The 42,203-nt window shown below is 63.3% G+C and carries 38 protein-coding genes and 1 riboswitch; of the genes, 24 read left to right on the plus strand and 14 right to left on the minus strand.

Translation table 11 applies throughout. The features are described from left to right. Positions 1-175: 175 nt before the first annotated feature. The 5 genes from AAZU54_RS23185 to AAZU54_RS23205 all read left to right on the plus strand — a co-directional run bounded on the left by AAZU54_RS23185 (position 176) and on the right by AAZU54_RS23205 (position 5,198). Positions 176-1,195, plus strand: coding sequence for an ArsR/SmtB family transcription factor (locus tag AAZU54_RS23185; RefSeq protein ID WP_312154740.1), 1,020 nt, complete (start codon positions 176-178; stop codon positions 1,193-1,195). After that, the gene (gene metK, locus AAZU54_RS23190; protein ID WP_186557554.1) at positions 1,192-2,382 is read left to right on the plus strand and encodes a methionine adenosyltransferase; all 1,191 of its coding nucleotides are present in this window, start codon (positions 1,192-1,194) and stop codon (positions 2,380-2,382) included. The genes AAZU54_RS23185 and metK overlap by 4 nt, the downstream gene beginning before the upstream one ends. Before the next feature lie 144 nt (positions 2,383-2,526). After that, positions 2,527-4,200 (plus strand): NAD-dependent DNA ligase LigB, encoded by a 1,674-nt coding sequence (ligB, locus tag AAZU54_RS23195; RefSeq protein WP_434727731.1) that lies wholly within the window; start codon positions 2,527-2,529, stop codon positions 4,198-4,200. 60 nt (positions 4,201-4,260) lie between these two features. Continuing rightward, positions 4,261-4,656, plus strand: a complete 396-nt coding sequence (locus AAZU54_RS23200; RefSeq protein ID WP_186557556.1) for a DUF1090 domain-containing protein — start codon at positions 4,261-4,263, stop codon at positions 4,654-4,656. A gap of 143 nt (positions 4,657-4,799) precedes the next feature. Next, positions 4,800-5,198: a DUF1090 domain-containing protein gene (locus AAZU54_RS23205; RefSeq protein WP_312154745.1), complete on the plus strand. Its 399-nt coding sequence runs from the start codon at positions 4,800-4,802 to the stop codon at positions 5,196-5,198. A gap of 95 nt (positions 5,199-5,293) precedes the next feature. Here AAZU54_RS23205 and AAZU54_RS23210 read toward each other — a convergent pair whose 3' ends face one another. Further along, positions 5,294-5,740: a c-type cytochrome gene (locus AAZU54_RS23210; protein ID WP_186557560.1), complete on the minus strand. Its 447-nt coding sequence runs from the start codon at positions 5,738-5,740 to the stop codon at positions 5,294-5,296. A gap of 115 nt (positions 5,741-5,855) precedes the next feature. On the opposite strand from AAZU54_RS23210, the gene mltA reads away from it, so the two are divergent. Next, complete coding sequence (mltA, locus tag AAZU54_RS23215; protein ID WP_405130271.1) at positions 5,856-7,007, plus strand: murein transglycosylase A; 1,152 nt, start codon at positions 5,856-5,858, stop codon at positions 7,005-7,007. A 112-nt stretch (positions 7,008-7,119) separates the two neighbouring features. On the opposite strand, the gene AAZU54_RS23220 is transcribed toward mltA, so the two are convergent. Both AAZU54_RS23220 and AAZU54_RS23225 read right to left on the minus strand, forming a co-directional pair. After that, positions 7,120-7,506, minus strand: coding sequence for an MAPEG family protein (locus AAZU54_RS23220; protein ID WP_186557569.1), 387 nt, complete (start codon positions 7,504-7,506; stop codon positions 7,120-7,122). 31 nt (positions 7,507-7,537) lie between these two features. After that, positions 7,538-8,371: a DMT family transporter gene (locus AAZU54_RS23225; protein ID WP_264236697.1), complete on the minus strand. Its 834-nt coding sequence runs from the start codon at positions 8,369-8,371 to the stop codon at positions 7,538-7,540. Positions 8,372-8,589: 218 nt separating this feature from the next. On the opposite strand from AAZU54_RS23225, the gene AAZU54_RS23230 reads away from it, so the two are divergent. Further along, entirely contained in the window at positions 8,590-9,825 is a 1,236-nt protein-coding gene (locus tag AAZU54_RS23230; protein WP_186557572.1) for a cation:proton antiporter, read from the plus strand. A gap of 122 nt (positions 9,826-9,947) precedes the next feature. Here the strand turns inward: AAZU54_RS23230 and AAZU54_RS23235 are convergent, their stop codons facing one another. Then, positions 9,948-10,349: an acyl-CoA thioesterase gene (locus tag AAZU54_RS23235; protein ID WP_186557388.1), complete on the minus strand. Its 402-nt coding sequence runs from the start codon at positions 10,347-10,349 to the stop codon at positions 9,948-9,950. Between the two features lie 178 nt (positions 10,350-10,527). After that, positions 10,528-10,623, plus strand: a riboswitch (S-adenosyl-L-homocysteine riboswitch). 21 nt (positions 10,624-10,644) lie between these two features. Here AAZU54_RS23235 and ahcY point away from each other — a divergent pair. The 5 genes from ahcY to AAZU54_RS23260 all read left to right on the plus strand — a co-directional run bounded on the left by ahcY (position 10,645) and on the right by AAZU54_RS23260 (position 17,219). Next, the gene (gene ahcY, locus AAZU54_RS23240; protein WP_186557387.1) at positions 10,645-12,054 is read left to right on the plus strand and encodes an adenosylhomocysteinase; all 1,410 of its coding nucleotides are present in this window, start codon (positions 10,645-10,647) and stop codon (positions 12,052-12,054) included. Between the two features lie 164 nt (positions 12,055-12,218). Next, on the plus strand, positions 12,219-13,064 hold the full coding sequence (gene metF, locus AAZU54_RS23245) for a methylenetetrahydrofolate reductase [NAD(P)H] (RefSeq protein WP_186557386.1): 846 nt from the start codon (positions 12,219-12,221) through the stop codon (positions 13,062-13,064). Positions 13,065-13,163: 99 nt separating this feature from the next. Beyond that, positions 13,164-14,240, plus strand: coding sequence for a hypothetical protein (locus AAZU54_RS23250; RefSeq protein ID WP_186557385.1), 1,077 nt, complete (start codon positions 13,164-13,166; stop codon positions 14,238-14,240). A gap of 63 nt (positions 14,241-14,303) precedes the next feature. Continuing rightward, a complete protein-coding gene (locus tag AAZU54_RS23255) occupies positions 14,304-15,092 on the plus strand; it encodes a substrate-binding periplasmic protein (RefSeq protein ID WP_186557384.1) in 789 nt (262 codons plus the stop codon). Between the two features lie 219 nt (positions 15,093-15,311). After that, positions 15,312-17,219 carry a DEAD/DEAH box helicase gene (locus AAZU54_RS23260; RefSeq protein WP_186557383.1) on the plus strand — a complete coding sequence of 636 codons (1,908 nt, stop codon included), beginning with the start codon at positions 15,312-15,314 and terminating at the stop codon, positions 17,217-17,219. Positions 17,220-17,284: 65 nt separating this feature from the next. Here the strand turns inward: AAZU54_RS23260 and AAZU54_RS23265 are convergent, their stop codons facing one another. From AAZU54_RS23265 to AAZU54_RS23275, 3 genes are all read right to left on the minus strand, one after another. Then, positions 17,285-17,863 (minus strand): YceI family protein, encoded by a 579-nt coding sequence (locus tag AAZU54_RS23265; protein WP_186557382.1) that lies wholly within the window; start codon positions 17,861-17,863, stop codon positions 17,285-17,287. A gap of 31 nt (positions 17,864-17,894) precedes the next feature. Next, positions 17,895-18,446, minus strand: coding sequence for a cytochrome b (locus AAZU54_RS23270; protein ID WP_186557381.1), 552 nt, complete (start codon positions 18,444-18,446; stop codon positions 17,895-17,897). Positions 18,447-18,720: 274 nt separating this feature from the next. Then, the gene (locus AAZU54_RS23275) at positions 18,721-20,589 is read right to left on the minus strand and encodes a flavin monoamine oxidase family protein (protein ID WP_405130269.1); all 1,869 of its coding nucleotides are present in this window, start codon (positions 20,587-20,589) and stop codon (positions 18,721-18,723) included. A 202-nt stretch (positions 20,590-20,791) separates the two neighbouring features. On the opposite strand from AAZU54_RS23275, the gene AAZU54_RS23280 reads away from it, so the two are divergent. The 3 genes from AAZU54_RS23280 to AAZU54_RS23290 all read left to right on the plus strand — a co-directional run bounded on the left by AAZU54_RS23280 (position 20,792) and on the right by AAZU54_RS23290 (position 23,633). Next, positions 20,792-21,283 (plus strand): hypothetical protein, encoded by a 492-nt coding sequence (locus AAZU54_RS23280; protein ID WP_434727732.1) that lies wholly within the window; start codon positions 20,792-20,794, stop codon positions 21,281-21,283. 81 nt (positions 21,284-21,364) lie between these two features. After that, on the plus strand, positions 21,365-22,771 hold the full coding sequence (locus AAZU54_RS23285; protein WP_434727733.1) for an adenosylmethionine--8-amino-7-oxononanoate transaminase: 1,407 nt from the start codon (positions 21,365-21,367) through the stop codon (positions 22,769-22,771). 142 nt (positions 22,772-22,913) lie between these two features. Further along, complete coding sequence (locus tag AAZU54_RS23290) at positions 22,914-23,633, plus strand: 16S rRNA (uracil(1498)-N(3))-methyltransferase (RefSeq protein ID WP_264236686.1); 720 nt, start codon at positions 22,914-22,916, stop codon at positions 23,631-23,633. A gap of 9 nt (positions 23,634-23,642) precedes the next feature. Here the strand turns inward: AAZU54_RS23290 and trhA are convergent, their stop codons facing one another. From trhA to AAZU54_RS23325, 7 genes are all read right to left on the minus strand, one after another. Beyond that, positions 23,643-24,260 carry a PAQR family membrane homeostasis protein TrhA gene (gene trhA / locus AAZU54_RS23295; RefSeq protein ID WP_186557376.1) on the minus strand — a complete coding sequence of 206 codons (618 nt, stop codon included), beginning with the start codon at positions 24,258-24,260 and terminating at the stop codon, positions 23,643-23,645. Between the two features lie 231 nt (positions 24,261-24,491). Further along, positions 24,492-24,965, minus strand: a complete 474-nt coding sequence (locus AAZU54_RS23300; RefSeq protein WP_186557375.1) for a chemotaxis protein CheW — start codon at positions 24,963-24,965, stop codon at positions 24,492-24,494. After that, the gene (locus tag AAZU54_RS23305; RefSeq protein ID WP_434727734.1) at positions 24,958-30,234 is read right to left on the minus strand and encodes an Hpt domain-containing protein; all 5,277 of its coding nucleotides are present in this window, start codon (positions 30,232-30,234) and stop codon (positions 24,958-24,960) included. Before AAZU54_RS23305 ends, AAZU54_RS23300 begins: the two co-directional genes overlap by 8 nt. Before the next feature lie 10 nt (positions 30,235-30,244). After that, the gene (locus tag AAZU54_RS23310) at positions 30,245-32,305 is read right to left on the minus strand and encodes a methyl-accepting chemotaxis protein (RefSeq protein ID WP_186557373.1); all 2,061 of its coding nucleotides are present in this window, start codon (positions 32,303-32,305) and stop codon (positions 30,245-30,247) included. A gap of 10 nt (positions 32,306-32,315) precedes the next feature. Then, positions 32,316-32,870 (minus strand): chemotaxis protein CheW, encoded by a 555-nt coding sequence (locus tag AAZU54_RS23315; protein ID WP_186557372.1) that lies wholly within the window; start codon positions 32,868-32,870, stop codon positions 32,316-32,318. Continuing rightward, positions 32,867-33,232, minus strand: coding sequence for a twitching motility response regulator PilH (gene pilH / locus AAZU54_RS23320; protein ID WP_186557371.1), 366 nt, complete (start codon positions 33,230-33,232; stop codon positions 32,867-32,869). The genes AAZU54_RS23315 and pilH overlap by 4 nt, the downstream gene beginning before the upstream one ends. A 46-nt stretch (positions 33,233-33,278) precedes the next feature. Then, the gene (locus AAZU54_RS23325; protein WP_186557370.1) at positions 33,279-33,680 is read right to left on the minus strand and encodes a response regulator; all 402 of its coding nucleotides are present in this window, start codon (positions 33,678-33,680) and stop codon (positions 33,279-33,281) included. 193 nt (positions 33,681-33,873) lie between these two features. Between AAZU54_RS23325 and gshB the strand changes: the two genes are divergently transcribed. The 9 genes from gshB to hslU all read left to right on the plus strand — a co-directional run bounded on the left by gshB (position 33,874) and on the right by hslU (position 42,155). Next, entirely contained in the window at positions 33,874-34,827 is a 954-nt protein-coding gene (gene gshB / locus AAZU54_RS23330; protein ID WP_186557369.1) for a glutathione synthase, read from the plus strand. Positions 34,828-34,918: 91 nt separating this feature from the next. After that, positions 34,919-35,818, plus strand: a complete 900-nt coding sequence (locus AAZU54_RS23335) for a TonB family protein (protein ID WP_434727735.1) — start codon at positions 34,919-34,921, stop codon at positions 35,816-35,818. A 249-nt stretch (positions 35,819-36,067) separates the two neighbouring features. Then, positions 36,068-36,637, plus strand: a complete 570-nt coding sequence (locus AAZU54_RS23340) for a YqgE/AlgH family protein (RefSeq protein WP_186557367.1) — start codon at positions 36,068-36,070, stop codon at positions 36,635-36,637. Next, positions 36,637-37,062 carry a Holliday junction resolvase RuvX gene (gene ruvX / locus AAZU54_RS23345; protein ID WP_264236677.1) on the plus strand — a complete coding sequence of 142 codons (426 nt, stop codon included), beginning with the start codon at positions 36,637-36,639 and terminating at the stop codon, positions 37,060-37,062. Before AAZU54_RS23340 ends, ruvX begins: the two co-directional genes overlap by 1 nt. A 52-nt stretch (positions 37,063-37,114) precedes the next feature. Continuing rightward, the gene (pyrR, locus tag AAZU54_RS23350; protein ID WP_186557366.1) at positions 37,115-37,633 is read left to right on the plus strand and encodes a bifunctional pyr operon transcriptional regulator/uracil phosphoribosyltransferase PyrR; all 519 of its coding nucleotides are present in this window, start codon (positions 37,115-37,117) and stop codon (positions 37,631-37,633) included. A gap of 12 nt (positions 37,634-37,645) precedes the next feature. Then, positions 37,646-38,650 carry an aspartate carbamoyltransferase catalytic subunit gene (locus tag AAZU54_RS23355; protein WP_186557365.1) on the plus strand — a complete coding sequence of 335 codons (1,005 nt, stop codon included), beginning with the start codon at positions 37,646-37,648 and terminating at the stop codon, positions 38,648-38,650. Continuing rightward, positions 38,647-39,918: a dihydroorotase gene (locus tag AAZU54_RS23360; RefSeq protein ID WP_434727736.1), complete on the plus strand. Its 1,272-nt coding sequence runs from the start codon at positions 38,647-38,649 to the stop codon at positions 39,916-39,918. Before AAZU54_RS23355 ends, AAZU54_RS23360 begins: the two co-directional genes overlap by 4 nt. Positions 39,919-40,201: 283 nt before the next feature. Then, complete coding sequence (hslV, locus tag AAZU54_RS23365) at positions 40,202-40,732, plus strand: ATP-dependent protease subunit HslV (protein ID WP_158458616.1); 531 nt, start codon at positions 40,202-40,204, stop codon at positions 40,730-40,732. Positions 40,733-40,808: 76 nt separating this feature from the next. Further along, positions 40,809-42,155, plus strand: a complete 1,347-nt coding sequence (gene hslU, locus AAZU54_RS23370) for an ATP-dependent protease ATPase subunit HslU (RefSeq protein ID WP_186557363.1) — start codon at positions 40,809-40,811, stop codon at positions 42,153-42,155. Positions 42,156-42,203: the final 48 nt, after the last annotated feature.

Genomic DNA, 42,203 nt, shown 5'->3' on the forward strand with positions numbered 1-42,203 from the left:
GGCGATAGTCAATGCACTGATGCCATCGCGGGGCAATCCCGCTCCCACGCGCTCACCCCACTCTCTTTGCTCATAGCGGCCGCTCGCGCGGCCAGCAAACCGTACGTCTTGCAATATCAAAACTTTTTGATATTGCTATTGCGAGGGCAACGATGCCTGTCTAGACTGCCGCGCTATGAACCTACGCGCCCAACCCATCCCTATTCAGCGAAGCGACGCATTGGCTGCCTTGTGCAAAGCCAGTGGCGATGAGCTACGCCTGAATGTGTTGCGCGCCTTGGCCAGCGACTCGTTCGGCGTGCTGGAGTTGGCGCAGATCTTCGACATCGGCCAATCGGGCATGAGCCACCACTTGAAGGTATTGGCCCAGGCCGACCTGGTCGCCACCCGCCGCGAAGGCAATGCCATCTTCTACCGCCGCGCCCTGCCTGACAGCCTGCGTCCGGGCGGGCGCTTGCACAGCGCCCTGCTCGAAGAAGTCGACGACCTGGCCCTGCCGGAGGATGTGCAAGCGCGCATCGCCCAAGTACAGCAGCGCCGCGCGGCCACCAGCCAGGACTTTTTCCTGCGTGTAGAAGAGAAGTTTCGCGCCCAGCAAGACCTGATCGCCGGTCTGCCGCAGTACCGCGAAAGCCTCTTGGCGCTGCTCGACAAGCTGAGCTTCGGGCCTGCCGCCAGCGCCTTGGAAGTGGGCCCCGGTGACGGCGGTTTCCTGCCTGACCTGGCCCGCCGCTTCGCCCAGGTCACCGCCATGGACAACAGCTCGACCATGCTCGAGCTCGCCCGCCAGGTCTGCGAACGTGAAGGCCTGGGTAATGTAAATCTGCAGTTGGCCGATGCACTGGGTGCAACGGATGTGGAAGCCGACTGCGTCGTGCTGAACATGGTCTTGCACCATTTCAGCGACCCGGCCCTGGCCTTGCGCCAGTTGGCCAAACGGGTGAAGGCAGGCGGCAGCCTGTTGGTCACCGAGCTGTGCAGCCATGACCAAGGTTGGGCACGCGATGCTTGCGGCGACCTATGGCTTGGCTTCGAGCAGGACGACCTGGCCCAGTGGGCCCATGCTGCCGGGCTGCTACCCGGGGACAGCCTCTATGTGGGCTTGCGTAACGGTTTCCAGATTCAGGTCCGACATTTCCAGCGGACGGCTGGCGACACTCACCATTCGGTAAATTTTAGGAACCCGTCGAGATGAGCGAATACTCCCTTTTCACCTCCGAGTCCGTGTCCGAAGGGCATCCGGACAAGATCGCCGACCAGATTTCGGACGCGGTCCTGGACGCCATCATCACCCAGGACAAATTCGCCCGTGTCGCGTGCGAAACCCTGGTCAAGACCGGTGTCGCCATCATCGCCGGCGAAGTCACCACGTCGGCCTGGGTCGACCTGGAAGAAATCGTCCGTAAAGTCATCATCGACATCGGCTACGACAGCTCCGACGTCGGCTTCGACGGCGCCACCTGCGCGGTGATGAACATCATCGGCAAGCAGTCGGTGGACATCGCCCAAGGCGTTGACCGCAGCAAGCCAGAAGATCAGGGCGCTGGCGACCAGGGCCTGATGTTCGGCTATGCCAGCAACGAAACCGACGTGCTGATGCCAGCGCCGATCTGCTTCTCGCACCGCCTGGTCGAGCGCCAGGCCGAAGCGCGCAAGTCCGGCCTGCTGCCGTGGCTGCGTCCGGATGCCAAGTCGCAGGTCACCTGCCGTTATGAAGGCGGCAAGGTAGTCGGTATCGATGCCGTCGTCCTGTCGACCCAGCACAACCCTGAAGTGTCGCAAAAAGACCTCCAGGAAGCGGTGATGGAGCTGATCGTCAAGCACACCCTGCCTGCCGAGCTGCTGCACAAGGACACCCAGTTCCACATCAACCCGACTGGCCAGTTCATCATTGGCGGCCCAGTGGGTGACTGCGGCCTGACCGGTCGCAAGATCATCGTCGACTCCTACGGCGGCATGGCCCGTCACGGCGGCGGCGCGTTCTCCGGCAAAGACCCATCCAAGGTCGACCGCTCGGCTGCCTACGCTGGCCGCTACGTAGCCAAGAACATCGTCGCCGCTGGCCTGGCCGAGCGCTGCGAAATCCAGGTCTCCTACGCCATCGGCGTGGCGCAGCCTACCTCGATCTCGCTGAACACCTTCGGCACCGGCAAGATCTCCGACGACAAGATCGTCCAGCTGGTGCGTGAGTGCTTCGACCTGCGTCCGTACGCCATCACCACCATGCTCGACCTGCTGCACCCGATGTACCAGGAGACCGCAGCGTATGGCCACTTCGGCCGTACTCCGCAGCAGAAGACTGTCGGCGACGACACCTTCACCACCTTCACCTGGGAGCGTACCGATCGCGCCCAGGCGCTGCGTGACGCTGCCGGCCTGTAAGCTTCCTACAGCTACAGACGAAAGCCCCTGCCGAGTAATCAGCAGGGGCTTTTTTGTGACATATCGGCTGACAACTGCGCCCTGCAAACCGGCTGTCGGCTGCCTAGGCTGAGCATTCCACACCGCCATGCAAGGATGCTGGCTATGTCGCTCAAGCTGCTCGTTGGTTTTTTAGCTAGCGCTTACTTATCCACAGCCGTCGCTGCCGACTGCCCTGCCTGGCCCGCTGAACGAGGGCGACAAGAAAGTGCGCAGCTGCAAGCCACGCTGGCCAAATGGGATGAGCACTACCATCGCCACGGCATTTCGCTGGTGGCGGATGAACTGTACGACCAGAGTCGGCAGCGCCTTCACTGGCTACAAAGGTGCTTTTCGCTCAATACCGTCGACCACCCGCTGGCCAGCGCTCGCGGTCAGATTCCCCACCCTGTCGCGCACACCGGCGTCGAAAAGCTGGCCAACGAGCAGGCGGTCGCTGGCTGGATGCGTGGCAAGCAGGGCATCTGGATTCAGCCCAAGGTCGATGGCGTTGCGGTATCGCTGGTCTTTCGCCAGGGCCGCCTGAGGCAATTGCTCAGCCGGGGCGATGGCATCCATGGCCACGACTGGAGCCGGCATATCCCTGCGCTAGGCGGCCTGACTCAACAACTGCCACAGCCGCTCGATATGGTTTTGCAAGGCGAGCTGTACTGGGCGCTGGATAAGCATGTGCAAGCAAGTGCTGGCGGGCTCAATGCCCGAGGGACTGTCGCCGGGTTGCTGGCACGCAAGCAGATCAATGCCGAGCAAGGGCAGAATATCGGGCTGTTCGTCTGGGACTGGCCGCAAGGCCCCGCCAGCCAGGCCGAACGCTTGGCCAAGCTGGCAGAACTGGGTTTTGCCGACAGCCAGCGCTACAGCGTGGCCATCAGCACCTACGAGCAGGCCGCTGATTGGCGCCAGCGCTGGTATCGCACGCCGCTGCCGTTCGCCACCGACGGGGTGATCTTGCGTCTGGACAGTCGCCCACCGGCTGAGCGCTGGCGGGCCAAGCCGCCGTACTGGATCGCAGCGTGGAAGTACCCGTTCAGGCAAGCGCTGGCTGAGGTCCGAGACGTTCGCTTCAGGGTCGGCAGGACAGGCCGAATCACCCCCATGCTGCACCTTGAGCCACTGACCCTGGATGATCGCCGAATCAGCCTGGTCAGCTTGGGATCACTCGCGCGCTGGCAAGCGCTGGACATACGCCGCGGCGACCAAGTGGCCGTGAGCCTGGCGGGGCTGACCATCCCCCGCCTGGACAGCGTGGTGCATCGCAGTTTGCATCGTGAGCCTGTGGCTGCGCCGGTGCCTTCCGAGCATCACCCCCTCAGCTGCTGGCAAGACAGCGAGAGCTGCAGACAGCAATTTATCGCCCGCTTGAACTGGCTAAGCGGCAAGCAGGGCTTGACCATGGCAAAGCTGGGCTCATCGACCTGGGCGCAATTGGTCGACAGCGCTGCGGTCGGCAACCTGGACGACTGGCTGAACCTGACGCGCGCCGACTTGCTGCTCACCCCTGGGATTGGCGAGAAACGCGCCGAGCAATTGCTGCAGGCCTTCGAGCAAGCCCGTCAACAACCCTTCCAACGCTGGTTGCGCGCCATCGGTGTACCGGCGCCCAAGGACCTCGATCTGGGTTCCGACTGGTCGACCCTGGCCGCCAGAAATACCGAGCAATGGTTGGCGCAACCCGGCATCGGCCGCCGTCGGGCCGAGCAACTGCGCGCTTTCTTCCAGCATGACGACGTGCAGATACTGGCCGCGCAATTGCGCCTGCACGCAATCAAGGGTTTCTAATTTCGCCGGTTCAGGGCAGCATTTCATTTTCCGTTGCCCTGCCTTCGAATGGAGTCCCTGATGAAACTGCTCTCGTCCCTCGCCCTGTCCGCCGTGTTCTGCCTGTCCGCCCATTCTGCGCTGGCTGCCGAGCAGCAGCCCGGGTTGACCGGTTGCGCAGCCAAGCGTCAGGCCATCAGCGAACAGATCGAACAGGCCCGCGCCCACGGCAACAGTGCTCAGCAGGCCGGTCTGGAGAAGGCCCTGAGCGAAGTCACCGAGCACTGCACCGACGCTAGCCTGCGCAAAGAGCGCGAGCAGAAGGTGCTCGATGCCCGCCATGAAGTGAACCAGCGCACCAAGGACCTGGACAAGGCGATGAAGAAAGGCGATGCCGAGAAGATCAACAAGCGCAAAGACAAGCTCGCCGAATCGAAGAAAGAACTGCAGAGCGCGCTGGACGAACTGGAGCGTTGATTTCAATCAATGGATGCCACTAAAGCTGTAGGAGCCGTCTGAAAAGGGGCCATATTTGCCGTTACTGGGTTCCCGGAGCAAAGCGTTGAGCGCACTATGCCCTTACAGTTTTTGTTGCCATTACCCTGTAAAGGAGGCCCCCCATGAAACGGCTGTCTACCCTGGCCTTGCTGAGTGCCTTAGCTTTGCCCGCGGGCTCGTTGCAAGCCGCGCAGATCCTCAGCCCCGGCCTGACCGGCTGCGCAGCCAAACGTGATGCCATCGAGCAGCAGCTGCAGCAAGCCCAATCCCGGCAGAACTCCGGCGAAGTGCCCGGGCTGCAAAAAGCGCTGAAAGAGAATACCGAGCACTGTACCGATGAAGGCTTGCGCGCTGAGCGCCAAGCAAAAATCGACAAGGCCAAGGCTGAAGTTGAAGAGCGCCAGGCGGACCTCAAACAGGCGCAAGCCAAGGGCGACCCAGGCAAGATTGCCAAGCGCCAGAGCAAGCTGGCGGAATCTGAAGCCGAACTGAAACAGGCGCAGGCCGAGCTGGATAAATAGCCCCTACAGTAATGCTGTTCACTTAAGGCCCTTGTCGCCTGCTTTGGGGCCGCTTTGCGGCCCCAAAATTTTAAGTGAACAGCATTACGGCGCTGTCAGTGGTTGCGAAACTCGCTATGACAGGCCTTGCAGGCGGCTTCGACCTTGTCCATCGGTGCCTTCAATTGCGCCATTTCCAGCGGTTGAGTCCGCGTCACGCCTACCAATTGCGCGGTGACACCTTCCAGTTGCCGCGCCAGATCCTCAAAACGCGCCTGCCGCTGCCAAACCTCGGCCCGAGCACTGCTGTCGCCCTCATCCTGCACTTGTGGAAAGTGCTGCCATGGCGCATGGGCCAGGCTATCGAGCTTCAGCGCGCCGTCGGCGAACTTGCCGCCATCGAAGGGTAAGCGCCCGCGCAGCATGCCGCCCATGTCTTCGCTGGTCTTGAGCATCTGCTTGAAGATCGCCTTGCGCTGCCCCAGCGGTGAGTTAGGATCGACACGGTCGCAGCCCACCAGGGACACGCTGACCAGCAGCAGCACGGTGAAACATTTGAACATCACGGTCACATTGGCATCGGAATAGGGCCGACAGTATCCTCGCCTGCTCGACAAACACCAATACCCTTACGAAAAACAGGGGCAGCCACGCGCTCGCCCGCTCAAGGATTCAGCCATGAAATCTGCTCTGCGCCATCTCGCCTGGGCACTCCCCGCCCTGGCCCTGCTGGCCGGCTGCAACGGCGGCGAAAGCGCCAAACCCGAACCCCATGCCGTGGCCACCTACGCCCCCGCCACCTGGAAAGACCTGCCCAGCGTCAGCGATGCCGACTTGCTGGCAGGCTTCGTGGCCTGGCGCAATGGCTGCGAGAAGCTCAAGCGTGACCCGGTCTGGGCGCCGACCTGCGAAGCAGCGCAGCGGATTCCGGACGATGCCGCCCAAGCTCGTGCCTTCCTCCAGCAGAACCTGCAGGTGTATGGCCTGCGCTCGGCCGAGAACAACGCCAATGGCTTGATCACTGGTTATTACGAGCCGGTCTACCCCGGCAGCCTGGAACGCACTGAAGCTGCTCAGGTGCCGGTTTATGGCATTCCCGACGACATGATCGTGGTCGACCTGGCCAGCATCTATCCCGAGCTCAAAGGCAAACGCCTGCGTGGCCGCCTTGAAGGCCGGGTGCTCAAGCCGTATGACACTGCCGAGGTGATCTATCGCGACGGTGCCAAAGCGCCGGTGCTGGCCTGGCTGACCGACCCGATGGACCTGCAATTCTTGCAGATCCAGGGTTCGGGCCGCGTCGAGCTGGAAAATGGCCGGCAGTTGCGCCTGGGCTACGCCGACCAGAACGGCCACCCCTACCGGCCGATTGGTCGCTGGCTGATCGAGCAAGGCCAGTTGAAGAAGGAAGACGTGAGCATGGGCGCCATTCATGCCTGGGCCCAGGCCAATCCACAACGGGTGCCAGAACTGCTGGCCAGCAACCCCAGCTATGTTTTCTTCAGCACTCGCCCGGACAGCAACGAAGGCCCGCGCGGTTCGCTCAACGTGCCGCTGACTGCGGGCTACAGCGTGGCCATCGACCGTAAGGTGATTCCGCTGGGCAGCTTGCTGTGGTTGTCCACCACGCGCCCGGACGGCACGCCAGTGGTGCGGCCAGTGGGCGCACAGGACACCGGCGGTGCAATTACCGGCGAGGTGCGTGCGGACCTGTTCTGGGGCACCGGGCCTGAGGCCGGTGAACTAGCGGGTAACATGAAGCAGCAGGGACAGATCTGGATGCTTTGGCCTAAAGGCAAACCATTGCCTGAAGTGCCGAAAGTCCTCTGATTTTGCGGTGAGCTTTTCGCGGGCAAGCCCGCTCCCACAGGGACTGCGCTGGCTTCAAGGTCAACGGGGTGCCTATAGGAGCGGGTTTACCCGCGAAAAGCGCGACTCGATGTCAGACCGAAACCACGAAGAACGACACAATCAACGCCAGCCCGGCAAACCACACCAGCGAGCGCAACGCCGCCCAGTCCGCCAGGTAGCAAATGATGTAGAGCAACCGGCTGGTGATGTACATCACCCCCAGCACGTCCTGCGTCACCTGTTCGGCATTGCCGACGATATCCGCCACCAGCACCGCCGCCGCGAACGCCGGAAACGCTTCATAACTGTTCTGCTGCGCGGCATGGGCACGCCGTGGCAGGCCCGACAGCGTGTCGAGAAAGGCTCGCGGATCGTGATTGTCCTTAAGGCCGAATCGCCCGCTGCTGAGCTTGGCGATCAGCGCACACAGCGGCGGCAGGATCAGGGCAATCAGAATGCACCACAGGGCAACGGTCATGGACAGGACTCCTTGTTCGAAATGATCGGGATCAGAGCTTCATCACCAGCATGCCCGCCAGGACCAGCCCGCATGCTAAGAGCCTCGGGCCGCCAAAAGGTTCTTTGAGGTAGCGCATCCCCAACAGCACCACCAGGATCACACTCAGCTCACGCAGCGCCGCAGCCTCGGCCACCGACCCCAGGTGCATGGCCCACAGCACCAGGGCGTAGCTGAACAACACACACAAGCCCACCGCCAACCCCAACCGCCATTGCGTGCGCCAGAACAGCGCGAACGGCGCACGCCTCGCCACGCTGGCCAGCAGCGGAAACGGCCAGGCGCTGAGCAAGGTCAGCCAGACAAGGTAATCCCAGGGCTGGCCCCACAAACGCACTGCCTGGCCGTCGAACCAGGTGTAACAGCCGATGCACAGACCAATTAGCGCCACTACCGGCAGCATCGACCAAGGCAGCCGCTCACCGCCTCCGCCCTGCCACAGCAAGCAGGCCATACCGCAGGGGATCAGCAGGATGCCAATGATCTGCTGCTGGCTCAGTGTTTCTCCGGCGAATGCCAGGGTCAGGCCCAGCACGACCAAAGGCGACAGGCCGCGCATCAGAGGATAGACCAGGCCCAAGTCGCCAACGCGGTAGGCCTTGATCAGCAGTACCCGGTAGAGCTGCTCGGCAAGCGCCGAGGCCACTAGCCAGGGCCAGATTTCAGCGGGCGGGAAGTCGACGAAAGCGACGGCCGCGAGGGCGAAGACCAGGGCCACCGCATCCATGCTGGCGATCACCAGCAGGCGCTCGCCACTGAATTTGATCAGGGTATTCCAGGTGGCGTGCAGGAGGGCTGCGATGAGCACGAGGGAGGTTGCCAACACGCTGTATTCCTTGCAGAGAGCCGGGGTGGCCTGTGGCGGATGAGGGCACAAATATAGCGGTTTCCTGTCGATCTTTGGGGCCGCATAGCGGCACCTGTTTCTGAACGAATCGGAGATTTCCGGTCAGAGGGTGTGTCCCGAAACCCTCGCCAGGCCATCAAACTACTGCCCGAGCGATTCGGGTTACGACTCGGAAGCCACTCTTTACAGGATTTGGGATGCTTGAACTTGTTGCCGCGTTTATCTGCCTGACCACCCTTCTCACCTACGTCAATTACCGTTTCATCGGCCTGCCACCCGCCATCGGCGTGATGGTGACGGCGCTATTGTTCTCCTTGATTCTCCAGGGCTTGAGCCTGATCGGTTTCCCCGGCTTGGAAGAGCGCGTCGAAGGCCTGATGAACCAGATCGACTTCAACGATCTGCTGATGCACTGGATGCTGTCATTCCTGTTGTTTGCCGGCGCCTTGCATGTCAACCTCGGCGACCTGCGCAGTTACCGCTGGCCCATCGGCCTGTTGGCGACCATCGGCGTGTTGATCGCCACCGTGGTCATCGGCTTTCTGGCCCACTGGGTATTCGCCCTGTTCGGCTGGCACGTCAGCCTGATCTATTGCCTGCTGTTTGGCGCACTGATTTCGCCGACCGACCCGATCGCGGTGCTCGGCGCGCTGCGCACCGCCAATGCATCGAAACCACTGAAAACCACCATCGTCGGCGAGTCGCTGTTCAATGACGGCACGGCGGTGGTGGTGTTTACCGTATTGCTCGGGATCGTCCAGCTCGGCGAGACGCCGAGCGTTTCCGAGACCGCCATCCTGTTTGCCCGCGAAGCACTGGGCGGCATCGCCTTTGGCGGCCTGATCGGCTACGCGACCTACCGCATGATCAAGAGCATCGAGCAGTACCAGGTCGAGGTCATGCTGACCCTGGCGCTGGTCATCGGTGGTTCGGCGATGTGCTACGAGCTGCACGTTTCGGCGCCAATCGCCATGGTGGTGGCCGGTCTGATCATCGGCAACCTGGGGCGCAACCTGGCGATGAACGACATGACCCGGCGCTACATGGACGGCTTCTGGGAGCTGATCGACGACATGCTCAATGCGCTGCTGTTCGCCCTGATCGGCCTGGAGCTGTTGCTGCTGCCGTTCAACTGGCTGCACCTGGCGGCCGGCAGCGTGCTGGCGGTCGCGGTATTGATGTCGCGTTTGCTGACCGTGGCACCGGCGATCGTCCTGCTGCGCCGCTGGCGTAGCGTGCCCAAAGGCACGGTGCGGGTACTGACCTGGGGTGGTTTGCGCGGTGGGGTTTCGGTGGCTCTGGCGCTGTCGCTGCCAGTAGGTGATGAGCGCGACCTGCTGCTGTCGATCACTTACATCGTGGTGCTGTCTTCGATCCTGATTCAGGGCTTGAGCATTGGCCGCGTGGTACGTGGCGTTACTGCCCAGCCCTGAAAGAGCGATTTGTTGGACTCGTGGGAGCGGGCTTGCCCCGCGTTGGCAGCGGTGGGTTCACCCTCGCATCGCGGGGCAAGGCCGCTCCCACGCCCCTATAGCCCAAGCCCCACGCCTGCCGCTTATTCGACGGCGGTATCGGGGAACTGATCCTGCACATACTTGATCTGCGTCCGCCCGTGCGCCGCGGGCAGGCCATCATCGCCCAGGTTGACGAAGACCATCTTGTCCACGGTCAGGATGCTCTTGCGGGTGATCTTGTTGCGCACTTCACACTTGAGGGTGATCGAGGTGCGGCCAAACTCGGTGGCGGTGATGCCCAGCTCGATGATGTCGCCCTGACGCGAAGCGCTGACGAAGTTGATTTCCGACATGTACTTGGTGACCACGCGCTGGTTGCCCAGTTGGACGATGGCGTAGATCGCCGCCTCTTCGTCGATCCAGCGCAGCAGGCTGCCACCGAACAGCGTGCCATTAGGGTTGAGGTCTTCGGGTTTAACCCACTTGCGGGTGTGGAAGTTCATCATTGCTCCTGACGGCTTGGCTTACGTGCAGTCATGATGGCAGAGCCTGCCGCCGCTCTCCATTACCCATCGACTATCGTCTCGATTAATCGACAGAAAACCTTGGGTCTGATAGCCCACCCCGGCTATAATCTGCGCCGTTTCACATGGCCACCCGCTGCGGGGCCATGCCCGCCACCCATCCGAGGGGCGCTGCAGCAGGCTCGGCCTGTCAGGCTCGGTTGGGGCGTTGTCCGCCATGCGGACGCTCAACGCACAACGGCGCCCATTCGCACACTACGAATGGAGGCTCTTGATGAGCGCTGTAAACACGCCTGCTGGTTTTACCGATTTCAAAGTCGCTGACATCTCCCTGGCCGCCTGGGGTCGTCGCGAAACCATCATCGCTGAATCGGAAATGCCTGCACTGATGGGCCTGCGTCGCAAGTACCTCGAGGAGCAACCGCTCAAGGGTGCGAAGATCCTGGGCTGCATCCACATGACCATCCAGACCGCCGTGCTGATCGAAACCCTGGTTGCCCTGGGTGCCGAAGTGCGCTGGTCGTCGTGCAACATCTTCTCCACCCAGGACCAGGCCGCCGCTTCCATCGCCGCTGCCGGTATCCCGGTGTTCGCCTGGAAAGGCGAGACCGAAGAAGAGTACGAGTGGTGCCTGGAGCAGACCATCCTCAAGGATGGCCAGCCATGGGACGCCAACATGATCCTCGACGACGGTGGTGACCTGACCGAGCTGCTGCACAAGAAGTACCCCGCAGTGCTGGATCGCGTCCACGGCGTCACCGAAGAAACCACCACCGGCGTTCACCGCCTGCTCGACATGCTGGCCAAGGGCGAGCTGAAAGTCCCGGCGATCAACGTCAACGACTCGGTCACCAAGAGCAAGAACGACAACAAGTACGGCTGCCGTCACAGCCTCAACGACGCCATCAAGCGCGGCACCGACCACCTGCTGTCGGGCAAGCAAGCCCTGGTGATCGGCTACGGTGACGTGGGCAAGGGTTCGGCCCAGTCGCTGCGTCAGGAAGGCATGATCGTCAAGGTCACCGAAGTTGACCCGATCTGCGCCATGCAGGCCTGCATGGACGGCTTCGAGCTGGTCTCGCCGTTCATCGACGGCATCAATGACGGCACCGAAGCCAGCATCGACAAGGCCCTGCTGGGCAAGATCGACCTGATCGTCACCACCACCGGTAACGTCAACGTCTGCGATGCCAACATGCTCAAGGCCCTGAAGAAGCGCGCCGTGGTCTGCAACATCGGCCACTTCGACAACGAGATCGACACTGCCTTCATGCGCAAGAACTGGGCGTGGGAAGAGGTCAAGCCGCAGGTGCACAAGATCCACCGTACCGGCGCTGGCGACTTCGACCCGCAGAACGACGATTACCTGATCCTGCTGGCCGAAGGCCGCCTGGTGAACCTGGGTAACGCCACTGGCCACCCAAGCCGCATCATGGACGGTTCGTTCGCCAACCAGGTACTGGCGCAGATCTTCCTGTTCGAGCAGAAGTACGCCGACCTGTCGGCCGAGAAGAAAGCCGAGCGTCTGACCGTTGAAGTGCTGCCAAAGAAACTCGACGAAGAAGTGGCCCTGGAAATGGTCCGCGGCTTCGGCGGCGTGGTCACCCAGCTGACCAAGCAGCAAGCCGATTACATCGGTGTGACCGTCGAAGGCCCGTTCAAGCCGCACGCCTACCGGTACTAAGCGGCAAGCTGCAAGTTTCAAGCGGCAAGCAGAGGCAGACAGTGCCAAGCCGCTTGAAACCTGTAGCTCTTGAATCTTGAACGATGCCCAAGCCAGACCGGCCTCTACCGGTCTGGCTTTGACTTGCAGCTTGCGGCCTGAAGCTTGCAGCTGAGGAACGAGTGATGTCCCAAGAACGCCGTTACAGTTTCGAATTCTTCCCGACCAAGACCGAAGCCGGCCATGAAAAGCTGATGGGCGTTGCCCGTGAGCTGGCCAGCTACAACCCCGACTTCTTCTCCTGCACCTACGGCGCTGGCGGCTCGACCCGTGACCGCACGCTCAATACCGTGCTGCAGCTGGAAAGCGAAGTGAAAGTCCCTGCCGCTCCGCACCTGTCGTGCGTGGGTGACACCAAGGCCGACCTGCGCGCATTGCTTGGCGAATACAAAGCGGCCGGCATCAAGCGCATCGTCGCCCTGCGTGGCGACCTGCCTTCGGGCATGGGCATGGCCTCGGGCGAACTGCGCTACGCCAGCGACCTGGTCGAGTTCATCCGCCAGGAAACCGGCGATCACTTCCACTTGGAAGTGGCCGCCTACCCGGAGATGCACCCGCAGGCGCCCAACTTCGAGGCTGACCTGGCCAACTTCGTGCACAAGGTCAAGGCTGGCGCCGACAGCGCCATCACCCAGTACTTCTTCAACGCCGACAGCTACTTCTACTTCGTCGAGCGCGTGCAGCAGATGGGCGTCGACATCCCGGTTGTGCCCGGCATCATGCCGATCACCAACTACAGCAAACTGGCGCGCTTCTCCGACGCCTGTGGCGCTGAGCTGCCACGCTGGATTCGCAAGCAACTGGAAGCCTACGGCGACGATACCGCCAGCATCCAGGCGTTCGGCGAGGAAGTGATCAGCCGCATGTGCGAGCAACTGCTGCAAGGCGGCGCTCCAGGGCTGCACTTCTATACCCTGAACCAGGCCGAAGCGAGCCTGGCGATCTGGAACAACCTCAAGCTTCCTCGTTGACCGTCAATCGCCGGTAACAAGAATATGAGGACATGAAAAAGGCTTTAGCTTAGGCTAAAGCCTTATTCATTTTGGCTCCTCGATAGGTTACTGCACGGAATGCATCCCCAACATCCCTCCAAGCCTCAACTGGTTTACCTCGCATTCGGCCCGGCCACCTACCACCAGGAAGCCTGCTTCAGCATCGTCAGCGCCCTGGCACATTTGCGCCAGACGCCCGATGAAGCGATCGATATCCAGGTCTACACAGACTCTCCCGAGCCCTACGCCAAGCTGCCAGTTGTCGTCCATGCGCTGGACGAAGCAACGCGCAAGGCCTGGAACCAGCCGCACGGTTATCATTTCCGCAGCAAGCATGTGCTGATGCGCCAGCTGCTTGAGCAGCACCCGCTGGCGGTGTTGATCGACACCGACACATTCTTCCGCCAATCGCCGATGCAGCTGTTCCGTCGCATCAAGACCGGCACGCTGCTGTGCAACGCCATTGGCGCACGTTATGGCGCAAACCCCGACTGCCAGCTGTACAAGACCCTGCATCAGGCCCTGCAAGCACGCGGGCTGGCCGACACGCAGATGCCGCTGGTCAACTCTGGGGTAATCGGCCTGACCGCGGCTGACGCAGCGACGCTCGATCACTCCATCGCCTTGATGGACGAGTACTACCCGCAGGCTCGCCAGGCCTACACTTTGGAAGAGTTCTGCCTGGCGGTCGCCGCCTATCGCACCCTTGAACTCGCCGAATGTACCGACGTGATCCATCACTACTGGAGCCGCAAGGCGCAGTTCCGGGCGAAGATCCAGGCCTGGCTGCACAAGCACGGTGACGACCCGCTCAGTGAAGCGGCGCTGGCCGACGTGTACCTGGTCAACGATCAACTGCCCCGACCTCCGGCCCTGCACCGGCTGGGCTACAAGGCCATGAGCCTGACCCTGCCCAGCCATCAGCGCCAGTTCGCCCGCGAATTGCTGTATGGCTGCTACGCCTATGCCAATGAGTTCGACCGAGCCTGCGCCCCGGCGTGGTGGGACAAGGCCCTGGAGAACCTGCACGAGCGCCATGGTCGAATGGAGGCAGAGCAATTGCGCCAATGCCTGCGCCAGCCTGGCTTGCGCTTGTCACTGGGTCGCCGGCACAAAGAAGTCGAGCGCCATCTGCTCAAGGATTCGCGAGCCTGACCCGGCCCTCAACGTGGCCAGGCTGCACTGGTCACGTTTTCACTTAGCGCGTACTCTGCGGCCATGCCAGACCTCGCCCGCCTTCTTGGCCTTCTGCTGCTTGTTTGCCTGAGTTCATTGGCTCAGGCCGAGCGCCTGCGCCTGGTATCCGATGACTGGGCGCCCTACATCTATCAGGAAAACGGCCAACCGAAAGGCATCGACTACGAAGTCTCACGGGAAGTGTTCAAGCGCCTGGGCATTGAGGTCGACTGGCAGTTCCTGCCCTGGAAGCGCTGCCTGGCGATGGTCGAACAGGGCCAGGTCGACGGTGTGCTCGACATCTTCCAGATCGACACGCGTAAAACCTACATGATCTACCCAGACGAACCGCTATCGAATGTTGAATTCGTGGTGTTTCGCAAACGTGTCCAGCGTCCGCTGATCACACACCTGCACGACCTTGCCGGCCTGACCATTGGCACCTCACCCGGTTATGCCTACGGCGCGCATTTCAACGAGTCTGCGCTGTTCAAGCGCGAGGCCGCGCCCACCCATGAAGCCAACTTCGGCAAGCTGATGCTAGGGCGCATCGATGCGCTGGTGACCGATCGCCAGGTCGGCCGCTTCCTGCGCCATCAATTGGGGTTGCTGCAGCAAGTCGAGGAGCAGCCGTTGCTGATCAGCCGTCACGCGCAGTATCTGGGGCTTGCGCAGAAGCCTGGACGGCAGAAACTCGCTCAAGCGTTCGCCGACGAACTACGCCAGTTCAAGCGCGAGCCCGCCTACGCCGCCATTAGCGCGCGCTATGCGGGCGACGCCGAGCGGTTTGATGACGCCATTGAGCAGCAGGAACGCGGCACGCTGCGATAGCTCTGTTATACTCGGGCCTTCCCGCCCGGCTCACGCCCGGACGCTCGGCCTCGCAGTAGGCATCTCGACCGTCGGCCATGCACCTCAAATGCACGCCCGCCGCCTCCCGGATGCGCAGTGAACGCCCAGCTGGACCGGACGCGATCGCATCCCTCAGATGCCCGTCGCGCCAGGCAGATCACCCCATAGGGCCTAGCCCCCACGAGAACAGGATTGCCCATGTCCTTTGCTTCCCTCGGTCTCTCCGAGGCTCTTGTCCGCGCTATCGAGGCAGCGGGCTATACCCAGCCCACCCCGGTGCAACAGCGGGCCATTCCCGCCGTGTTGCAAGGCCGCGACCTGATGGTTGCCGCCCAGACTGGTACCGGTAAGACCGGCGGTTTCGCCCTACCGATTCTTGAGCGCCTGTTCCCGGGTGGCCACCCCGACAAGTCCCAGCGCCACGGCCCGCGTCAACCGCGGGTACTGGTCCTGACCCCGACCCGCGAACTGGCGGCTCAGGTCCACGACAGTTTCAAGGTGTATGCCCGCGACCTCAGCCTGGTCAGCGCCTGCATCTTCGGCGGCGTCGGCATGAACCCGCAAATTCAGGCCATGGCCAAGGGCGTCGACGTCCTGGTCGCCTGCCCCGGTCGCCTGCTGGACCTGGCTGGCCAGGGCAAGGTCGACTTGTCCCATGTCGAGATCCTGGTACTCGATGAAGCCGACCGCATGCTCGACATGGGCTTCATCCATGACGTCAAGAAGGTCTTGGCGCGCTTGCCAGCCAAGCGCCAGAACTTGCTGTTTTCGGCGACCTTCTCCAAAGACATCACCGACCTTGCCGACAAGCTGCTGCACAACCCCGAGCGCATCGAGGTCACGCCGCCGAACACCACGGTCGAACGGATCGAGCAACGCGTCTATCGCCTGCCGGCCAGCCACAAGCGTGCCCTGCTGGCGCACCTGATCACCCTCGGCGCCTGGGAACAGGTGCTGGTGTTCACCCGTACCAAGCACGGCGCCAACCGCCTGGCCGAGTACCTGGAAAAGCACGGCCTGCCTGCCGCCGCGATCCACGGTAACAAGAGCCAGAACGCTCGCACCAAGGCCCTGGCCGACTTCAAGGCCAACACCGTACGTATCCTGGTTGCCACCGACATTGCTGCCCGTGGCCTGGATATCGACCAGCTGCCGCACGTGGTCAACTTCGAGCTACCCAATGTCGAGGAAGACTACGTTCACCGCATTGGCCGTACTGGCCGTGCCGGGCGCTCCGGTGAAGCCATCTCGCTGGTCGCGCCAGACGAAGAGAAACTGCTCAAGAGCATCGAGCGCGTCACCCGTCAGAAGATCCCGGATGGCGATCTGATGGGCTTTGATGCCAGCCAGGTTGAAGCCGAAAAGCCAGAGGTGCGCGAGCGCCCGCAAAACACCGGTCGCGGCGGTCGTAACCAGTCGCGCGGCGAAGCTGGCAAAGACAGCAATGGCGGGCGCAAAGACAAGGGCAAGGATAAAGGCAAGGCCAAGCCCCAGGCAGCTGAGAAGTCGGCCGAAAAGAGCAAATCCGCCGACAAGCAGCAACAGCAGCCGCGCAAGTCGCGTGATGGCAAGCCGCGTCAGCAGCAGGCTGGCCAGGGTGAAAGCCGTGTTCCGCCAGCGCCGGCCAACCGCGCACCCGACGAGTTCCTGGACGACGAAGTGGATAACTTCGGCAACCGCGCCGACTACGTCAGCCCCTACCAGAACGCCAAGAACCAAGGCCGCAACCGTCGCCCAGGTGGCGCTGCTGGCCAGGGTCAGGCGCAGGGCAGCGGCCAACGCGGCGCAGGCGCTGGCGGGCAAAACCAGGGCCGCAGCAATAACGGCGGCCAGCCACGCCAGGGCTCGGGCGAGAAACGTCCGCGCAACAACAGCAACAATGGCGGTGGTCGCCGTGATGGCAACCCAGGTCGCAACCGCTCGGCGGGCCGCGACGAGGCTTCGCGTCAGGAGCCAGCGGTACGCAATCCGCGTGAATCGCAAAGCCAGCCCGTGATCATCCGCAAGGAATCCAAGCTCGACCGTTACCCAACGCCTGAGCAGCTGGACGATCTGCCGAGCCGCCCGCGTGGCGAGCGCCCGGCCCTGCTGACCCGCAATCGCTGATTCGGATCACGCAGACATGAAAAAGCCGCCCAATGGGGCGGCTTTTTCATGTCTGGAGCAGCGTATTACTTCTGCTTGACGCCTTCGACGCTGATGTCCAGGTCGAGGGTTTGCGAAGTTGGGCCTGGGCCCTTGATGCCGAAGTCGTTCAGGTTCAGCGTGGTCTTGGCGTTGAAGCCAGCGCGCTCGCCGCCCCATGGATCCTTGCCTTCACCGTTGAACACAGCCTTGAAGGTAACAGGCTTGGTCACGCCGTGCAGGGTCAGATCACCGGTCACGTCGGCAGTCTTGTCGCCGGTCGATTTGACCGCGGTGGAGACGAACTTGGCTTCTGGGTACTTCTTCACGTCGAGGAAGTCAGCGCTGGCGATGTGCTTGTCACGCTCAGCGTGGTTGGACCACAGGCTGGCGGTTTTCAGATCGACGCTGATCTTGCTGGCTTCAGGCTTGGCGCTGTCCCAAGTGAAGTTGCCATCGAAGTCCTTGAAGGTACCGTGAATGAAGCTGTAGCCCAGGTGGCTGATTTTCCAGTCAACGAACGCGTGCTGGCCTTCTTTATCGATCTTGTACTCGGCAGCCATGACCTGGCCAGCAGAGAGCAGAGCGGTACCGAGCGCCAGAGCGGCAAAAGTCTTTTTCAACATCCTTTCTATTCCTTGCAATTGAGGTTGAGAGTCAAGCTTTGCGGCCCAGCATGCGGATCAGGGTCGCGTCACGGTCGATGAAATGGTGTTTCAGTGCTGCAAGACCATGCAAGCCGGCGAAAATCACCAGGCCCCAGGCCAGGTAAAAATGGATCTCGCCAGCGGTATCTGCCTGGTCGGGCAGGTTACTGACCAGCGCTGGCACTTCGAACAGGCCAAACACCGGAATGCCGACGCCATCGGCGGTAGAGATCAGGTAACCGGCGATCATCACCGCGAACAGCCCCAGGTAAAGCGCCAGATGCCCCAGCTTGGCGGCCATGCGGGTGAATGCCCCATGGTTGGCCGGCGCCGGTGGCGGCGGGCTGATGAAGCGCCAGAGCACACGCAGCAGCATCACCGCCAACAGCACCAGGCCGATGCTTTTGTGCAGATCAGGGCCAGATTTGCGCCACGGGCTGTAGTAGTCCAGACCGACCATCCACAAGCCCAAGCCAAACAGACCGAAGACTGCCAAGGCCACACCCCAGTGCATGACGATGCTGACCAGGCCATAGCGAGAAGGTGAGTTACGAACTTGCATGTTGGCGTATTTCCCCGTGAAAGCTGTGCACAGACTATCGCGTAACGTATCGAATAAAAGCGGAAAAATCTGACTCGGATGATCGAGTTTTCCGATATGTATTGTGTGCACTGGCTATTAAGGAAACATTAACCATAGCGGAAATTCGTCGGGGAGGGGTGAGGCGGCAATCGTGGGTCCCATCGCGGGCAAGCCCGCTCCTACAAAGGTATGTGCCGAACCTGTAGGAGCGGGCTTGCCCCGCGATGGGCTGCAACGCAGCCCCAAGTGTGAATCAGCCAGCCTTGGCCTGAGTATTGGCCAGCGGCTTTTTCGCCGGTTCAGACTTGGCCGTCGCCTTCTTCACTGGCGCAGGCTTGCTGGCGGCCTTCTTCGCCGGCTCAGTCTTCGCCGCCGGTTTGTGCGTCGGAGCATGCTTGGCAGGCGCAGCTTTGGCAGCCGGTTTGACGGGCTGTTCCTTGGCCACAGGCGTTGGCGCAACGGGAGCAGGCGCAGGGGCAGAAACCGGCGCAACTTCCTCAGCCTTGGCAATTGGCGCAGCCTTCACTTCAGGCTTGGCACTGCCACCGAACAGGCGCGAGAAGAAGCCCGGTTTACCCCCTTCAGCCTCCTTTGCGGTCACCGGCTCGGCCTTGGCGGGTGCCTTGTCGGATTTATCGGAAGAACCGCCGAACAGGTTCGAGAAGAACCCGCCCTTCTCCTTCGCCGCCACCGCACCGGCTGTCGCTGCAGCGGCAATCGGCACGGCCTTGGCTGGGTCGAACGACTTGCCGGCGAGCAAGTCCTGGACCTGCCCGGCAGCGCGCTGACCGCTGCGCAGAGCGCCTTCCAGCGTGCCTGGGTACAAAGCGTCGGTGTGTTCACCCGCAAACGCTACGCGCTGCACCGGACGCTCCCACAGGCGCCAGTACTTGCTGATCTGCCCTGGGCCATAGGCCAGGTAAGCGCCACCGGTGCCAGCATCGGTGCTGTAGCGTTTGACTTCATAGCCCGTGAAGGCGCCACGGGCTTGTGGATAGAACGCGTGAAGGCGAATCAGCACCTGATCGACCATCTGCTTGTCGCCAAACGCCTGCAACAGGCGGGCGTTATCGCCAGACAGGTTGATCACCACGTTGGCCCCCCCCTTGAGTGCAGGCTCGATCCACAGCATGCCGAGGCCTGCGTTGCTGAAGATCTCGCCAGACATCCGCGCGCGGCTTTCCCACACCGGCGTCTTGAACTTGAGCATCAGTTGGTCGCGCCAGCCGTAGTTGGTGCCCTTGAGGGCGGCCAGGTGCTTGCTGTCCAGGCCTGGAGTCATCTGGATCTTGGCCAGCGCCCGCAGCGGCACCGCCAGCACCAGGTAGTCCGCCTGATAGCCGACGCTACCGACCTTGACGGTAACGCCGTCCTTGTCCTGGACGATGGACGTCACCGGCGAACTGGTCTTGATGGTCTTGAGTTGTTTGACGAAGGCCTGGGCCAGCACTGGGCTACCGCCTGGCAGGCGTGCGGCACGCAGGTCGCGGTCGCTGACACCGCGGTAGACGCGGGTCTGCTGGGCGAAATACAGCAACGACAGCCGCGATGGCTCGTCATAGCGGGTACGGATCTGCTGGTTGATCAGCTGCCGAGCTGTGGTTGGCAGTTGCAGCTTGTCGAGCCAGGTCGACACGTTGATCTGGTCGAGGGCGAACAGCGTGCTGTTAGCCTGCGGGTTCAGCGGATCGTCGATCGAGCGGGCCAGGTCGTCGAGGGTCTTTTCGTAACGCTTGAGCGCCTCTGCGGTGGCAGGTTGCTTGGTGGCCAGGTCTGTGGCGTTGAAGTACTCGCCGTCGATCAGGTAACCCGGCGTTCGCACGAACTCCGGCGCTGGCAGTGTTTCAAGCTTGAAACGGTCGACATACTGGTTGAGGACTGGCTGCGCCTTGCCGTTGCCGATCCATTCGCTAGTGGCCAGCCCCGAGCGGCCGCCCATCCCCGACTTGGCTTCGAGCAAAGTCACTTGCCAACCCTTGTTTTGCAGTTCGTAGGCTGCGGTCAGGCCTGCCAGGCCGCCGCCTACCACGATCGCAGTAGGTGTCTTGTCCTTGGCGATTGCGGCGCCACTGGACACACCAATCAATAGCAACGCGCACAGGCGCACCCAAGCAGCAGCCATGTCGGCGAACTCCGGTTGAAATAGGTTTATGAGATCGGGGGAAGGGACGCCCCAGGATGATGCGTTAAGAATACGTCACCCTTGGGCACCCTGCCAGCAGAGCGACGACAAGTCGTTTATGCAACTGGCATTTTTGTCAGTAGCCAAAATCGGCGCTTGCAGTGGAAAGTGGCAGCATCCGAGCCCCAATGGAAACTCGCGCATGGAATGCCATCAACACTTTGCCCGCATGCAGCCCTATCACTTCAAACCCCACGACATCTGGCAGGGCAACAGTGGCTTGAGCATTACCTCCAACTGCACCTCATACGCGGGGCTTTACCAAGATTTCCAGGGCAATCCCGGCACTGAACTGGTGATTGGTGAAAACAACGACCTCCAAATCGACTTCGGTAAGGAAATCGATTGCGTCATGCTCGATTTCTACGTGGTTAGCAACTGTCCATGGCTGGATGAAGACGACCTGATCGAATGCGACTATTTAGGCATCAGCACCGATCTACTCGACGCACCACCGCTGTACTGGCTGACCCTCAGTGGCCAATCGGGCACTGAATACGTTCCGGGGGTATTCGCCAGCACGCCTACCCGCCAGTTGCTGCTGGGGCCCTTTCGCAAGCTGACCATCTCCACCAAGCAGGCCAGCACCCTGCACATTCCAGCCCTAAGCTGGAGGCCCGTCCTGCGGCATTGACCCTGAACACGGTTGTGATGCCCGGCACCTTTGCTTAGGCTTACGCGGTCAAACCAAGCCGCGTCGCCAGGAGAAGTGCCCATGGGCCTCAACGATCAGTGGATGCAACGTGACCTCAAGGTCCTGTGGCACCCCTGCACCCAGATGAAAGACCACGAGCAGCTGCCGCTGATCCCGATCAAGCGCGGCGAAGGCGTGTGGCTGGAGGACTTCGAGGGCAAGCGCTACCTGGACGCGGTCAGCTCCTGGTGGGTCAATGTCTTTGGTCACGCCAATCCGCGTATCAACCAGCGCATCAAGGATCAGGTCGACCAATTGGAGCATGTGATCCTCGCAGGCTTCAGCCATCAGCCGGTGATCGAGCTGTCCGAGCGTCTGGTCGCCATGACCCCAGATGGCCTGGACCGGGTGTTCTACGCCGACAACGGCTCATCGTGCATCGAAGTGGCGCTGAAGATGAGCTTTCACTACTGGCTGAACAAGGGCCAGCCGGACAAGAAGCGCTTCGTCACCCTGAGCAACAGCTACCACGGGGAAACCATCGCGGCGATGTCGGTGGGCGACGTGCCGCTGTTCACCGAAACGTATAAAGCGTTGCTTCTGGACACCATCAAGGTGCCCAGCCCCGACTGCTACCTGCGCCCCGAAGGGGTGAGCTGGGAAGCGCATTCACGGACGATGTTCGCCGCCATGGAGCAAACCCTGGCCGAGCATCACGCCAGTGTCGCCGCGGTGATCGTCGAGCCGTTGATCCAGGGCGCTGGTGGCATGCGCATGTACCACCCGATCTACCTCAAGCTGCTGCGCGAGGCCTGTGATCGGTATGAGGTCCACCTGATCCACGATGAAATCGCCGTCGGCTTCGGCCGTACCGGCACGATGTTCGCCTGCGAACAGGCCGGCATCCGCCCCGACTTCCTGTGCCTGTCCAAGGCCCTGACCGGCGGCTATCTACCGCTGGCCGCCTGCCTGACCACCGATGACGTTTACCAGGCCTTCTACGACGATTACCCAACCCTGCGCGCCTTCCTCCACTCGCACAGCTATACCGGCAACCCTTTGGCCTGTGCCGCAGCGCTGGCGACCCTGGACATCTTCGAACAGGACAACGTGATCGAGGCCAACAAGGCGCTCTCGGCGCGCATGGCCAGTGCCACCGCGCACCTGGCCGATCATCCGCATGTGGCCGAGATTCGCCAGACCGGTATGGCCTTGGCGATCGAGATGGTCCAGGACAAGGCCGGAAAAGTCGCCTACCCATGGCAGGAGCGCCGCGGCCTCAAGGTCTTCGAGCACGCCCTGACCCGTGGCGCCTTGTTGCGTCCGCTGGGCAGCGTGGTGTATTTCCTGCCGCCTTACGTGATTACCCCAGAACAGATCGACTTCCTCGCCGAGGTGGCCAGCGAAGGGATCGACATCGCCACCCGCGACAGCGTCAGCGTGGCAGTGCCCAAAGACTTCCATCCCGACTTCCGCGATCCGGGCTAGCCCGCAAGATCGCCGCCAACCCTGTAGGAGCGGGCTTGCCCGCGAACAAGGGCGAAGCCCTTGGCAGACACCGCAGTGTCTTGTTCGCGGGCAAGCCCGCTCCGACAGGGAACTTTGTGCCCCCTACTCCCTGAGCTGAACCATGAGACTGTCCCGCTTCTTCATCGACGCCCCCTTGAGCCTTGGCCAGCACGACCTGCCCGAAGCCCAGGCCCACTACATCGGCCGCGTACTGCGCATGGCCCCTGGCGATGCCGTGCAATTGTTCGACGGCAGCGGCCAGGAATACCTCGGCCAGCTGCTTGAAGTCGGCAAGAAGAGCGTACGCGTCACGCTCGACCAGGCCCTCCCCGGCCAGGCCGAATCGCCGCTGCATATCCACCTCGGCCAAGGCCTGTCGCGTGGCGAGCGGATGGACTGGGCAATCCAGAAAGCCACTGAACTGGGTGCCAACGAAATCACCCCGATCGTCAGCGAACGCTGCGAAGTACGCCTCAAGGACGAACGCGCCGACAAGCGCCTGGCACACTGGCGCCAGGTGGCGATCAGCGCGTGCGAGCAATGCGGCCGCTCGACCCTGCCCGTGATCCATCCACCGCTGACCCTGGCTGAATGGCTCAAGGCAACCGAGGCCGACCTCAAGCTGGTCTTGCACCCGGTAGCCGAGCCGCTGACCAGCCATGCACGCCCAGCGCGCCTGGCCTTCCTGATCGGCCCAGAGGGTGGTTTGAGCGACGCCGAAGTGGAGCAGGCCAAAGCCGCCGGCTGCCACGCCGCCCGCCTCGGCCCACGCGTGCTGCGCACCGAAACCGCGCCGGTGGTGGCGCTGTCGGTGGCCCAGCAGCTATGGGGCGACTTCTAAACGCGTGCCCTAACGCACGTAGAAGAACACTGCGATGAAGTGCAGCAAGCTGCCGGCGATAACGAACAGATGCCAGATGCCATGCCAATGGCGAAAGCGGCTGTCGAAGGCGAAGAAGATGATGCCGATGGTGTAGAACGCACCACCGGCTGCCAGCCAGGCAAAGCCAGCACCGCCGAGGGTGTGCAGCAGGGGCTTGACCGCCACCAGCACGATCCAGCCCATGACCGCGTAGATGATGATCGACAGCACCCGCGCTTCGGAGCGTGGCTTGATCTCTTGGAGCATGCCGATCACCGCCAGCCCCCAGACCACCCCGAACAGGCTCCAGCCCCAAGGCCCGCGCAGGCTGACCAGGCAGAACGGGGTATAGCTGCCGGCGATCAGCAGGTAGATCGACAAGTGATCGAGCTTGCGCATGATCACCTTCGCCCGCCCGCGAGTGCTGTGGTAGAGGGTCGAGATGCTGTAGAGCAGCAACAGGGTGCCGCCGTAGATGGAGAAACTGACGATCTTCCAGGGATCGCCCTGCAACCCGGCCGCAACGATCAGCCAGATAGCGCCTATGCAGGCCAGTACCGCACCGACCAGGTGCGTCCAGGCATTGAAGCGTTCACCGTAATACATGCAAACACAGACCTCCGATGGCGGGGCAGGTTCCTGATTTGGTGTGTTTTAAGGCAAGCACCGCGTCGTGCTTTTCGCGAGCAAGCCCGCTCCCACAGGGTAAGCGGGGAGCCCGGGGACAATCCGCAACATCCTTTACAGGGTGAGCGAGGAGCCCAAGCCAACGCTGTTCCTGTGGGAGCGGGCTTGCCCGCGAAAAGGGCCACGCGGCTTCAAGTTTGACGCCCTATCCTAACCCGCAACAGGTTGCAGATCCGCGTCACGCACCATGCGCTCCAGCCCCACCAGATCCGGCACCCGCGCCACCTGCTCGGCCACCTGCACCGCCGCCAGCTCCAGTTCGCTCAGCGGCACATCGACATAATTGAGCTGGCTGTCGAGCTTGCACGAGCGTGGAATGTCCTGCAGCAACAACGCCAAGTAACGCAGGCCGGTATCGCCCAGTGCATTGAGCACGACAATCCGCGCGCGCTCGCCACACACCGTCTCTGCACCACAGGCAGCCTCGAAGCCAATCAACGGCAAGCGCTGCTGACGCCAGTCGATCCAGCCCAGATGCCAACGCGGCTCGCCAATCTGGCACGACAGCGCGCGCTGGCCAATCAATTCGGCCACCGCGACATTGGGCAACACCAGGGTGCGATCGCCCAGCGGTAACAACAGCCCGGTCAAGGTGCTGCGTTGACCGGCAATATGTTCAAGCATGCGATTGGCTCCAGTGAGCGATGCTCTGCAGCAACACCGATTCCTGATACGGCTTGCCAAGGTAATCATTGACGCCGATGGCCATGGCTCGGTCGCGGTGCTTCTGGCCGCTGCGCGAGGTGATCATGATGATCGGCAGATCTTTCAGGCGCTGGTCGCGGCGGATCCGCGTGGCCACTTCAAAGCCGTCCATGCGCGGCATCTCGATGTCCAGCAACAACACATCTGGCCGATGTTCTTCGAGCAGGGCCATGGCATCGAGGCCATCCTTGGCGGTCAGCACGCTCATGCCGTGGCGCTCGAGCAAGCGGCTGGTGACCTTGCGCACGGTCACCGAGTCGTCCACCACCATGATCAACAAACGCTGACGCGGCGCCGGGCCGAACAGCTGGTGCTGTCGATCATTACCGCCCGGCAGACGCGCCAGACGCCGCTGCTGGCCCCGTAGCTGACCGAGCAGATCGAGAATCAGCACCACCCGGCCATCGCCGAGCAAGGTTGCCCCAGACAGGCCAGGTACAGCAGCGAACTGCGGCCCCAGGCTCTTCACCACGATCTCGCGGCTCGGCGACAGGCTGTCAACCTGGATGGCGAACGACTCCTCATGGGAATGCACCAGCACCACCGGCAGCGGCACGCTTTGTCCGAGCAGGCTTGGCCGGGCACTGCCGCCTTGCAACAGCTCGCCGAGATAGCGCAACTGATAGGCATGGCCGGCATACACGTAACGCGGCGCCTCCAACTGGTAGCAGGCGGCAAGCTCGGCCGGCGGCACGCGCACGATACCTTCGATGGTGTTGAGCGGGATCGCGTATTGCTCATCACCCAGGTGCACCATCAATGCCCGGTTGATCGAAACGGTGAACGGCAGGCGAATCAGGAAGCGTGCGCCCTTGCCTGGACTGGATTCGATACTCATCGAGCCGCCGAGCTGCTTGACCTCTTCGTGGACCACATCCATGCCCAAGCCACGCCCGGAAATCTGCGTGATCTTTTCCGCCGTGGAGAAGCCTGGCCGCAGGATGAACTGCAGGATCTCGTGATCGCTCAAGCGCGCTTGCGGGTCGAGCAAGCCGCGCTTGATGGCCTTGTCGCGCACCGCAGCCAAGGGCACCCCGGCGCCGTCATCGCTCATTTCGATGACGATGTCGGCGCCTTCGTGCAGCAGGTTCAGATGAATCGTGCCCAGCTCAGGCTTGCCCGCCGCCAGGCGCACGTCACGCGACTCCAGGCCATGGTCGACGGCGTTGCGCAGCATATGCTCCAGTGGCGCCACCATGCGCTCCAGGACGCTGCGGTCGAGCTCGCCCTCAGCATTGCCAACCACCAGCTCGACTTGCTTGCCAAGCTCGCTGGCCACTTGCCGCACTACCCGCTGCAAACGCGGCACCAGGCGCTCGAACGGCACCATCAAGGTGGCGGTCAGGCCCTCTTGCAACTGGCTGTTGACCCGCGCCTGCTGTTGCAGGAGGCTCTGCGCTTCCTGAGCACGCTGGGTCAGGGTTTCCTTCAGATCGAGCAGGTCCGAGGCCGACTCGAACAGCGCCCGCGACAACTGCTGCAACTGTGAGTGGCGGTCCATCTCCAGGGGGTCGAAGTCATCGTAGGCGTCGCCCTCGGCCTGGTAGCGGCTGGACATGCGCCCCTGGGTCTCAATGTCCAGGCGCAGCAGTTGGTCGCGCATCCGCTCAAGGGTAGTTTCCATCTCGTTGAGGGCGAATTGGGCGTCGTTGACCTGTTGCTCGATACGCCCACGGATCACCGAATGCTCACCCGCCAGGTTGCCCAGGTCATCGAGCAGCTCGGCATCGACCTTGACCATGTCGCCCGGCGCACGCTCCGCTGCGGCAACCGGGGCTTCGGCAGGGGCGATGTCGGCTGGGCCCTGGCTGGCCACACTGTCAGTCAAGGCGGCGCTGCTGAAGTTACGGATGTAGTCGATCAGCGCCGTGGCGGCATGCAAAGGCTGGCCCAGGCGCACCGCATCGAGCATGTGCGCCAGGCGGTCGTGGCAGTTTTGCAGCAGCGAGAACAGCGCCGGGGTCGCGGGCAAACGCCCAGCGGCGAGCAATTCGTAAAGAAATTCCAGTTCGTGGGCGAGGTCGCCAATGGCGGCGATCTCGACCATGCGTGCGCCGCCTTTGAGCGTGTGCAGGTCACGCAGCAGGGTTTCGACTTCGACGCTACTGCGCGGATCAGCCTGCAAACGCGCCAGCGCGGCTGCAGAGCTTTCGACGATGTCGGAGCTCTCTTCGAGGAACACGTCGAGCAGTTCCTTGTCGCCAGGGCTGTCGACCTCTGGAGGCGATTCTGACAGTTCGGCAGGCGCAGGTGCATGGCGAAACTCACGCAGCTGCGCGAGCAGCGCTACCGCCGAGGCTGGTGATTGCCCCTCGCGCAGGCTTTCGAGCATCTCGGCCAGCGCCGCATGGCTGCGCTTGAGCAGCTCGAACAGCGCCGCGCTGGGGCCCAGGCGGCGGTCCACCAGGCCCTCGTAGAGCAGCGCCAGCTCCTGGGCGAGAATCTCCACCGCGCCTACCGCAGCCATCTGCGCGCCGCCCTTGAGGGTTTGCACCTCATGCTGCAACGCCGACAGGTTCGACGCGCTTTCGCTGTCCTGCTGCCACTGCTGCAGCGCCTGGTCGGCACTGTCGAGGATATCCCCGGCCTCTTCGAGAAAAAGCTGCACCAACGCCGGTTCCGAGCTGTTATCCACAGCCGGCAATCGCGTCACGCCCTCGCGCCCCACCAACCCGGTGGCATCAGGCGCCAGCGCCGTGTCCAACAGCGCGCGCAGGCCATCGAGGCATTCTGGGCGCGCGGTCACTTCCTGCCCGGCAGCGACCTCGTCGAGCATGTCGATCAGCGCGTCATGGGCTTGTTGGGCCTGGGCGAAGAACGCTGGGTCAGCCGCCAGGCTGCCCTCTTCCACCGCCCCGTACAGATCGAGCAGGCCTTCGCAGAGCTCATCCAGCTGCCACAGGTCCGCCAGGTGGGCGCCATGGCTGAGCGTGGTCAGCTCGTCGAGCAGGGTCTCCAGCGCCTGGCGTTGCTCCGGATGCTGCTGCCAGCTCGAAAGCATCGACTCGGCATCGAGCAGGATGTCCATGCCCTGGGCGAGGAAGTTAGCGATCAGCTGAGGGTCGCGGCGCCGGCGACTGTGATGGGGCTCATCCTGCAAGCTGGCCAAACGGCCATCGACGCCTTGACCAACTTGCTCGATCAGCTCGGCAGCGCCGGGAATGGCTGCCAGCGGCGTGCTGCCCAGTTGGCTCAGGCCCAACTGGAACAGCGTGCGCCCCGCTTCCAGCCAGTCGATCTCGGCCAGCTGCAACGGCAGCTGGTGGCCTTTGTATTCTCGCGCCAGGCGGTCGAAGGCGGTGGCCAGCTCGGCGATCGGCATCACCCCGGCCATGGCGGCGCTGCCCTTGAGCGTGTGCAGGGCGCGCTGCAAGCTGTCGCTGACCGGTGTGTCCTGGCCGTGCGTCTCCTGCAAAAACGCCTCCAGGCTGGCCATGTGGCCCTGGGCCTCGTTACGGAAGATCTCCAGCAACTGCGGGTCGAGCCCGTCGACTTCGGCGGCGCTGCTGGTCTGGTTGTTGGCCAAGCCATGCAAGTGCGCCGACAACGGCTCGACTTCGGCCAGCGGCGGCAGATGACCGACGGCAAAATCGGCAAGCAGGTCTGGAAGACGCACGAACACCTGCTGCAAGGCGACCACACTCTCGCCCGCCAGGCTCACCCGTCCTTCCAGCGCGCGGTTGATCAGGTGCTCGGCGCCCCAGGCCAATTCGGCGAGGGCCTGGGCATGGACCATCCGCCCACTGCCCTTGAGCGTGTGCAAAGCACGACGGACTTCGATCAGGGCATCGCGCAAACTGTTGTCGGCGCGCCAGCGCAGCCAGTGCCGCTCAAGGTCTGGCAACAGCTCGTTGGCTTCTTCGAGAAACACCTCACGCAGTTCGGCATCGATTTCCTCGACCTCATCGGCCAACCCGCCAATGCGGCAAGTCACACCCAGCGCAGCCAGGCTGGCACGGGCCATTTCAATGAATGGCTGCGCATCGGCCAGCGGATCGGCCACCCGCCATTGCAGATAGCATTCGCCAGCACTGAGGGCGTCGGCCAGGTGGGTCAGTTCAGCCTGCGGCGGCTCTTCGTCCAGGTGCGCCAGCCAGCCCTGCACATAGCCGGCGGCGCCAGCGAACAGCTCGGCGGCGGCTGGCAGCATCAGCATCGACAGCGCCCCGCGCACCTGGTGCAGCAAGCCCGGCAGCGCCTGCAAGCGCTGGCGGGGCCAGCCGGATTCAAGGCAGTCGCCGATCAGGTCCTTGGCCTGCTGCAGCACCGATACCGCCTCACTCAGCACCAGTTGACGGATCTGCGCCAGGTCCGAGCCTGGCATGCTGCCTTGACCACTCTCTTCCAGTGGGCCGACCATGCCGTTGAGGGTCGCCTCGACGTACAGCAGCGCCCCGGCAACGTCCATCAACAGGGCATCGTCCACCGGTTGCTGGTCTTGGGCCAGAGCCTGCAAGGCCAGCACCTGGTCGATGATCACCCGCCGCGGCTGTTGGAAATTCAGCACCGCCAGGGTGTCCGCGACTTGGCGCAACGGCGATACCAGGGCATCGAGTTGCTCACGCGACTGCTCGCCGCGCACGAACTGGTCCAGGCAATCCTTCATGCGCATCAGGTCGTCGCACAGCGCGCTGACCACCGAGCGCAGGGCATCGCGGCCTTGGCCGGCCTGCAATTGTTCGCGCCAGTTGCCCAGCGACAAGTCGAGGTCGGCCAGATCCGCCGCGCCCGCCAGGCGCTGCGCCGCGTCGCCCATCAGGCTGCCCTGGGCCAACGCCTCGACGCCGCGACACTCGCGCAGGCGGTTGAGCAGCGGCAGCATGACCAGCGGCAGGTCATGGCGGGCGCCGCGCAGGCGCTCAAGATACGGCGGCAGTTGCTCCAGACCACGGAACATCGCGCCCAGGCAATCGCCCCGCGGGGTGATCTGGCCGTCAGCCATGGCCCGGCCAAGCAGCTCGAGTTCTTCGGCCAGGCGCGTTGCGCCACGCAGCTCAAGCATGCGCAGGCAGCCATGCACCTGGTGCAGGTTATCCACAAAAAAGGCCAGCATCGACAGATCGCCGGGGTCGCCGGCAAAGCGCTCCAGGGCCTGGCGCGCCTGCGCCAGGCAATCGAGAATCGGCGCCTTGGTCCAGGCCAGGGCGACCGTGTCGTGGCGTTCGGGGCTCACTGCGGCAGAGGCCATGGGTGATTCCTCAACGCGGCTCGGCGGGTGCCGGCAGGGTGAAACCGGAAACCGAGCGGCGCATCTCACTGGCCATGCGCGCCAGGTGGCGAATGCTGTCGGCGGTGGCACCGGAGCCGGCGGAGGTCTGCGCGGTGATTTGCTGGATCACCGCCATGGTGTGGGAAATCTGCCCGGCCGAGGAAGTCTGCAACTGGGCGGCATCGGAGATACTGTGGATAAGATCGGCCATGGTCTGCGAAACCCCTTCGATCTCGGCCAGGGCAACCCCGGCATCCTGCGCCAGGCGCGCACCACGTACCACCTCGGCGGTGGTCTGCTCCATGGAAATCACCGCCTCGTTGGTGTCGGTCTGGATGGTACGCACCAGCGCTTCGATCTGGCGGGTGGCCGACGAGGAGCGCTCCGCCAGGCGCTGCACTTCGTCGGCGACCACGGCAAACCCGCGCCCCGCCTCCCCGGCCAGCGAGGCCTGGATCGCGGCGTTGAGCGCGAGGATGTTGGTCTGCTCGGCAATGTCGTCGATCAGGCTGACGATATCGCCGATCTCCTGCGACGACTCACCCAGGCGTTTGATCCGTTTGGCGGTGTCCTGGATCTGCTCGCGGATGTTGTCCATGCCTTGGATGGTGTTGTGCACCACCTCGTTGCCCTTGTTGGCGATGGCCACCGAACGCTCGGCGACCTTGGCCGACTCATAGGCATGCGCCGAGACGCGGTCGATCGACTCGACCATGTCGCCGACCGCCAGCGACGCTTCGCTGATCTGGTCGGCCTGGTGCTCGGAGGCCTTGGCCAACTGGCGGGCGGTGTTTTGCGTGTCTTGCACCGCAGCGGCCACTTGCACGGCGCTGTGGATGATGGTCGCGACCAGGTCGCGCAACTGGTCGACGGAATAGTTGATCGAGTCGGCGATCGCTCCGGTGAAGTCCTCGGTCACCGAAACCGTCACGGTCAGGTCGCCGTCGGCCAGTTCTTCGATTTCATCGAGCAGGCGCATGATCGCCTGCTGGTTGCGTTCGTTCTTCTCGGCGGTTTCGCGCAGTTGGCGGTTAGTGGCACGAACCATCACCGAACCGATGAGGATGATCGAGGCCAAGGCAATCAGGCCCAGTACGTAGCCGCCGACAGTATCCAGGGTGCGCCCGTTGGCCAGGTTCTCGAAGCCGTTGGCCAGGTGCGAGGCCTCATCGAGCAAGGTCTGCGACAGGCTGAAGATGTTGCTCGCGGCTTCGCGCACACGGAACAGCTCAGGCGAGGTTTCCAGAATTTCATCAACGCTGCCGGCGACGAACTGGAACAACTCGGCGATCTCGGCCAGCCGCGCGCGGGCGTCGGCATCCTCGACCCGGGTGACCTGGATCGCCGGGTTGCCGCCGAGCATGCCTTCGAGCACCTGACCGAAGCGGCTGGCATCGCGGCCAAAGGCGTCTGCGGCCTGCACTGCGGTGTCATCGCCGGCCAGCACGGTGTTGACCGAACCGAGAATGCGCTCAGCCAACAGCAACTGACGCTGCGCCACCGCCACCTGGCTGGCGGGCGCGCCGCTCTGCAGGAGGATTTCCACCACCTTTTCATATTCGACCTGCAACTGCGGCACGGTTTCGGCCAGGGTTGCCGCCACCTGGTGCAGCGACAATACGGTCTGCTCGCTGGCCAAGATGGTGTCGGTGTTCTTGCGCAGGTTTTCCCAATCCTGGCGCACCGCCTCCATTTCATCGCGCATCTTCGCCGGAGCTGCTGGCAACGCCGTGGTCTTGTCGCCTTCGCGCAGGTAACTCCAGCGACGCTCGAAGTCGTTGCGCGCATCCGACAGCAACCTGAACGCCAGGGCCTTGCCTGCGGCAGCCTCGGTGGCGTTCTTGGCAATGCGCTGGGACAGCACGCGCAGCTCGCCGGCATGGCCGATGTACTGCTTGTCGTAGTTGGACTGGGTATTGAGGTAAGCGAAGTTGGCGAACAGCAAGACGATCGACAGGATCAGCACCACGAACAGCACGGTGATCTGCGCACTGCTGCGCGCACGCGGAGTCACGGCGGGTGGAGTGACGGGGCTGGCGGGCTTGTTCACGGTCGATCCTCTACAACGCTACATCAAGAAAGCCCGGCGCCTGGGCCAGGGCGAACGGACTGAAGATCGCCCAATTGCGCTCCCGCGGGAAATGCCCCTGAACGAACGGCGCCGCTGCACGCAACAGCGGCTGCGGCGGCGACAGGTCGAGGCTGCTCAGGGCGAAGTGCTGCAATCCCAGCACCTCATCGACCAACAGCCCGGCGAACAGGTCTTCGTGGTCCAACACCAGCACACGCCGCTGCTTGCCCGGCGCTACCGGGCCGAGGCCGAAGAAGCTGCTCAGGTCCATCACCGGCAACAGCCGTCCACGCAGGTTGGCAACGCCGCAGACCCACGGCTGCACCCCCGGCACACGGCTGCTGCGCGGTTCACGCAAGACTTCAGCGACTTCGCCCATCGGCGCCACGAACCACTGCCCGGCAATCCGAAAACCGATCCCGCTCCACTGCTGCAAGCGGTTGTCCTGCAGCGGTTGGTCGGCCACCAGCAGCCGGCAGCGCCGGTCGATATCCAGCAGCAACTCGAAGGCGGTCAGCGACGCGCCTTGCGGGCGGGTGGTCAACCTGCGAGCACTTCTTTGAGTTTGGCGATCAGCGCCTCTTCTTCCACTGGCTTGATCAGAAAATCACGGGCGCCCTGACGCGATGCCCAGATGCGGTCGGTATCCTGGTCTTTGGCGGTGATGACAATTACCGGAATGGCGCTGGTCGCCGGGTCCTTGGCCAGCTGGCGGGTGGCCTGGAAACCATTGAGGATCGGCATGACGATATCCATCAGGACCACGTCGGGCTTCTCCTGACGGGCCAGGGCTACGCCATTGGCGCCGTTTTCCGCTTTAAGGACCTCATGGCCATGCTTTACCAGTATTGCGGTCAGTTTGTGCAACTCTGTCGGCGAGTCGTCGACAATCAGAACTCGGGCCATGCTGTTTCCCCATCAAGGAAAAGTGACGCCGCCAGCACCGGCGGGGTCAGGGTGCGTGTTGTTCCTGCGCGGCGAATTCGGGCACATGCGCCCTGATCGCATCGAGCAGTTCTTCTTTGCTGAAGGGTTTGGTCAAGAATTGATCGGAGCCGACCACCCGCCCGCGGGCCTTGTCGAACAGGCCGTCGCGTGACGACAGCAGGATCACCGGGGTGTCCTTGAAGGCGCTGTTGTGCTTGATCACGGCGCAGGTCTGGTAACCGTCCAGGCGCGGCATCAGCACATCGACGAAGATGATCCGCGGCATGTGGTCGACGATCTTGGCCAGCGCATCGAAGCCGTCGCTGGCGGTAATCACCTCACAGCCGGCTTCGCTCAGCAGCATCTGGGCGGTGCGGCGGATCGTGCGCGAGTCGTCGATCACCATCACCTTCAGGGGTTGTTCCATAATCGCGTTGAGTCCGCTTATCGCGAGGCTTGCCCGCGATTGAATCGCCCGAAGGCCTATGCAGGCATTTTTAGCACACTCCGTGTGGCCATTCCATCTGCTGCCCCCCTTGACCATCCACGCGTGCGGCGCCACCCTGAGCCACTTTTCTTTCCAGTCATCGCGGCCAGGCGCCGCCAAGAGGAAACTACCGATGAGCGTTCGCCTCGGGATTGTCATGGACCCCATCGCGGCCATCTCCTACAAGAAAGACAGTTCGCTGGCCATGCTGCTGGCAGCCCAGGAGCGCGGCTGGACGCTGTTCTACATGGAGCAGCAGGACCTCTACCAGAACCAGGGCGTGGCCCGCGCCAAGGTGCGCGGGCTCAAGGTGTTCGCCGACCCGGCGCACTGGTTCGAGCTGGACGCCGAAGCCGATCTGCCGCTGAGCGACCTGGATGTGATCCTGATGCGCAAGGATCCGCCGTTCGACATGGAGTTCGTCTACAGCACCTACCTGCTGGAGCAGGCCGAGGCCGCTGGCGTGCTGGTGGTCAACCGCCCGCAGAGCCTGCGCGACTGCAACGAAAAGCTGTTCGCCACGCTGTTCCCGCAGTGCACCCCGCCGACCTTGGTCAGCCGACGTCCGGACATCATTCGCCAATTCGCCGCCGAGCATGGCGATGTCATCCTCAAGCCGCTGGATGGCATGGGCGGCACCTCGATCTTCCGCCACCGGGTCGGCGACCCCAACTTGTCGGTGATCCTCGAGACCCTGACTGCGCTGGGCACCCAGCAGATCATGGCCCAGGCCTACTTGCCGGCGATCAAGGATGGCGACAAGCGCATCCTAATGATCGACGGCGAGCCAGTGCCGTACTGCCTGGCGCGCATTCCGGCCAGCGGCGAGACCCGTGGCAACCTGGCCGCCGGTGGCCGTGGCGAGGCGCGCCCGCTGACCGAACGCGACCGCTGGATTGCCGCCCAGGTCGGCCCGACCCTGCGGGAGAAGGGCCTGCTGTTCGTCGGCCTGGACGTGATCGGCGAGCACCTGACCGAGATCAACGTCACCAGCCCGACCTGCATCCGCGAGATCGACAACGCCTTTGGCACCCAGATTGGTGCGCAGCTGATGGACGCCATTGATCGCAAGCTCAAGGCGCGCTGACCACCAACGCGGAGCAAAACCGCGCAGTGGGGTATGATGCGGGTCTTTTTCACCTGACCTGCTGCCCCGCTTCGCGGTTGCTGGATACCTGATGACGCTGCCCGCCGACATCCCTGCCGACATGCTGCCACCCCGCGTTCGCCCGGTGGACCGGCTCGGCTTTACCCTGTTCCTGGCTGCCCTGGTGCACCTGGCGCTGATCCTTGGCGTCGGCTTTACCGTGGTCAAGCCCAGTGAAATCCGCCACACCATGGACATCACCCTGGCCACCTTCAAGAGCGAAAAGCCGCCCGAGAGGGCCGACTTCCAGGCCCAGGACAATCAGCAAGGCAGCGGCACCCTGGACAAGAAGGCGGTGCCCAAGACCACCGAACTTGCGCCGTTCCAGGACAGCAAGATCAACAAGGTCACCCCGCCCCCTGCGGCCAAGCCCGAGACCCCGCCGGCGCCACACAAGTCCGCGGTGGCCACGCAGGCGAGCAAGCTGCACAAGGTCGAGCCCAAGCCCAAGGAAAGCAAGCCACAGCCCAAGCCTGCCGCGGCTACGCCCGACTTCGACAGCTCGCAGCTGTCCAGCCAGATCGCCAGCCTTGAGGCAGAGCTGTCCAACGAACAACAGCTGTATGCCAAGCGCCCGCGCATCCACCGCCTCAATGCCGCCTCGACCATGCGCGACAAAGGCGCCTGGTACAAAGAGGAATGGCGCAAGAAGGTCGAGCGGGTCGGCAACCTCAATTATCCCGACGATGCCCGCCGCCAGCAGATCTACGGCAATTTGCGCATGATGGTGTCGATCAATCGCGATGGCTCGCTGTATGAGGTGTTGGTCCTGGAGTCGTCCGGCCAACCGGTGCTCGACCAGGCCGCCCAACGCATTGTGCGCCTGGCGGCGCCATTTGCGCCGTTTACCGGGGATCTGGCCGAGTTCGATCGCCTGGAGATCATCCGCACCTGGCGCTTTGCCCGCGGCGACCGCTTGTCGAGCAATTAGGCCATTACTGAACCCATGCTGATGGGTTGATCTGGCACCCACCCTGTGGGAGCGGGCTTGCCCGCGAACGAGGGCGAAGCCTGGCCATCCACAAGGGTGCTCAAACCGGTCTCTTCGCGGGCAAGCCCGCCCCCACAAGGTCGGGCAGCGCTGCCAATGACCTATCCAATGCACGACAGTGTGCGGTCGGGACTGCAGACACTGTGCAGCACCTTGTCAGTCTCGCCACCTGGCGCCACACTATCCCCCATGAAAACCCTCACGCCGAGTTACCTCAAGCATCAGTTCCTGATCGCCATGCCGCACATGGCCGATCCGAACTTTGCCCAGACCCTGACCTACATCGTCGAGCACAACGCCAATGGCGCCATGGGCCTGGTGGTCAACCGGCCCCAGGAGCTGAACCTGGCCGACATCCTCGAGCAATTGCGCCCCGACGATGAGGCGCCTGCCAGCACCCTGCAGATCCCGATCTACCAAGGTGGCCCGGTCCAAACCGACCGTGGCTTCGTCCTGCACACCCCGGAGCGCAGCTTCCAGGCCACCATCGAGCTCGACGGCCTGTCGCTGTCCACCTCGCAGGATGTGCTGTTCGCCATCGCTGAAGGCAACGGGCCGAAACAGAGCCTGATTACCTTGGGTTACGCCGGCTGGGAAGCAGGTCAACTGGAAGCTGAGCTGGCCGACAACGCCTGGCTCAACTGCCCGTTCGATGCCGAGATCATCTTTGGCCTGGCCAGCGAGCAGCGCCTGGAAGCTGCCGCTGCACTGCTGGGGATCAACCTCAGCCTGCTGACCAGCCAGGCGGGCCACGCCTGATGAGCGAGCTACGCCTGCTGCTGGGTTTTGACTACGGCACCAAACAGATCGGCGTCGCGGTGGGCCAGGTGATCACCGGCCAAGCCCGCGAGCTGTGCACCCTCAAAGCCCAGGACGGCATCCCCGACTGGGCCCAGGTAGAAAAACTGATCAAAGAATGGAAGCCCGATGCCATCGTCGTCGGCCTGCCATTGAACATGGACGGCACGCCCAGCGACATGAGCGCCCGCGCGCAAAAATTCGCCAATCGCTTGCACGGGCGCTACAACCTGCCGGTGCACACCCACGACGAACGCCTGACCACCTTCGAAGCCAAGGGCGAGCGCATGGCCCGTGGCGGCCAGCGCGGCAGCTACCGTGACAATCCGGTCGACGCCATCGCCGCAGCGCTGCTGTTGCAGGGCTGGCTGGAGGCCAACACCTAATTCCTTCATTCGCTTTGCCGCCGGGCCAACCCGGCGCCCCGAGGAGCACGCAATGAGCCTACCCAATCCCGCCGAGCTGATCCGGCAGATGGCCGTCGACCTACGCGCCCACCTGGCCCGCCGCGCCATTGCCGAGCCACGCTTCATCGGCATCCGTACCGGTGGCGTGTGGGTAGCCCAGGCCCTGCAACAGGAGCTGGCCGACACAAGCCCGCTGGGCACCCTCGACGTGTCGTTCTACCGCGATGATTTCAGCCAGAATGGCTTGCACCCGCAGGTGCGTCCCTCCGAGTTGCCCTTCGAAGTCGAAGGCCAGCACCTGGTGCTGGTCGATGACGTGCTGATGAGCGGTCGCACCATTCGCGCCGCGCTCAACGAACTGTTCGATTATGGCCGCCCCGCCAGTGTCACCCTGGTCTGCCTGCTGGACCTGGATGCCGGCGAATTGCCGATCCGTCCCAATGTGCTCGGTGCCACCCTGTCGCTGGCCGCCCATGAGCGGGTAAAATTGACCGGACCCGCACCGCTCGCCCTCGAGCGCCAGGACCTCGCCACCGCTTCCGCCCTTTAAGAGTCCCCCGCGATGACGCCATTCGACGCCAAGCGCCCGCTGCAGCTCAATGATCAGGGCCAGCTGCGCCACTTCCTCTCGCTCGACGGTTTGCCTCGCGAACTGCTCACCGAGATCCTCGACACTGCCGACTCGTTCCTCGAAGTCGGCGCCCGGGCCGTCAAGAAAGTCCCGTTGCTGCGCGGCAAGACCGTGTGCAACGTGTTCTTCGAGAACTCGACCCGCACCCGCACCACCTTTGAACTGGCCGCCCAACGGCTGTCGGCCGACGTCATCAGCCTGAACGTGTCGACCTCTTCGACCAGCAAAGGCGAGACCCTGTTCGACACCCTGCGCAACCTTGAAGCGATGGCCGCCGACATGTTCGTCGTGCGCCATTCCGACTCTGGCGCGGCGCACTTCATCGCCGAACACGTCTGCCCGGATGTGGCAGTGATCAACGGCGGCGACGGCCGCCACGCGCACCCAACCCAGGGCATGCTCGACATGCTCACCATTCGTCGCCACAAGGGCAGCTTCGAGAACCTCTCGGTGGCCATCGTCGGCGACATCCTGCATTCGCGCGTAGCCCGCTCGGACATGCTCGCGCTCAAGGCTCTGGGTTGCCCGGACATCCGCGTGATCGGCCCGAAGACCCTGATTCCAGTAGGCATCGAGCAATACGGGGTGAAGGTCTACACCGATCTTGCCGAAGGCCTCAAGGACGTCGACGTGGTGATCATGCTGCGCCTGCAGCGTGAACGCATGGCCGGCGGCCTGCTGCCCAGCGAAGGTGAGTTCTACCGCCTGTTCGGCCTGACCACCGCACGCCTGGCCGGAGCCAAGCCGGATGCCATCGTCATGCACCCTGGCCCGATCAACCGCGGCGTGGAAATCGAATCGGCCGTGGCCGACGGCCAACACTCGGTGATCCTCAACCAGGTCACCTACGGCATTGCCGTACGCATGGCCGTGCTGTCGATGGCCATGAGCGGACAGAACGCGCAACGACTACTGGACCTGGAGAACGCCCTGTGAGTATCAGCATTCTTGGCGCCCGGGTGATTGACCCCAGCAGCGGCCTGGACACCATCACCGACCTGCACCTGGAAAACGGCCGGATCGTTGCCCTAGGCGCCGCCCCTGCCGGCTTCAACCCCAGCCGCACGATCCAGGCCGACGGCCTGGTAGCAGCCCCTGGCCTGGTCGACCTCGATGTATCCCTGCGCGAGCCGGGCTACAGCCGCAAGGGCAACATCGCCAGCGAAACCCGCGCCGCAGTCGCCGGTGGCGTCACCAGCCTGTGCTGCCCGCCGCAGACCCGCCCGGTGCTGGACACCTCGGCGGTCGCCGAACTGGTGCTGGACCGCGCCCGCGAGGCCGGCAACAGCAAGGTTTACCCGATCGGCGCCCTGACCAAGGGCCTGGAAGGCGAGCAACTGGCCGAACTGGTCGCCCTGCGCGACACCGGTTGCGTGGCATTCGGCAACGGTTTGAAGGAAATCCCCAACAACCGCACCCTGGCCCGCGCCCTGGAATACGCCGCGACTTTCGACCTGACCGTGGTCTTTCACTCGCAGGATCGCGACCTGTCGCACGGCGGCCTGGCCCATGAAGGCGCCATGGCCAGCTTCCTCGGCCTGCCGGGGATTCCGGAAAGTGCCGAAACCGTGGCCCTGGCGCGCAACCTGCTGCTGGTCGAGCAGACCGGCGTGCGCGCGCACTTCACCCAGATCACCAGCGCCCGTGGCGCGCGGCTGATCGCCCAGGCGCAAGAGCTTGGCCTGCCGGTGACGGCCGATGTGGCGCTGTACCAGCTGATCCTCACCGACGAGGCGCTGCGTGATTTCTCCAGCCTGTACCACGTGCAGCCACCGCTGCGCACTGCGGCCGACCGTGACGGTCTGCGTGCAGCGGTCAAGTCGGGGGTTATTCAGGCGATCTCCAGCCATCACCAACCGCACGAGCGCGATGCCAAGCTGGCGCCGTTCGGCGCTACCGAGCCGGGTATCAGCAGTGTCGAGCTGCTGCTGCCGCTGGCGATGACCCTGGTCGAAGACGGCTTGCTCGATCTGCCGACCCTGCTCGCACGCCTGACCGCAGGCCCGGCGCAGGCGCTGCGTCTGCCGGCCGGTGAGCTGAAGGTCAGCGGTGCGGCGGACCTGGTGCTGTTCGATCCAAAGGCATCGACCGTAGCTGGCGAACAATGGCTGTCACGCGGCGAGAACTGCCCGTTCATCGGCCACTGCCTACCGAGTGCGGTGCGTTATACCTTGGTCGATGGCCACGTCTGCCACGAGGCCTGATCCATTGATGGGGCCGCGCTGCGGCCCTTCGCGGGCAAGCCCGCTCCCACAGGGTGAGCGCTGCTCTCATGGACGGCGCGGTACCTGTGGGAGCGGGCTTGCCCGCGAAGGGCCGCAGCGCGGCCCCAAAGCGGCCTACTCAATCCATAGTGAGTGGGCAAAGCACCGACGACCCTACGCCTGCCTTAGTCGACCATTCATCCTCCCCGGTTGAAATTCTTCCCCCCTCCCCCCATATGAGTCTGCATCAGGCATTTTCGCCCCGCTGCGTGGAGACTCTCCCTTGACTACCATCGTTTCAGTCCGCCGCCACGGCAAAGTCGTCATGGCGGGCGACGGCCAGGTTTCCCTCGGCAACACCGTGATGAAAGGCAACGCGAAAAAAGTTCGTCGCCTGTACCACGGCCAGGTCATCGCCGGCTTCGCCGGTGCCACCGCCGATGCCTTCACCCTGTTCGAGCGCTTTGAAGGCCAACTGGAAAAACACCAGGGCCACCTGGTCCGCGCCGCCGTCGAGCTGGCCAAGGAATGGCGTACCGACCGCTCCCTGAGCCGCCTGGAAGCCATGCTGGCAGTGGCCAACAAGGACGCCTCGCTGATCATCACCGGCAATGGTGATGTAGTCGAACCGGAAGATGGCCTGATCGCCATGGGCTCCGGCGGCGCCTTCGCCCAGGCCGCTGCCCGCGCGCTGCTGAACAAGACCGACCTCTCGGCCCGCGAAATCGCCGAGACCGCCCTGAATATCGCTGGCGACATCTGCGTGTTCACCAACCACAACCTGACCATCGAGGAGCAGGACCTGGCCGAGTGATCAGCTGTCTTGGCGCCCAACCCCGGTGGTTGGGCTTTCCCACGCTGACCCACTGCGCCCAAGGACCACATTGATCATGTCCATGACCCCCCGCGAGATCGTCCACGAACTCAACCGCCACATCATCGGCCAGGAAGACGCCAAGCGCGCTGTGGCCATCGCTCTGCGCAACCGCTGGCGGCGCATGCAGCTGCCTGCCGAGCTGCGCGCTGAAGTGACGCCGAAGAACATCCTGATGATCGGCCCGACCGGCGTCGGCAAGACCGAAATCGCCCGTCGCCTGGCCAAGCTGGCCAACGCGCCGTTCATCAAGGTCGAAGCGACCAAGTTCACCGAAGTCGGCTACGTTGGCCGTGATGTCGAGTCGATCATCCGTGACCTGGCCGACGCTGCGCTGAAGATGCTCCGCGAGCAGGAAATCATTCGCGTGCGCCACCGCGCCGAAGACGCCGCCGAAGACCGTATCCTCGACGCCCTGCTGCCACAGGCGCGCAGCGCCAGCAGCTTCGCCGAAGAAGCTTCGCAGTCGAGCAGCGACTCCAACACCCGTCAGCTGTTCCGCAAGCGCCTGCGCGAAGGCCAGCTGGACGACAAGGAAATCGAGATCGAAGTCGCCGAATCCATGGGCGTCGAAATCGCCGCGCCACCCGGCATGGAAGAGATGACCAACCAGCTGCAAAGCCTCTTTGCCAACATGGGCAAGGGCAAGCGCAAAGCACGCAAGCTCAAGGTCAAGGAAGCGCTGAAGATGGTCCGCGAAGAAGAAGCGGGCCGTCTGGTCAACGAAGAAGAGCTCAAGGCCAAGGCCCTGGAAGCGGTCGAGCAGCACGGTATCGTGTTCATCGACGAAATCGACAAGGTTGCCAAGCGTGGCAATGTTGGCGGCGCCGACGTCTCCCGTGAAGGCGTGCAGCGCGACCTGCTGCCGCTGATCGAAGGCTGCACCGTCAACACCAAGCTGGGCATGGTCAAGACCGACCACATCCTGTTCATCGCTTCTGGCGCGTTCCACCTGAGCAAGCCGAGCGACCTGGTGCCGGAGCTGCAAGGCCGTCTGCCGATTCGCGTTGAACTCAAGGCACTGACCCCGGGCGACTTCGAGCGCATCCTGCAAGAGCCGCATGCCTCGCTGACCGAACAGTATCGCGAGCTGCTCAAGGTCGAAGGCCTCAACATCGAGTTCGTCGGCGACGGCATCCAGCGTCTGGCCGAGATTGCCTATCAGGTCAACGAGAAGACCGAGAACATCGGTGCGCGTCGCCTGCACACCCTGCTCGAGCGTTTGCTCGAAGAGGTGTCGTTCAGTGCTGGCGACCTGGCCAGCGCGCATGACGAAGCGCCGATTCGCATCGATGCCGCGTATGTGAACAGCCACCTCGGTGAGCTGGCGCAGAACGAAGATCTGTCGCGCTACATCCTGTAACACCTCTCCAGAGGGTAATGGGAGCGGCGCGTGGGAGCGGGCTTGCCC

Source organism: Pseudomonas sp. Je.1.5.c, from assembly GCF_051129895.1.
Classification (GTDB): domain Bacteria; phylum Pseudomonadota; class Gammaproteobacteria; order Pseudomonadales; family Pseudomonadaceae; genus Aquipseudomonas; species Aquipseudomonas urmiensis.

Excerpts from the sequence above, each read along its gene's own strand:
- AAZU54_RS23185 (WP_312154740.1), top strand. The coding sequence starts at position 176 with ATGAACCTACGCGCCCAACCCATCCCTATTCAGCGAAGCGACGCATTG.
- metK (WP_186557554.1), top strand. The coding sequence starts at position 1,192 with ATGAGCGAATACTCCCTTTTCACCTCCGAGTCCGTGTCCGAAGGGCAT.
- ligB (WP_434727731.1), top strand. The coding sequence starts at position 2,527 with ATGTCGCTCAAGCTGCTCGTTGGTTTTTTAGCTAGCGCTTACTTATCC.
- AAZU54_RS23200 (WP_186557556.1), top strand. The coding sequence starts at position 4,261 with ATGAAACTGCTCTCGTCCCTCGCCCTGTCCGCCGTGTTCTGCCTGTCC.
- AAZU54_RS23205 (WP_312154745.1), top strand. The coding sequence starts at position 4,800 with ATGAAACGGCTGTCTACCCTGGCCTTGCTGAGTGCCTTAGCTTTGCCC.
- AAZU54_RS23210 (WP_186557560.1), bottom strand. The coding sequence starts at position 5,740 with ATGTTCAAATGTTTCACCGTGCTGCTGCTGGTCAGCGTGTCCCTGGTG.
- mltA (WP_405130271.1), top strand. The coding sequence starts at position 5,856 with ATGAAATCTGCTCTGCGCCATCTCGCCTGGGCACTCCCCGCCCTGGCC.
- AAZU54_RS23220 (WP_186557569.1), bottom strand. The coding sequence starts at position 7,506 with ATGACCGTTGCCCTGTGGTGCATTCTGATTGCCCTGATCCTGCCGCCG.
- AAZU54_RS23230 (WP_186557572.1), top strand. The coding sequence starts at position 8,590 with ATGCTTGAACTTGTTGCCGCGTTTATCTGCCTGACCACCCTTCTCACC.
- AAZU54_RS23235 (WP_186557388.1), bottom strand. The coding sequence starts at position 10,349 with ATGAACTTCCACACCCGCAAGTGGGTTAAACCCGAAGACCTCAACCCT.
- ahcY (WP_186557387.1), top strand. The coding sequence starts at position 10,645 with ATGAGCGCTGTAAACACGCCTGCTGGTTTTACCGATTTCAAAGTCGCT.
- metF (WP_186557386.1), top strand. The coding sequence starts at position 12,219 with ATGTCCCAAGAACGCCGTTACAGTTTCGAATTCTTCCCGACCAAGACC.
- AAZU54_RS23250 (WP_186557385.1), top strand. The coding sequence starts at position 13,164 with ATGCATCCCCAACATCCCTCCAAGCCTCAACTGGTTTACCTCGCATTC.
- AAZU54_RS23255 (WP_186557384.1), top strand. The coding sequence starts at position 14,304 with ATGCCAGACCTCGCCCGCCTTCTTGGCCTTCTGCTGCTTGTTTGCCTG.
- AAZU54_RS23260 (WP_186557383.1), top strand. The coding sequence starts at position 15,312 with ATGTCCTTTGCTTCCCTCGGTCTCTCCGAGGCTCTTGTCCGCGCTATC.
- AAZU54_RS23265 (WP_186557382.1), bottom strand. The coding sequence starts at position 17,863 with ATGTTGAAAAAGACTTTTGCCGCTCTGGCGCTCGGTACCGCTCTGCTC.
- AAZU54_RS23270 (WP_186557381.1), bottom strand. The coding sequence starts at position 18,446 with ATGCAAGTTCGTAACTCACCTTCTCGCTATGGCCTGGTCAGCATCGTC.
- AAZU54_RS23275 (WP_405130269.1), bottom strand. The coding sequence starts at position 20,589 with ATGGCTGCTGCTTGGGTGCGCCTGTGCGCGTTGCTATTGATTGGTGTG.
- AAZU54_RS23280 (WP_434727732.1), top strand. The coding sequence starts at position 20,792 with ATGGAATGCCATCAACACTTTGCCCGCATGCAGCCCTATCACTTCAAA.
- AAZU54_RS23285 (WP_434727733.1), top strand. The coding sequence starts at position 21,365 with ATGGGCCTCAACGATCAGTGGATGCAACGTGACCTCAAGGTCCTGTGG.
- AAZU54_RS23290 (WP_264236686.1), top strand. The coding sequence starts at position 22,914 with ATGAGACTGTCCCGCTTCTTCATCGACGCCCCCTTGAGCCTTGGCCAG.
- trhA (WP_186557376.1), bottom strand. The coding sequence starts at position 24,260 with ATGTATTACGGTGAACGCTTCAATGCCTGGACGCACCTGGTCGGTGCG.
- AAZU54_RS23300 (WP_186557375.1), bottom strand. The coding sequence starts at position 24,965 with ATGCTTGAACATATTGCCGGTCAACGCAGCACCTTGACCGGGCTGTTG.
- AAZU54_RS23305 (WP_434727734.1), bottom strand. The coding sequence starts at position 30,234 with ATGGCCTCTGCCGCAGTGAGCCCCGAACGCCACGACACGGTCGCCCTG.
- pilH (WP_186557371.1), bottom strand. The coding sequence starts at position 33,232 with ATGGCCCGAGTTCTGATTGTCGACGACTCGCCGACAGAGTTGCACAAA.
- AAZU54_RS23325 (WP_186557370.1), bottom strand. The coding sequence starts at position 33,680 with ATGGAACAACCCCTGAAGGTGATGGTGATCGACGACTCGCGCACGATC.
- gshB (WP_186557369.1), top strand. The coding sequence starts at position 33,874 with ATGAGCGTTCGCCTCGGGATTGTCATGGACCCCATCGCGGCCATCTCC.
- AAZU54_RS23335 (WP_434727735.1), top strand. The coding sequence starts at position 34,919 with ATGACGCTGCCCGCCGACATCCCTGCCGACATGCTGCCACCCCGCGTT.
- AAZU54_RS23340 (WP_186557367.1), top strand. The coding sequence starts at position 36,068 with ATGAAAACCCTCACGCCGAGTTACCTCAAGCATCAGTTCCTGATCGCC.
- ruvX (WP_264236677.1), top strand. The coding sequence starts at position 36,637 with ATGAGCGAGCTACGCCTGCTGCTGGGTTTTGACTACGGCACCAAACAG.
- pyrR (WP_186557366.1), top strand. The coding sequence starts at position 37,115 with ATGAGCCTACCCAATCCCGCCGAGCTGATCCGGCAGATGGCCGTCGAC.
- AAZU54_RS23355 (WP_186557365.1), top strand. The coding sequence starts at position 37,646 with ATGACGCCATTCGACGCCAAGCGCCCGCTGCAGCTCAATGATCAGGGC.
- hslU (WP_186557363.1), top strand. The coding sequence starts at position 40,809 with ATGTCCATGACCCCCCGCGAGATCGTCCACGAACTCAACCGCCACATC.